General features: G+C 34.6%; 64 protein-coding genes and 4 pseudogenes (2 of these 68 cut by a window edge). 47 read left to right on the top strand and 21 right to left on the bottom strand.

All coding sequences use genetic code 11. From position 1 onward, the window contains the following. Together V7S50_RS26160 and V7S50_RS26155 are read right to left on the bottom strand one after the other, a co-directional pair. Positions 1 to 390 carry the start of a DUF4179 domain-containing protein gene (locus V7S50_RS26160; RefSeq protein WP_336376605.1) on the bottom strand. 588 nt of this gene lie to the left of the window's left edge, so only the first 390 of its 978 coding nucleotides appear in the window; the start codon lies at positions 388 to 390; the stop codon falls past the left edge of the window. 3 nt (positions 391 to 393) lie between these two features. Next, on the bottom strand, positions 394 to 924 hold the full coding sequence (locus tag V7S50_RS26155) for an RNA polymerase sigma factor SigX (RefSeq protein ID WP_242255703.1): 531 nt from the start codon (positions 922 to 924) through the stop codon (positions 394 to 396). 294 nt (positions 925 to 1218) lie between these two features. Between V7S50_RS26155 and V7S50_RS26150 the strand changes: the two are divergent. From V7S50_RS26150 to V7S50_RS26130, 5 genes and pseudogenes are all read left to right on the top strand, one after another. Further along, a pseudogene (locus tag V7S50_RS26150) lies at positions 1219 to 1410 on the top strand (VaFE repeat-containing surface-anchored protein); the annotation flags it as partial. A 204-nt stretch (positions 1411 to 1614) separates the two neighbouring features. Continuing rightward, on the top strand, positions 1615 to 2388 hold the full coding sequence (locus tag V7S50_RS26145; RefSeq protein WP_242255701.1) for an ABC transporter ATP-binding protein: 774 nt from the start codon (positions 1615 to 1617) through the stop codon (positions 2386 to 2388). Then, positions 2363 to 4333 carry an FtsX-like permease family protein gene (locus V7S50_RS26140; protein ID WP_242255699.1) on the top strand — a complete coding sequence of 657 codons (1971 nt, stop codon included), beginning with the start codon at positions 2363 to 2365 and terminating at the stop codon, positions 4331 to 4333. The genes V7S50_RS26145 and V7S50_RS26140 overlap by 26 nt, the downstream gene beginning before the upstream one ends. A 681-nt stretch (positions 4334 to 5014) precedes the next feature. Further along, positions 5015 to 5419: a PH domain-containing protein gene (locus V7S50_RS26135; protein ID WP_074570861.1), complete on the top strand. Its 405-nt coding sequence runs from the start codon at positions 5015 to 5017 to the stop codon at positions 5417 to 5419. A 75-nt stretch (positions 5420 to 5494) separates the two neighbouring features. Then, positions 5495 to 5953 (top strand): annotated as a pseudogene (locus tag V7S50_RS26130) (alpha/beta fold hydrolase); the annotation flags it as partial. A 327-nt stretch (positions 5954 to 6280) separates the two neighbouring features. Here the strand turns inward: V7S50_RS26130 and V7S50_RS26125 are convergent. After that, positions 6281 to 6520 carry a DUF2798 domain-containing protein gene (locus tag V7S50_RS26125; protein WP_000700220.1) on the bottom strand — a complete coding sequence of 80 codons (240 nt, stop codon included), beginning with the start codon at positions 6518 to 6520 and terminating at the stop codon, positions 6281 to 6283. Positions 6521 to 6747: 227 nt separating this feature from the next. Next, positions 6748 to 7209 carry a hypothetical protein gene (locus tag V7S50_RS26120; RefSeq protein ID WP_242255697.1) on the bottom strand — a complete coding sequence of 154 codons (462 nt, stop codon included), beginning with the start codon at positions 7207 to 7209 and terminating at the stop codon, positions 6748 to 6750. A 214-nt stretch (positions 7210 to 7423) separates the two neighbouring features. On the opposite strand from V7S50_RS26120, the gene V7S50_RS26115 reads away from it, so the two are divergent. The 3 genes from V7S50_RS26115 (at position 7424) to V7S50_RS26105 (ending at position 8391) form a co-directional block, all read left to right on the top strand. Beyond that, positions 7424 to 7813, top strand: a complete 390-nt coding sequence (locus tag V7S50_RS26115; protein WP_242255695.1) for a general stress protein — start codon at positions 7424 to 7426, stop codon at positions 7811 to 7813. A gap of 50 nt (positions 7814 to 7863) precedes the next feature. Continuing rightward, positions 7864 to 8064 carry a CsbD family protein gene (locus V7S50_RS26110; protein ID WP_000004263.1) on the top strand — a complete coding sequence of 67 codons (201 nt, stop codon included), beginning with the start codon at positions 7864 to 7866 and terminating at the stop codon, positions 8062 to 8064. A 75-nt stretch (positions 8065 to 8139) separates the two neighbouring features. Further along, the gene (locus V7S50_RS26105; RefSeq protein ID WP_000522902.1) at positions 8140 to 8391 is read left to right on the top strand and encodes a GlsB/YeaQ/YmgE family stress response membrane protein; all 252 of its coding nucleotides are present in this window, start codon (positions 8140 to 8142) and stop codon (positions 8389 to 8391) included. Between the two features lie 182 nt (positions 8392 to 8573). On the opposite strand, the gene V7S50_RS26100 is transcribed toward V7S50_RS26105, so the two are convergent. Continuing rightward, positions 8574 to 8774, bottom strand: coding sequence for a hypothetical protein (locus V7S50_RS26100; RefSeq protein ID WP_000391018.1), 201 nt, complete (start codon positions 8772 to 8774; stop codon positions 8574 to 8576). Between the two features lie 197 nt (positions 8775 to 8971). On the opposite strand from V7S50_RS26100, the gene V7S50_RS26095 reads away from it, so the two are divergent. The 5 genes from V7S50_RS26095 to V7S50_RS26075 all read left to right on the top strand — a co-directional run bounded on the left by V7S50_RS26095 (position 8972) and on the right by V7S50_RS26075 (position 12362). Continuing rightward, a complete protein-coding gene (locus tag V7S50_RS26095) occupies positions 8972 to 9310 on the top strand; it encodes an STAS domain-containing protein (protein ID WP_063222004.1) in 339 nt (112 codons plus the stop codon). Between the two features lie 6 nt (positions 9311 to 9316). Further along, positions 9317 to 9799 carry an anti-sigma B factor RsbW gene (gene rsbW, locus V7S50_RS26090; protein ID WP_242255693.1) on the top strand — a complete coding sequence of 161 codons (483 nt, stop codon included), beginning with the start codon at positions 9317 to 9319 and terminating at the stop codon, positions 9797 to 9799. Beyond that, entirely contained in the window at positions 9762 to 10538 is a 777-nt protein-coding gene (gene sigB / locus V7S50_RS26085; protein ID WP_242255683.1) for an RNA polymerase sigma factor SigB, read from the top strand. The genes rsbW and sigB overlap by 38 nt, the downstream gene beginning before the upstream one ends. 68 nt (positions 10539 to 10606) lie before the next feature. Next, positions 10607 to 11047 (top strand): ferritin-like domain-containing protein, encoded by a 441-nt coding sequence (locus V7S50_RS26080; protein ID WP_063222001.1) that lies wholly within the window; start codon positions 10607 to 10609, stop codon positions 11045 to 11047. 172 nt (positions 11048 to 11219) lie between these two features. Beyond that, the gene (locus V7S50_RS26075) at positions 11220 to 12362 is read left to right on the top strand and encodes a fused response regulator/phosphatase (RefSeq protein WP_063222000.1); all 1143 of its coding nucleotides are present in this window, start codon (positions 11220 to 11222) and stop codon (positions 12360 to 12362) included. Between the two features lie 39 nt (positions 12363 to 12401). Here V7S50_RS26075 and V7S50_RS26070 read toward each other — a convergent pair whose 3' ends face one another. The 3 genes from V7S50_RS26070 to V7S50_RS26060 all read right to left on the bottom strand — a co-directional run bounded on the left by V7S50_RS26070 (position 12402) and on the right by V7S50_RS26060 (position 16419). Further along, positions 12402 to 13259 (bottom strand): CheR family methyltransferase, encoded by an 858-nt coding sequence (locus V7S50_RS26070; protein ID WP_242255681.1) that lies wholly within the window; start codon positions 13257 to 13259, stop codon positions 12402 to 12404. A 16-nt stretch (positions 13260 to 13275) separates the two neighbouring features. Next, positions 13276 to 15966 (bottom strand): ATP-binding protein, encoded by a 2691-nt coding sequence (locus V7S50_RS26065; RefSeq protein ID WP_242255679.1) that lies wholly within the window; start codon positions 15964 to 15966, stop codon positions 13276 to 13278. A gap of 201 nt (positions 15967 to 16167) precedes the next feature. Beyond that, complete coding sequence (locus V7S50_RS26060) at positions 16168 to 16419, bottom strand: hypothetical protein (RefSeq protein WP_242255747.1); 252 nt, start codon at positions 16417 to 16419, stop codon at positions 16168 to 16170. A 222-nt stretch (positions 16420 to 16641) separates the two neighbouring features. Between V7S50_RS26060 and V7S50_RS26055 the strand changes: the two genes are divergently transcribed. The 4 genes from V7S50_RS26055 (at position 16642) to V7S50_RS26040 (ending at position 18173) form a co-directional block, all read left to right on the top strand. Beyond that, positions 16642 to 16782 carry a hypothetical protein gene (locus V7S50_RS26055; RefSeq protein WP_016089038.1) on the top strand — a complete coding sequence of 47 codons (141 nt, stop codon included), beginning with the start codon at positions 16642 to 16644 and terminating at the stop codon, positions 16780 to 16782. A 36-nt stretch (positions 16783 to 16818) separates the two neighbouring features. Beyond that, positions 16819 to 17349 carry a general stress protein gene (locus V7S50_RS26050; RefSeq protein ID WP_242255677.1) on the top strand — a complete coding sequence of 177 codons (531 nt, stop codon included), beginning with the start codon at positions 16819 to 16821 and terminating at the stop codon, positions 17347 to 17349. Positions 17350 to 17515: 166 nt separating this feature from the next. Then, positions 17516 to 17719 carry a DUF4028 family protein gene (locus tag V7S50_RS26045; protein ID WP_063222075.1) on the top strand — a complete coding sequence of 68 codons (204 nt, stop codon included), beginning with the start codon at positions 17516 to 17518 and terminating at the stop codon, positions 17717 to 17719. Positions 17720 to 17861: 142 nt separating this feature from the next. Beyond that, on the top strand, positions 17862 to 18173 hold the full coding sequence (locus tag V7S50_RS26040) for a YbjQ family protein (protein ID WP_000637510.1): 312 nt from the start codon (positions 17862 to 17864) through the stop codon (positions 18171 to 18173). Positions 18174 to 18756: 583 nt separating this feature from the next. On the opposite strand, the gene V7S50_RS26035 is transcribed toward V7S50_RS26040, so the two are convergent. The 3 genes and pseudogenes from V7S50_RS26035 to V7S50_RS26025 all read right to left on the bottom strand — a co-directional run bounded on the left by V7S50_RS26035 (position 18757) and on the right by V7S50_RS26025 (position 20736). Beyond that, the gene (locus tag V7S50_RS26035; protein WP_242255675.1) at positions 18757 to 19062 is read right to left on the bottom strand and encodes a hypothetical protein; all 306 of its coding nucleotides are present in this window, start codon (positions 19060 to 19062) and stop codon (positions 18757 to 18759) included. 117 nt (positions 19063 to 19179) lie between these two features. Further along, positions 19180 to 20175 (bottom strand): zinc-dependent alcohol dehydrogenase family protein, encoded by a 996-nt coding sequence (locus tag V7S50_RS26030; protein ID WP_242255745.1) that lies wholly within the window; start codon positions 20173 to 20175, stop codon positions 19180 to 19182. Between the two features lie 376 nt (positions 20176 to 20551). Then, positions 20552 to 20736, bottom strand: a pseudogene (locus V7S50_RS26025) (hypothetical protein). Between the two features lie 199 nt (positions 20737 to 20935). Between V7S50_RS26025 and V7S50_RS26020 the strand changes: the two are divergent. The 4 genes from V7S50_RS26020 (at position 20936) to V7S50_RS26005 (ending at position 23898) form a co-directional block, all read left to right on the top strand. Next, entirely contained in the window at positions 20936 to 22153 is a 1218-nt protein-coding gene (locus tag V7S50_RS26020; RefSeq protein WP_242255673.1) for a sensor histidine kinase, read from the top strand. Continuing rightward, a complete protein-coding gene (locus V7S50_RS26015) occupies positions 22143 to 22787 on the top strand; it encodes a response regulator (RefSeq protein ID WP_242255671.1) in 645 nt (214 codons plus the stop codon). Before V7S50_RS26020 ends, V7S50_RS26015 begins: the two co-directional genes overlap by 11 nt. A 163-nt stretch (positions 22788 to 22950) precedes the next feature. After that, positions 22951 to 23385 (top strand): hypothetical protein, encoded by a 435-nt coding sequence (locus V7S50_RS26010; protein WP_242255669.1) that lies wholly within the window; start codon positions 22951 to 22953, stop codon positions 23383 to 23385. 108 nt (positions 23386 to 23493) lie between these two features. After that, positions 23494 to 23898 (top strand): hypothetical protein, encoded by a 405-nt coding sequence (locus V7S50_RS26005; RefSeq protein WP_242255667.1) that lies wholly within the window; start codon positions 23494 to 23496, stop codon positions 23896 to 23898. Positions 23899 to 23957: 59 nt separating this feature from the next. Here V7S50_RS26005 and V7S50_RS26000 read toward each other — a convergent pair whose 3' ends face one another. Further along, complete coding sequence (locus V7S50_RS26000) at positions 23958 to 24098, bottom strand: YflJ family protein (protein WP_000273536.1); 141 nt, start codon at positions 24096 to 24098, stop codon at positions 23958 to 23960. Positions 24099 to 24251: 153 nt separating this feature from the next. On the opposite strand from V7S50_RS26000, the gene V7S50_RS25995 reads away from it, so the two are divergent. After that, complete coding sequence (locus V7S50_RS25995) at positions 24252 to 24614, top strand: hypothetical protein (RefSeq protein ID WP_142254740.1); 363 nt, start codon at positions 24252 to 24254, stop codon at positions 24612 to 24614. 26 nt (positions 24615 to 24640) lie between these two features. On the opposite strand, the gene V7S50_RS25990 is transcribed toward V7S50_RS25995, so the two are convergent. After that, entirely contained in the window at positions 24641 to 24826 is a 186-nt protein-coding gene (locus tag V7S50_RS25990) for a YhzD family protein (RefSeq protein WP_242255665.1), read from the bottom strand. A gap of 166 nt (positions 24827 to 24992) precedes the next feature. On the opposite strand from V7S50_RS25990, the gene V7S50_RS25985 reads away from it, so the two are divergent. The 7 genes from V7S50_RS25985 (at position 24993) to V7S50_RS25955 (ending at position 33079) form a co-directional block, all read left to right on the top strand. Next, positions 24993 to 26234, top strand: a complete 1242-nt coding sequence (locus V7S50_RS25985; protein ID WP_242255663.1) for a metallophosphoesterase family protein — start codon at positions 24993 to 24995, stop codon at positions 26232 to 26234. After that, positions 26231 to 29155, top strand: coding sequence for an ATP-binding protein (locus tag V7S50_RS25980; RefSeq protein ID WP_242255653.1), 2925 nt, complete (start codon positions 26231 to 26233; stop codon positions 29153 to 29155). Before V7S50_RS25985 ends, V7S50_RS25980 begins: the two co-directional genes overlap by 4 nt. Before the next feature lie 41 nt (positions 29156 to 29196). After that, positions 29197 to 30141: a 3'-5' exoribonuclease YhaM gene (gene yhaM / locus V7S50_RS25975; RefSeq protein ID WP_242255651.1), complete on the top strand. Its 945-nt coding sequence runs from the start codon at positions 29197 to 29199 to the stop codon at positions 30139 to 30141. 336 nt (positions 30142 to 30477) lie between these two features. After that, the gene (locus V7S50_RS25970; RefSeq protein ID WP_242255649.1) at positions 30478 to 30810 is read left to right on the top strand and encodes an immunity protein Imm33 domain-containing protein; all 333 of its coding nucleotides are present in this window, start codon (positions 30478 to 30480) and stop codon (positions 30808 to 30810) included. A gap of 411 nt (positions 30811 to 31221) precedes the next feature. Next, complete coding sequence (locus tag V7S50_RS25965; protein ID WP_242255647.1) at positions 31222 to 32163, top strand: WXG100 family type VII secretion target; 942 nt, start codon at positions 31222 to 31224, stop codon at positions 32161 to 32163. Positions 32164 to 32169: 6 nt separating this feature from the next. Next, positions 32170 to 32658 carry a YxiF family protein gene (locus V7S50_RS25960; protein ID WP_000067596.1) on the top strand — a complete coding sequence of 163 codons (489 nt, stop codon included), beginning with the start codon at positions 32170 to 32172 and terminating at the stop codon, positions 32656 to 32658. A 163-nt stretch (positions 32659 to 32821) separates the two neighbouring features. Next, positions 32822 to 33079, top strand: coding sequence for a hypothetical protein (locus V7S50_RS25955; RefSeq protein ID WP_000952063.1), 258 nt, complete (start codon positions 32822 to 32824; stop codon positions 33077 to 33079). A gap of 44 nt (positions 33080 to 33123) precedes the next feature. Here the strand turns inward: V7S50_RS25955 and V7S50_RS34135 are convergent. Then, positions 33124 to 33240: pseudogene (locus tag V7S50_RS34135) on the bottom strand (N-acetylmuramoyl-L-alanine amidase C-terminal domain-containing protein); the annotation flags it as partial. A 366-nt stretch (positions 33241 to 33606) separates the two neighbouring features. On the opposite strand from V7S50_RS34135, the gene V7S50_RS25945 reads away from it, so the two are divergent. The 14 genes from V7S50_RS25945 (at position 33607) to V7S50_RS25880 (ending at position 46882) form a co-directional block, all read left to right on the top strand. Then, entirely contained in the window at positions 33607 to 34551 is a 945-nt protein-coding gene (locus V7S50_RS25945; protein ID WP_242255645.1) for a ring-cleaving dioxygenase, read from the top strand. A 43-nt stretch (positions 34552 to 34594) separates the two neighbouring features. Continuing rightward, a complete protein-coding gene (locus V7S50_RS25940) occupies positions 34595 to 35572 on the top strand; it encodes a ring-cleaving dioxygenase (RefSeq protein ID WP_001072541.1) in 978 nt (325 codons plus the stop codon). A gap of 272 nt (positions 35573 to 35844) precedes the next feature. Beyond that, complete coding sequence (locus V7S50_RS25935) at positions 35845 to 36717, top strand: alpha/beta fold hydrolase (protein WP_242255644.1); 873 nt, start codon at positions 35845 to 35847, stop codon at positions 36715 to 36717. A 77-nt stretch (positions 36718 to 36794) separates the two neighbouring features. After that, complete coding sequence (locus V7S50_RS25930; protein WP_000449229.1) at positions 36795 to 36995, top strand: sporulation YhaL family protein; 201 nt, start codon at positions 36795 to 36797, stop codon at positions 36993 to 36995. Between the two features lie 161 nt (positions 36996 to 37156). Next, positions 37157 to 38008: a DUF2935 domain-containing protein gene (locus tag V7S50_RS25925; protein ID WP_000554487.1), complete on the top strand. Its 852-nt coding sequence runs from the start codon at positions 37157 to 37159 to the stop codon at positions 38006 to 38008. 347 nt (positions 38009 to 38355) lie between these two features. Further along, a complete protein-coding gene (locus V7S50_RS25920) occupies positions 38356 to 38805 on the top strand; it encodes a helix-turn-helix domain-containing protein (protein WP_242255642.1) in 450 nt (149 codons plus the stop codon). Between the two features lie 97 nt (positions 38806 to 38902). Further along, the gene (gene glpP, locus V7S50_RS25915; protein ID WP_060629825.1) at positions 38903 to 39463 is read left to right on the top strand and encodes a glycerol uptake operon antiterminator GlpP; all 561 of its coding nucleotides are present in this window, start codon (positions 38903 to 38905) and stop codon (positions 39461 to 39463) included. Positions 39464 to 39691: 228 nt separating this feature from the next. Further along, positions 39692 to 40513, top strand: a complete 822-nt coding sequence (gene glpF, locus V7S50_RS25910; RefSeq protein ID WP_242255640.1) for a glycerol uptake facilitator protein GlpF — start codon at positions 39692 to 39694, stop codon at positions 40511 to 40513. Positions 40514 to 40526: 13 nt separating this feature from the next. Next, positions 40527 to 42017: a glycerol kinase GlpK gene (gene glpK / locus V7S50_RS25905; RefSeq protein WP_242255638.1), complete on the top strand. Its 1491-nt coding sequence runs from the start codon at positions 40527 to 40529 to the stop codon at positions 42015 to 42017. Positions 42018 to 42150: 133 nt separating this feature from the next. Further along, positions 42151 to 43833, top strand: coding sequence for an aerobic glycerol-3-phosphate dehydrogenase (gene glpD / locus V7S50_RS25900; RefSeq protein WP_063222410.1), 1683 nt, complete (start codon positions 42151 to 42153; stop codon positions 43831 to 43833). A 158-nt stretch (positions 43834 to 43991) separates the two neighbouring features. Then, entirely contained in the window at positions 43992 to 44402 is a 411-nt protein-coding gene (locus V7S50_RS25895) for a DUF2283 domain-containing protein (protein WP_242255636.1), read from the top strand. A 279-nt stretch (positions 44403 to 44681) separates the two neighbouring features. After that, on the top strand, positions 44682 to 45215 hold the full coding sequence (locus V7S50_RS25890; RefSeq protein WP_242255634.1) for a sigma-70 family RNA polymerase sigma factor: 534 nt from the start codon (positions 44682 to 44684) through the stop codon (positions 45213 to 45215). A gap of 4 nt (positions 45216 to 45219) precedes the next feature. Continuing rightward, positions 45220 to 45627, top strand: a complete 408-nt coding sequence (locus tag V7S50_RS25885; RefSeq protein ID WP_242255632.1) for a PadR family transcriptional regulator — start codon at positions 45220 to 45222, stop codon at positions 45625 to 45627. A 7-nt stretch (positions 45628 to 45634) separates the two neighbouring features. Further along, positions 45635 to 46882: an FtsW/RodA/SpoVE family cell cycle protein gene (locus tag V7S50_RS25880; RefSeq protein WP_242255631.1), complete on the top strand. Its 1248-nt coding sequence runs from the start codon at positions 45635 to 45637 to the stop codon at positions 46880 to 46882. Positions 46883 to 46939: 57 nt separating this feature from the next. Here the strand turns inward: V7S50_RS25880 and V7S50_RS25875 are convergent, their stop codons facing one another. Next, positions 46940 to 47425 (bottom strand): MarR family winged helix-turn-helix transcriptional regulator, encoded by a 486-nt coding sequence (locus V7S50_RS25875; protein ID WP_242255630.1) that lies wholly within the window; start codon positions 47423 to 47425, stop codon positions 46940 to 46942. A 281-nt stretch (positions 47426 to 47706) separates the two neighbouring features. On the opposite strand from V7S50_RS25875, the gene V7S50_RS25870 reads away from it, so the two are divergent. The 3 genes from V7S50_RS25870 (at position 47707) to V7S50_RS25860 (ending at position 51096) form a co-directional block, all read left to right on the top strand. Next, entirely contained in the window at positions 47707 to 48072 is a 366-nt protein-coding gene (locus tag V7S50_RS25870) for a DoxX family protein (protein WP_242255629.1), read from the top strand. A gap of 161 nt (positions 48073 to 48233) precedes the next feature. Next, complete coding sequence (locus V7S50_RS25865) at positions 48234 to 49625, top strand: MFS transporter (protein ID WP_242255627.1); 1392 nt, start codon at positions 48234 to 48236, stop codon at positions 49623 to 49625. 22 nt (positions 49626 to 49647) lie between these two features. Then, positions 49648 to 51096 (top strand): MDR family MFS transporter, encoded by a 1449-nt coding sequence (locus V7S50_RS25860; protein WP_242255626.1) that lies wholly within the window; start codon positions 49648 to 49650, stop codon positions 51094 to 51096. A gap of 168 nt (positions 51097 to 51264) precedes the next feature. On the opposite strand, the gene V7S50_RS25855 is transcribed toward V7S50_RS25860, so the two are convergent. From V7S50_RS25855 to V7S50_RS25835, 4 genes are all read right to left on the bottom strand, one after another. Continuing rightward, positions 51265 to 51828, bottom strand: a complete 564-nt coding sequence (locus V7S50_RS25855) for a hypothetical protein (protein ID WP_242255625.1) — start codon at positions 51826 to 51828, stop codon at positions 51265 to 51267. Positions 51829 to 51913: 85 nt separating this feature from the next. Next, positions 51914 to 54244, bottom strand: a complete 2331-nt coding sequence (helD, locus tag V7S50_RS25850; protein WP_336376606.1) for an RNA polymerase recycling motor HelD — start codon at positions 54242 to 54244, stop codon at positions 51914 to 51916. 408 nt (positions 54245 to 54652) lie between these two features. Continuing rightward, a complete protein-coding gene (prsA, locus tag V7S50_RS25845; protein WP_242255621.1) occupies positions 54653 to 55516 on the bottom strand; it encodes a peptidylprolyl isomerase PrsA in 864 nt (287 codons plus the stop codon). A gap of 425 nt (positions 55517 to 55941) precedes the next feature. Continuing rightward, positions 55942 to 56136: a hypothetical protein gene (locus V7S50_RS25835; RefSeq protein WP_048656387.1), complete on the bottom strand. Its 195-nt coding sequence runs from the start codon at positions 56134 to 56136 to the stop codon at positions 55942 to 55944. A 118-nt stretch (positions 56137 to 56254) separates the two neighbouring features. Here V7S50_RS25835 and V7S50_RS25830 point away from each other — a divergent pair, with 118 nt between their 5' ends. After that, positions 56255 to 56590 carry a DUF1878 family protein gene (locus V7S50_RS25830; protein WP_000383651.1) on the top strand — a complete coding sequence of 112 codons (336 nt, stop codon included), beginning with the start codon at positions 56255 to 56257 and terminating at the stop codon, positions 56588 to 56590. A 5-nt stretch (positions 56591 to 56595) separates the two neighbouring features. Here the strand turns inward: V7S50_RS25830 and V7S50_RS25825 are convergent, their stop codons facing one another. Together V7S50_RS25825 and V7S50_RS25820 are read right to left on the bottom strand one after the other, a co-directional pair. Then, the gene (locus V7S50_RS25825; RefSeq protein WP_000834918.1) at positions 56596 to 57153 is read right to left on the bottom strand and encodes an HTH-type transcriptional regulator Hpr; all 558 of its coding nucleotides are present in this window, start codon (positions 57151 to 57153) and stop codon (positions 56596 to 56598) included. 298 nt (positions 57154 to 57451) lie between these two features. After that, a protein-coding gene (locus V7S50_RS25820) for a YtxH domain-containing protein (RefSeq protein ID WP_000030301.1) crosses the window boundary here: on the bottom strand, positions 57452 to 57671 show its 3' portion. The gene runs 143 nt beyond the window's last position; only the last 220 of its 363 coding nucleotides appear in the window; the start codon falls outside the window, past its right edge; its stop codon occupies positions 57452 to 57454.

The raw sequence follows: 57671 nt of genomic DNA, 5'->3' as shown, positions 1-57671 counted from the left end.
CGCCACTTGTACTTGTGGAATCATTGCTGTTGTGAAAAGTGCTGCTGCAGCTACTGCTGTATACATGAAACGTTTTGATTTTTTACTCATGTTTGTAAAGGTTCCTTTCTTCTGTTGTTTTTTGTGATTTATATTAGAAACATTCTCTAACTTGGAACGACTTTCAAATGTTTTCCATGCTTGTTCTATATCAATTTTGATTTCATGTGGTGAATTTGCACATTCTTCATCTAGCATTACGTTTTCCCATTGATTTAATTTACTAATTTCTACTAATAAATCTTGGCATGCTTCACATGTATCTAGGTGCTTTGTGAATTCCTTTCTTATATCATGAGAAAGTTCGCCATCAATATATGTTTGAATAAATCCGATATCATAACATTTCATTTGTTATGCCTCCTCTATTTGTTTATAAATCTTGCGAAATTTCATTTTGGCTCGGACCAATAATGTTCCAATAGAAGATATTTCAATTTGAAGTATTTCTGCAATTTCTTTATATTGAAAACCAGAGAATTTCATTAGTAAAAGGGTTCGTTCTCGATCATTCATTTTATTTAGTATCGTTTGGACCTTTGTAATTTCTTCTTTTCTTATCCAATCATCGTCTAACGATGAAACATTTTGTACGTCATGGTATTGGATTTCTTTATCAATTTTCGCTTGCTGCCTTTTTTCAGATCGGAAATGGTTATAAGCAACATAAGTAGAAGATTTAATCAACCATCCAGGTATGTTTTCAATTCCTTTCCAATCACTACGATATAATTGTAAAAATACTTCTTGTGCTAACTCTTCAGCTATAGATTGGTCTTTAACAATCCATATAATCTGTTTCACAGCATAAGCATAGTACTGCTTAAATAAATCTTCAAAGGTCATATTAGAAGTATGACTTTCTTCATTTTCTATCGTTAACATGTTAGTTTAAACCTCACTTTCAATTTGATACCTGTATTATAGAGAAACCAGAAAAACGGATTTTGTGACAGTTTTTCTAGTTATTTTTTTATATTTTTTATTATGTACTAAAAAAAGCATTCATCTGATTAAAAGATAAATGCAAAAAGGGAACTATAACTCTTACAGTAGTTGTCTATTCATGTATAAGAAAACAGTTAGTTTGTTGCCAAATTGTATTTAAGCGTACAATTTTCTTTTTTTCATATGGTGCCCCCATCGCTATTAACTTAAGAAATTGATTCTCCCCAAAACGAAAGAAACGGTTCTATCACATTAGATTTCACATTTAATGCTTCTGGACTACAAGGTAAAGAACTAGTAGTTTTTGAAGAACTGTATCAAGATAATATCTTAATAGCTATTCACGCTGAAATTGAAGAGAAGGGACAAACAGTGCAATTTAAAGAAGTAAAGCTAGAACAACTTAAACCAGAACAGCCGAATGTTACCCTTTTTATGGAATTAATTTATAAATGCCTCTAAATTAACCATATTCTTGACAATACTACTATTTACTTTAATATTAATTGCACTTTCTTATTGTAATCTTACATTCTTGTAAGGTAAATGTAAGACAATTCAATATGAAGACTATAACGCTTTAGATTAAATTGTAGATATCCAATAAACGAACAGGAGATAGCAACAATGAGTATATTAACAGTCCGTAACTTAAGTAAAATTTATAATACAGGAGAAGTATCTTATAAAGCTCTTTCCAATATTGATTTGACAATACAAAAAGGAGAATTTGTAGGGATTATGGGAGCATCAGGGAGTGGAAAATCAACTTTACTGAATATGATTTCTACTATTGATGCACCAACATCTGGGGAAGTATTTATTAACGAAAGAAATCCCTATTGTTTATCTTCTAATGATTTAGCTCTATTTAGACGTCGTGAACTAGGATTTGTCTTTCAATCTTTTAACCTCATGAATACTCTAACTGTAAAAGAGAATATTGTTTTACCACTTACATTAGATAATGTAAGTTTGAATGATATGAACGAAAAAGTAGAAGTTATTTCTAAACAACTGGGGATTGAAGAGATTTTAAATAAAAGAACCTATGAAATTTCAGGAGGTCAAGCCCAACGAACTGCCATTGCTCGTGCCCTCATTCATTCTCCTCAATTAATTTTAGCAGATGAGCCAACAGGAAATTTAGATTCAAAAGCGGCAAATGATGTGATGGAACTTTTAAAGAAATTAAATCAAGAAGAACAAGTAACTATGATGCTAGTGACACATGACCCTGTAGCAGCGAGTTACTGTGACCGAGTAGTTTTTATTAAAGATGGATCTTTTTATAATGAAATTTATTGCGGTGACAATCGTTCAAGATTTCACAAAAATATTATGGATGTAATATCTTTATTAGGAGGCAATCAACATGAATTTGCGTCAGTTCGCGCTTAATAACGTCATTCGTAATAAGCGATTATATTTAGGCCATTTTTTAAGTAGTACATTTGCCGTGATGATTCTATTCATTTATGAATTACTTGCATTTCATCCTAATTTCACTGGTAATCTTGTATCGACAAGTGCGGTCATAAGTGCCTTAAGTACACAAGGATTTAAAATTACTCAATATCTAATTATATTTTTCTCCTTCTTTTTCATTCTATATTCTATTACTATGTTTTTAAAAACAAGGAAAAAGGAATTTGGTATCTTAATACTCCATGGCATGTCTGACACACAATTAAAAAAGTTAATCTTCATGGAAAATATGTTAATTGGATGTTCTGCAATTATTGTTGGGATTGGAACTGGATTAGTCTTTGGAAAATTAATTTTATTGATATGTAGTTCACTTTTCCTATTAAAAGGTGGGCTTCCATTTTATTTTCCTACTAAGGCAATTTTAATGACATCTATTATGTTTTTTATTTTATTTATACTTGTCTCTTTTTTCACTTTACGAGTAATGAAAGTATCCCAGCTAATTGAACTCATGAAATCTGAAGAAAAACCAAAAACGGAACCAAAGTCATCTAAATGGCTAGCTTTCTTTTCAATTCTTTGTATTATCATTGGATATGCCTCAGCATTTTATTTAGATACAGCATTGGAAAAAGGAACCGATTATATATATGTTATGTTAATATGCGTTTTCTTATGTGTATTAGGAACATACTTTTTATTTACTCAGCTCAGCTTTTATGTCATTACAATATTGAAAAATCGTCAATACACTTTCTTTAAAAAAACAAATATGTTAACGATTTCGGAGTTAGCATATCGAATGACAGATAACGCAAGAACACTATTTCTAGTAAGTATACTTTCGGCAGTTGCCTTTACCTCTATTGGTGCTTGTCTTGCTATTGGAAATGGAGCATTAGCGGAAGTTGACAGCCCTTATGCGTTTGAGTATACATCATTGAAACGCAACAAGCAGGAGTCCTCTCATATTTCTCAAATCGAGAAACAATTACATGATGCTGGATTCTCATATAAGTTAGTAACTTCTACTGGTTTTAATACAGAAGGAGGTGCAACAATTATGAGCCTGACTGATTACAACGCAACTGCCAAAATACTAGGATACCCAGTAGAAACATTAAAAAAGGAAACGGATAGTCTAATTCTACCATCAAAAAAATATTTAAGAACAGCTTCTCAAGATGAATTAAAGAAAGTGTCTTCATCTCTTAAAATAGAACAGGGTAATATGCATTTTAATCTTTCGAGGAATAAGATATTAAGGGATAATATTATTGGCCCATCTTATCATTTTTCTGTTGTTGTTTCAGATTCAATGTACGAAACAATACTAAAAAAGCAATTAGCAGAAGGAAAGACTGATCAGCATAAAGTCTATCGTTTTTTAATTAAAAATATGCATGAAGCAGCAGATGTTGCTAAACAACTTGAGAAGGTAATTTCATATGATTATCAAAGTGGACAACCACCTTTTATATTTGATTGCTCGGTCTTACAATGGTTAGAACGTAAACAAATGAATGCAATGCTATCTATTCTTAGCGTACTAGTGGGGGTTGTATTTTTTATATTTGCAATTAGCTTCTTATACTTCCGTTTATTCACAGATTTAGATCGAGATAAAAGCCAATTTCAAACGCTTTCTAAATTAGGGTTAACTAAAAGAGAGTTAAAAAAAATTGTAACCCAACAAATTAGCATATTATTTTTTGTGCCTATTGTGATTTCTGTTATTCACAGTAGCGTAGCCTTTTTGGCAATAAGGGCTTTAGCACAGAGCAGGGTGGGCGTAGACTTACCTGTTGCAGGGAATTCTATTCTCATATTCACAAGCTTTATTAGTGTACAAATAATTTACTACCTTATTATTAGAAGAAATTATTTGCGTCAAATACTTCATTTTATAAAATAAAGCAAAAAGTATTATATTAATTAGATGGACAAAGGAATAGTATTTAAATTTATAAAACAATAATTTGATTTAATAGATTTTAGCGTATTGTTAAACGTGATAAAGAAATTCTTATATAAAAATAAGCACATCTGTTTTTTAACGAGATGTGCTTATTTTGATTTTAATAATTTATTCCTATTATTAATTCATACTTACCTGAAGTTCGTAACAGCTAGGGCAGAGACTTAGACGTAGTTTAGTTTTGCTTTGAACGATATAACCACACTGTTTACAAGTCCGTTGCTCCAAACTTACTTTTCTACCATTTGGTAATGCAAGTTTTTGCTTATCAGATAGTTGTTTTTTTCTGATTTTGAGCGTTTATATAGCTGTATATACCTATTATTTACTCTCTGGAATACATTAGCTATAGGGCTTCTAAAGGATTTAAACCTTCTTTACTGAGTTTTAGTTTTATTTGCAAGTTCTAATGGAACCTCATTCTAATTTTTATAACTTATCATTTATCTTCACCCCATTGATTAAATTAGTTTTTGAAATAAATATGTGAATCTTTTTAGGTTTGTTATTAATCTTATATAAACTCTAATCTAATTCTAATTTATGGTAAAATTAAATGGCGGATAGGAAGAAAAAGGATAAATGGTAAGAGATTATTTGCATACCGGGGGAATAAAAATGTTAAACAATAATGTATTAGATGCACTATTTAATGAGGTAGCATATGAAGATGAATTGTATTTTTATTATTTTTACACTATGAAAATGGCAGCAACATCAGAATATCTTAAATTTGGACCTGGTGCATTTTTAGAAAATCAACATCAAGTGATTTGTTTTACTAATAAGAGGATAATGATGCTTGAATTGAATCCTTTAACTGGTAAGTTTAATGGTAATAAAATAATAATTAATATTGAAGATGTAGAGGGTATAAAAGTAAAAAGAGGGCTAATAAAGTCTAAAGTTATTGTTACATTAAAAGGTAACAAAGGAGATATCGTTATGAATCCCAATAGTTTTACAATTGGATTATCAAATCATAAAAAAAACTTAGTGAAACTCCAAGAGATGTATAGCTAAAAAACAGTCTCTATAAAGTTAAAAAATTCATTTTGATTATGATCTTGATAAAAGACTAATTAGAATGGATTTTTTGTTTCTTTTGGAGGATGGACAACAATGAACTTGGCTAGATATAATTCTGAGCATATTGCTACGGCTAGTTTATTGGACCCAGTTTTTGTATTTACGCAAATATCCATAAAGATGATTCTAGCATCTATTCCAGCTTCCGTTCCTATTGTACCTAAGTTTATAAGAGAAAAGATGTTAAGCTATGTTTCTGGAGGAGCAGAAATAAATGGCGATGAGCCGATCGCTAAGTTAATCGAGTCGGGTATGCGTAACTATAAACTTAAAACGTCAGCGCCTGATTTAGTTAGTAAAGAAGACTTGAAAAATATCAATATTCCAGTGCTTGCATTAATGGCTGAAAAAAGTACAATGCATAATTCGGTAAAAGCAGTTGAAACTGGGAAAAGATATGTGAAAGATATCGATATAGTGAACTGGAAAAATGCATCTCACGCAATCAATGGTGAATTCTCTAACTAGGTGAATGCTAGAATTCTTGATTTTATAGAAAAACATGCTAATGATAACTAAGTTGAACGTGGAGAATATGTTGTAATGACAATGTTACTTTTTCTATTTTCGTGAATATGTATAATTACATAAAATTTCAGAGAAAAAGAGAGTATACTTTCATATTGTGTAATAAAGATAAAGCTCGCCTACGGAAATAGGCGAGCTTTTTTAACATATAAAGAAAAGACAACTTTTCAGGTACCTTTCTTCGAGTTGAAACATTTTACTAGGTTAAGTTTTGTGGTGATTATTTCTATTAATTTAAATGAACTAGAGTAGTGCATCACTTTATTTTTAAGCATCCTTCTCAACAAATATGAATATTTTCATTATCCTTTTCACTACAAAGGGTAGTAATTTAGAAGCTAAAAATGCAAGTATGAAGGCAATTCCCCATGTTTTCAGCCATGATTTGAGAAATAAAGCTGTATACCCAACGTTCATTGAAACCATGACGAAAGAGATAATACTAGATATACCTAAAATCATAAAGAGATTAAAAATTATCGGTTCAAATTTTTTATTGATTTTCAAAATTAACACCTATTTTCTATATATACTTTGCTGCCCGATTTCACCAACATCTAATCTTACAGTTTGAAATCTAGGTTGTCCAGCTTGTTGTACTTTTCTGCAATAGCAACAATAGTTATATAACTAATATAGTTCTGCTTTGGATGATAAGGAGCAGAACTCGTTTGCTCGTATAAAGCAATTAGGCTGTATGAAGAGAAAAAGGATCCCCTTAAAGGAGATCCTTTTTACATTTTAAAGAAATCTTTCATCATTTTAGCATCTTTAATGTTCACCGTTACACCTTCAACTTTATCTTTCTTCTCATCTTTAGCAATCGTAATTTGCTCCTTATTATCAACCCACACAAGAAACTCTTCTTTTGCGTCATCTTTATATGTAACGGTTATAGTAGAATGCACAGATTCTCTCTTTTTTTGATCTAATGTGATTGGTTTAGAGGTACCTTTTTGAACTGCTGAAACGATAGATTTTACCATTTCTTCATTACTTGTTTGAGATTTGGAAGTAGTATGATTTGTTGTTTTGAGTATTTCAATGTCTGTAATATTTGCGGAGTTTAATTGAAAGGTATTTTGTGTATGTTCTTGCTTAACTTGTGAAGCTTTATCTGTAGCTGAGGTGCTTGTACAACCAATTAAAGTGAAAGATAGAGCGGTTAGAGCGCATATAGATATGATTTTTTTCATAGTATCCCTCCTTATGTTTAATTATAACAATTTTCTGTTAAATCAGGTAGTTATTGTAAGGTGGGTGAGGTTTTTTAAAGTGGAAAATTAAGCTGTTCATTCTCTATTAAAAAAAATCTAAATAACTTTTTTCATATTTTATGTTTAACATTGGGAAAATAGGTGTACTACATATAATATAACAAATAATTCATTTTAGAGGAGGAAGTTAAAGATGGAAACGAAGTATAGTAAACCTTTTGTATATGAATTTATTACGGAGAAAGAGGTCATGAATGCGGCGAATGATCTAGTGAAGAAAGGAATAGACCAAGAAGATATTTACGTATTAACACATGAGAAAGAAAGGACAGATAGAATCGCAGACAATGCAGACGTGAATACAATTGGAATAAAAGAGGAAGGACTTGGGACAAGTATTATTAACGTCTTTCAAAAAACGGGAGATCAGTTAAGAAATAAGATGCAAGAGTTAGGGCTTAATGAGGAAGAAGCTAACTTTTATGAAGAAAAGCTGGATGAAGGAAAAATCTTGTTATTCGTTAAGGATTTAGAAAGAGTCGGTGAATGGCTACAAGAAAGAAGATGCACGTATTCTCTTTAAATTTGTATCCTTTACATCTATAAATCTATTACGAAAAGGAGATTGGAAATATGAGTGAGAGCGGTCTAAAAGAACAAATTACGGGTAAAGTTGAAAAGAAAAAGGGACAAGTAAAAGAAGGAATTGGTGAAGTTACAGAAGATAGAGAGTTGAAAAATGAAGGGAAGTGGGAGAAGACGAAGGGAACTATAAAAGAAAAAGTCGGAAAAGTGAAACAAAAGATAAGTGATGGATTGGATAATAAAGAATAATACATGTTTATCAAGCTTTGGTTACACACCAAAGCTTGATAAATCAAATATAAAAACAATATAGGAGGTCTAATTGTGGGACTTATTATTACGTGTATTGTAGGTGGACTTATTGGTGCGTTAGCTGGAATGATTACGGGAAAAGACTTTCCTTTAGGTATAGTTGGTAATGTAATTGCTGGTTTAATTGGATCTTGGGTTGGTAGTGCATTATTTGGTCACTGGGGTCCTGAATGGGGAGGTATTTTTATTCTTCCAGCGTTATTAGGTGCAATTGTCTTTATTTTAATCGTTACATTCTTCTCTAGAATGCTACGGAAAGCGTAAGTATGATAATGAATAGTAATCTTAAGTTTATTATATATAGCTCTAAAGTTAATAAACTGATAAATATACATAAAAAAGCATCCAATTAAAATAATTTGGATGCTTTTTTTATGTAATCTGCATAGGAATGAGTGGGGGATGAAGACCCCCCCACTCATTGAAATTACACTTTCTATTATGTATTAAACCATCGTTACTTTTTTACAATTATTTATTCTTACAACCTGCCTCGGTTCTATATGAGATAAGTCCTCGTTATTGCCTATATCAACTACAATTGTATTCGTTAGTATGTTAATAATGGAACCAACTAATTTTGTAGCATGATCGTGTCGATAAGAAAATTGAACGAAATCTCCCTTTTTAAAGCTGTGCTCTTCCATAGATAGATCCCCCTAAAAATAATGTTTATACATTATACATACACAAATTTATAAGGTTTAAACATTTGATAATATTTTTTTAGTGTTAAGCCGAGAAAGGTGTAGAAAATTTATTTATAATGAAAATAAAAAAATATGTTTAAAATTAATTTTTATGGGTAATTAAGATAGTAGTAGTTTGAGATAAGGGGGCGGAAATGATGAATTTGGCAATAAATATTTTGCAAAATGATTTAGGTTATACGGTACAACTTACTGGTGAAATTGATGCGTATACGGCATCAGATTTGAAAAATAAGATTATGCCTATTGCAAGCGAGAAAGAGGTTCATATTGTAGTAGATTTTCATAACGTAGATTATATGGATAGTACTGGTTTAGGCGTTTTTATAGCTTTATTAAAAGCAGTTAAGAAAAATGATGGAAAACTAGAGTTTATCGGTGTATCTAAAAGACTAAAAAGATTATTTGATATTACAGGGTTAACAGAAATATTAAATTTGAATTCCGATGCTGAAAAAGTAGAAAGAAGGTGACTAGGGATGATGGAGAAATTTGAAAAGATAGAAATGAAAATTCCTGCAAAAGCAGAATATGTGGCTATTATTCGTTTAACAATGGCTGGTGTTGCGAATCGAATGGGCTTTGCTTATGACGATATAGAAGATATGAAAATTGCTATTAGTGAAGCATGTACAAACATTGTCCAACATGCATACAAAGAAGATGTTGGAGAAATTACAATTGTCTTTGGTCTATATGAAGATCGATTAGAAATTATGGTTGCGGATAATGGGATTAGCTTTGATTTTAGCACCTTAAAAAATAAAGTTGGTCCGTATGATATTAGTAAACCAGTAGAACATTTGCCGGAAAATGGTTTAGGTTTATATTTAATCAATACGTTAATGGATGATATACAAATTATGCATGATGAGGGCATGACAGTTTTAATGACAAAATATATACAAAGAGAGCAGGTGGAGAATGATGGAAGTCCAATCTCAACCTACGAATCTTACTAAAGAAGACGTTATTAAACTAATTGCAGAATTCCAACAAAACCAATGTGATGAAGCGCAGGAAAGGTTAGTTGATCATTATAAAAATCTCGTATATTCCATTGCATATCGTTATTCAAAAGGCGGGCCTATGCATGAGGATATTATACAAGTAGGAATGTTAGGGCTCTTAGGCGCAATAAGAAGGTATGATTATTCGATAGGGAATGCTTTTGAGCCGTTTGCAATACCTACTATAGTAGGCGAAATAAAGAAGTATTTACGTGATAAAACTTGGGGCATTCACGTTCCAAGGCGAATTAAAGATTTGGGCGGGAAAATTAAAATTGCGATAGAGGAGTTAACAGATCATTTGCAGCGTTCACCGAAGATTATAGAGATTGCGGATCATTTAGGACTATCCGAAGAGGAAGTGCTAGAGATTATGGATGCTAAAAATAATTATCGAGTATCTTCCTTAGATGATGTAGTTGAAAATTCATCTGATGGAAGTTCGGTAGCGAGAATTGAATCTGTAGGTGAAGTAGAGCAAGGATATGAACAGACAGAAAGGCGTCTCGTTTTAGAGGATATTTTTAACGTATTAAATGAGACAGAAAAGAGTGTTATTCATTATATATTTGGAGAAAATTTAAATCAAAAAGATACAGGGGAACGGTTAGGTATTTCACAAATGCACGTTTCTCGTATTAAAAGACAAGCGATAAGTAAATTGAAGCAAGCAGCGTTTTTAGATACATAAAAATTTTAAATAATGATGTTTAAAACATGAGAAAAGGGGTACTTATTAAGTATAGGAGGAGATATTAAATGTCACACGATGTGAAAGAACTAATCGAAGGATTGAATGAAGATTTAGCAGGAGAATACTCAGCAATTATTATGTATAACCATAATGCAGCTACGGTTTCTGGTATATATAGACAAGTATTAAAACCTTTCTTTGAATCTGAAATTAGTGATGAACAAGGACATGCCCTATATTTAGCGGAGAAAATTAAGACGCTAGGTGGTACACCTACTACGACCCCTTTACCAGTGAAACAAGTAGAAGATGTTAGAGAAATGTTAGAAGAAGCTAGACAATCAGAATATGAAACAATTAAGCGTTATGAAAAGCGAAAAGAACAAGCAGCGGAATTAAATATGACAGAGTTAGTTGTAAAGTTAGAAGATATGATTGCAGATGAAACAAATCATATGGAAGAATTAGATCGTCTTTTAAATGACAAAGCAATGGTGTTAAATTAAAAGTGGAAATTTATAGAGTGAAAGAACAAACTCTCATTTCTGGGGGTTTGTTCTTTTGCTGTGTAAATATGTTTGAGTAGGAAATTTTCATTTTATAACTGAGTATGTAATACTAGAAAAATAGAAAATGATAATAGATTTACATTTTAAATCAGAAAAGGGGAAATAACTTGTGTCCATTTTAATTGTCGATGATAATCCGGTTAATATCTTTGTAATTGAAAAAATTTTAAAACAAGCCGGATATCAGGATCTTGTATCGCTTAATTCTGCACAAGAGCTTTTCGAATATATCCATTTTGGAAAAGATTCTTCCAGGCATAATGAAATAGATTTAATCCTATTAGATATCATGATGCCTGAAATTGATGGACTTGAAGTTTGTAGGCGATTACAAAAAGAGGAGAAGTTTAAAGATATACCTATTATTTTTGTAACAGCTTTAGAAGATGCGAATAAATTAGCTGAAGCGCTTGATATGGGAGCAATGGATTATATTACGAAACCTATAAATAAAGTTGAACTATTAGCACGTATGCGTGTAGCGTTACGCTTGAAATCGGAATTAAATTGGCATAAAGAACAAGAAGAAAATCTTCGGAATGAACTAGATTTAGCTACGCAAGTACAAAGAAACTTATTAAGTAGTCCATTAAGGGAAGATCATATAAAAATTGAAGCAAGTTACTTACCTTCATTCAAACTAGCTGGAGATATGTATTACTGGTATAAAATCGATGAAAATCGCTACGGTATTATATTATTAGATGTGATGGGACATGGTGTATCTGCTTCATTAGTTTGTATGTTCATTTCGTCCGTATTACGTGAAACGATTAAATGTTTAATTGATCCAGAACTCGTCATTAAAGACTTAAATAAATATATGACTCTTTTACATAATGAGAATGACAATATTCCATATTATTTTACAGCGATATACTTAGTAGTTAATACAGAAAATAGAACAATTGAATATGTAAATGCAGGACATCCTTCTGGATACGTTTTAGTTGATGAAACAAATGTAGTTGAACTAGATCGCGGGAGTTGTGCGGTAGGATTTTTTGATGAAATAAAAGTTGAAAAGACAGTTATCCCTTTTGAGAAGAACGCTCAAATATTATTGTTTACAGATGGTGTACTTGAAGCAATTTCAAATGATGAATTTGAGTCTGAAGAAAAGTTACGTACTTTTACAGAAAGAAAATGGGGCGATTTAGAAGGAGAGATAGAAGGGTTTTATAAGGAAGAACAGAAGAAAGCACAATCAGATGATATGTGTCTAATTATGATACAAACGAATGCGAAATAAAAAGCGTATGAAATCCAAACAGAGGATTTCATACGCTTTTTATTGTATTTTTTGATAGATTTGTTCGTGTGGATTAAATTGGGTATAATGCGGCATTATATCCGAGAAACGAAGAGTTTCTTTATTTCCTAAACATAGGAATCCATTGTGACCTAAACTTTCATAAAATAGTTGCTGTACTTGGTTTTGAAGTTTACCTGTAAAGTAAATTAAAACGTTACGGCAAAGTATAATATGAAATTCGTTAAAAGATTGATCGGTTACTAAATTATGCTGCGCAAAAATAATGTTTTGTAAAAGAGATGGATTAAAATAAGCAAAGCGATTATCTGTTGAATAATAGTTAGAAAATGCTCGTGTACCGCCAGCTTGTAAATAGTTTTTCGTATAAGTTTGCATTTTATTTAACGGAAGTATACCTTGTTTGGCTTTTTCTAACACATTTGTATTCATATCTGTTGCGTAAATAACAGCTTTTTCACTTAATCCTTCTTCATGAAGTAAGATGGACATTGATAATACTTCTTCACCAGTTGCGCATCCAGCATGCCAAATTCTAATTTCAGGATGCTTTTTTAATTCAGGAATAACATGCTCTCTTAGCGCCTTAAAAAAGGTAGGGTTACGGAACATCTCAGTTACATTAATCGAGAAATCGTTTAATAACTGTTCTAAAAACGCTTCCTCATGAATTACTTTTTCAATTAATTTTGAAATGGTAGGGATATTAGAGAGCTGCATTCTATTGCAAATTCTTCTATAAATAGAAGTACGAGCATATTGGCGAAAATCAAATCCTGATAGTTTAAATACCGCTTCTAATAGTAATTCAATTTCTAAGTTCGTACGCTTATCCGTATCTACTGATGGATCAAAATTATAATACTTATTTTCCACTGAAACTAAACCTCACTTATTTTATTAACCATACACTCATTACCGAATAGAGTTGCTGTAAATTTAATGGTTTACTTATATAATCTGAAGCACCAGCAGATAAACATTTTTCCTTATCATTTGGCATTGCTTTAGCAGTTAATGCGATAATAGGTATTTCATGTAACTCTAAATTCATTCGGATATTTTCCATCGTTTCATAACCGTCCATATTTGGCATCATAATATCCATTAAAATAAGGTCGATATTTGTATTGCTTTTTAGCACTTCTAAACACTCTATGCCGTTTTGTGCAGTAATAATGTTGGCATGTTGTTTTTCTAATGCATTTTGTAATGCAAATATATTTCGATGATCATCATCGACAATTAAAATGGTTTTCTCTTGGAAGACGTTATTTGTTTCTGGAGTAACGATAGTTTCCTCGACAACTTCAGCAGGAATAACTTCATCTATCGTTGCTGCGATTTCTAAATTGGATAACTGTATATCATGTAATCCATTTGGAAGGTTAGGAATATATACTGTGAAAGTACTGCCTTCTCCTACATGACTCTCTAACGTAATCCAACCACCTAATAATCTAGCAAACTCTTTACAAATGGATAAACCTAAGCCTGTACCACCATACTTCCGAATCGTTGCACCATCTGCCTGTTGAAAGGCTTCGAAAATAAGTTGATGCTGTTCTTTAGCGATACCAATACCAGTATCTTTTACTGAAATTGTAATCCAATCTTTACTTACAGACTGCATATCATGACTTAAATTGGTTGTTTCTATTGAATCGAAATGTAAAGAGACGGATCCTTTTTCTGTGAATTTAAATGCATTGGATAATAAGTTTTTAATAATTTGCTCAATCCGTTTTGCATCTGTATAAAACAGATCAGGAATGGTATTACTGTCTTCAACAGTAAATTCAACATTTTTTTGTGCAGCTATATGTAAAAAGTTTTGATGCATACTTGCTGCCATGTCACTTATGTTCGTTGCTTCAAAAATGACGTCTAGTTTTCCGGCTTCTACTTTAGATAAATCTAGTATGTCATTAATTAAAGTAAGTAAATCTTTCCCTGATGAATGAATGACGGTTGCTAATTCAATTTCATCATCGGATAAATGATTATCATGATTTTCTCTTAACATTTCAGATAATAGTAAAATACTATTTAATGGTGTGCGTAATTCATGTGACATATTTGCTAAGAACTCTGATTTGTATTTTGAGCTACGTAACAACTCACTTGCTTTTTCTTCTAATTCTGATTTAGTAATTTGTAAGTCAGCTGTCTTTTGTTCAGCTTCTTCAGTTCTAGACTCTAATTGTTCATTCGTTGTTCGTAATTCTTCGGCTTGCATTTGTAGTTCTTCGGCTTGCGTTTGTAATTCTTCTGATTGAACTTGCAACTCTTCTGTCATTGCTTGTGATTCATGTAAAAGAGTTTGAATTCGCATACGTCCCATAATGCTATGGATTGTTAAACCTAGATTATCAACGGTTTGTTGAATTAAATCTTGATGTAAGTCTGAAATCTCAGTTACACTTACTAACTCCATTACTGCGATCACTTCATCCTCAAATAAGATAGGGATGACTAGTAGATTTTTAGGACGTATTTCTAATACGCCGCTAGTGACATAACGAAACTCTTCGGGTATGTCCCTGAGAATAAAACTTTTCTTTTCTAAGGCAGACTGTCCAATGAAACCTTCACCCATTTTAATGGATTGTTTTCCAATATCAGCACCTCGATCGGCGAAAGAAGCTTTCTTCACATAGTAGACAGTGTCTTCAATTTCTTCACGTACATAGAATGCACCGCAAGAAGTTTGTGTTTTTTGTATAACTCCACTAAGAATTTTTTTACCTAACATCTCAATAGAAGATACACCTTGATACATTAAAATTAATTCTGCAAGCTCGGTTTGTAACCATTCTCTTTTAGATATTTCGTCTAGTAGATGGTTCGTTGTATGAGCAAGATCTTTTATTTCATCCCGCGTGTTTACATGAATTCTTTCCGTAATTTTTTCTTTAGAAGAAATAGATTTAATAGCTTGAATTACATTTTTAATCGTTTTTGTAATGGAATTAGAAATATAAAGTGAAACGATAATGGAAATACAAGAAAGTAAGAACAATAAACTGTATAACCAAATCTCTAATTTATTATTTTCAGTATCTAATTGTGTAGCTCTTTTTTTCGTTAATTGCTCCTCAGTGCTGCGGAAGTCAGTTAGCTGTGATTGCAATGATTGGATTTCGGTAGTGTCGATTTCTTTTATGTTATTACTATTATGATTTGCAATTAACGGGTGAATTTCTTTATTCATCCAACTAGTAATGTTTTCGTTAATTTGTTTTAATTTTTCTTGCTGAGATGGATTATCTTCTAATAAAGAAAAAAGATCATGGTAATGTTTTTCATAATCTCTTTCGGCAGAGTTAAGAGATTGCAGATAGTTCGCGTTATTAGAAGTGATAAATCCTTTCGCTTTATTTTCAATTGTTAGCAGTTCTTTCTCCACTTGATTCGTTAAATTAAGAACTTTAAAATCGTGATCAATAATAAAATTACGAGATTTTTGTAAATTGGAAATCTCATTGTTTAACATAATGAAAGAAATAAGTAAGAACAAAATGATAACTAAATAACCAGCCATAATTTTGTAGCGAATACTAAATTTTGCTTTCGAGTTCATTAAAAATTCCTACCTTCAAGATTAGTAAAAGCTTTCTATTGTAAAGAATGAAAAACGTAATATATATTATATCAGTTTTCCTAAGGCCAAACTAGAAATCCCCCTATTGTATTAGGGGGTCTCGTTTTGAATAGAGGAAATCACTTTGAAATAACCATATATGAAAAGTAAAGATCGAGGGAATAGGGGATAACAAAACTGTTAAGAAGGAAAGAGTGTACTTAAAGCTCTTTTTGCATCTATTCCTTCAAAGATAAATAATACAAGCTCTCTCTTTTTTACAGTAAGGAAAAAGGATACTAATGTGCTTAAGTTTTTAATAGAAGTAAGTGTTCCGTGTTTACTTATAAATAAATTCGTTTGAAACGTTGTCATCAAAGCATAAAAATGATGAATCTGAGTTATTGTAGGTGTTTCATTATAAAGAATAGTAGTAGAGTGAATGGCATTCATCGAAATATTCCTTTCCATATAGTAAGCATAACAATATAAACATACCCGTTTTAAAAAATGTTAAACATATAAACGTAAAAAAATATAATTATAGTTTTTTACGTTTAGAAAGCGTTACGAAGGGTATACATATACTACAAAGAGATTGAATGAAGATGAATTGTAAGATTTCTAGTCTATAAAAATATACTTTTACTTTAAATAAAAAGGAGTCTGGTATACATGAATGAAATGATGATTGATATTACATTTGATTTAATTTACTTGTTAAGTAGTTCGCTTGTAATGCTTTTACTATTTGCTTTTTTCGTAAATGGTTATGTTAATAAGAAGATTAGTGTATACAGAAATGAAGAAAGATAAAGATACATTATATAAAACTTTAGGAGGTTAATAGTTATGAATGTAGATAGAAAAATAGTAGGTGTTTTTAGAACAATTGATGATGCGGCGTTCGTTATTAATGAATTAAAAGATAAAGGATACCCGGCGGATAACATTTCAGCTATTGCAAAGGATCAAAAGGAAATTGAACATCTGGAAGAAAAATCGGGTGAAAAAGTGAATCATGAAACTGCGCATAAAGCAGATATCTTTTCAGCGACAGGGCTTGTAGCAGGAGGAGTAGCAGGCGGACTCGGTGGTTTATTAACTGGCCTTGGTATACTTGCCGTATCTGGAATGGGTCCAATTGTAGCAGCGGGACCTATTGCAGCAGCTATTGGAGGAGCCGGTATTGGCGGAGGAGCTGGAAGTTTAATAGGAGCATTTATAGGATTAGGAATCCCAGAAGAACATGCTAAGAAATATGAAGAGTATATTTACGATGGGAATATATTAATTTTGGTAGATGCAAAATTAGATGATAAGTTAGAAATATATAAAATATTTGATAAGTATAATGCTTATAACTCTGATTTCTTTAAATAATAATTACTTCACATATCAGTTATGAAAAATGTAGACATAGTGAATATCGTTTTTTGATCTTACAACTTTGGCGCGGCCGAGGAGTCGTATGACTATAAGAGAGGAAGGGCTTATAGTAAAAGATCAAGTTCTATTATGTTATTTAAAAGGAAAGAGGTGTCTTTTCGTGATTGTAAAAATATTAAAGGATAGTAGTAATAGCTTCCTTTGTACAGTTCAAAATAAAAATGGAGATCAGTATGTGAAGAAATGGTTTCGTAAACAGAAAAACAATGAAGAATTAGGGCGACCAACTTTTAAAGAAGTAGAAAAGGACTGGAAAGAAAATAGAGAATCTTTTATGTATCCCAATATTAAAGCGCTTTATTAAAATTAAACATAATGCGCGTTTTATTCTTACAAAACTGTCACATTCCTGTAAGGTAATTCAATAGATTCGTTACTTTTTCCATGTCATAATAAAGACATAAGAAAGCTAATTAAAACTACAACTTATTAGGAGAGTGTCAGTCATGATTGTAACAACAACTTCTGGAATTCAAGGTAAAGAAATTATTGAGTATATTGATATTGTAAATGGTGAAGCTATTATGGGTGCAAATATTGTCCGCGATTTATTCGCTTCTGTTCGTGATGTTGTCGGTGGTCGTGCTGGTTCTTATGAAAGCAAGCTAAAAGAAGCTCGTGATATCGCAATGGATGAAATGAAAGAACTTGCAAAACAAAAAGGTGCAAACGCTATTGTTGGTATTGACGTAGATTACGAAGTTGTTCGTGATGGAATGTTAATGGTTGCTGTAAGTGGTACAGCTGTACGTATATAAGTAAATAAAACAGGCTCACCCCTTGAAGTTTATGCTTTGAGGGGATTTTTTTATTTTTCTTTTGTTCATAACTTAAAGTTAAGAGGGAGAAGAGCCGATGTACTAGCCTACTTATTTCAAATGTAGTATATTATTTTCAAAGATAAAAGTAATAATATGGAAATTATATATATTTAACGAAGGTGTTAACTTTATGACAAATAATAAAATTGTTATTTGAGGTACGGAGAAAATTAGTGGTATGAATAACTTTAGAGAGTGTATAGTTGATAGAAATAAACGATGGAGCATGTAAAGAGTTATATTACATAAAATTTATTATGAATGGAGGCGGTTTCAATATGTTTTGGTTAGGGTGCTTTTCAGGATACATTGTAGGTTCCGTTATTACATGTGCTCTACTTTACTTTGGATATAGATCCAGTGAAAACAAAAAAGCGGATATGCGAAAGAGGGAGGAGAGAGAAATCAATAAAAAAGGTGTATAGGATGTGAAAGGTAAGGTGATAGCGTTGATACAAAAATAAAGGACAGTACATATTGTATATGACTACCATGTACTTGTCCTGATTATTGTTTTGGATTATGAGAAGTTGTTTCCTGTCTTACTATAAAATTCATAAGCGAAAAATCCAAATAAATAGCCTATTCCAGCTCCTAAACCAACTGTAAACAGTGAATAATTTGGGGAAAATATGTCGACAATTATACCGATTAAACACCCTACAAGCATTCCCATTGGTATGAAACTATCCAATAAAACTTGAGCCTTTTTTGATTTTTTCTTACCTAATGTGCCGTTGTTATATTTATGCTTCAGCCTTCCAATCACATATACTACAATTCCCCCGGCTATTAAAACAGGAGCAATTGCTGTAAGTAACCACATGTTAGAGTCTCCTTTCACCTTTTAACAGGATTATACCAGATACTTACAATTGGGCATTCCTGAACGTACTATCTAGTCTATTTAAATGGCCAATCAAAAAGACTCCTTCAATTGTAGTTAATAACTCGTCAAAAACACTTTCCCTTTCGTTTTCTCAGCAGATTGAACAACATCAACCGCTGTTTTCACATCCGCTAAGTCATACGTAGAATGTACCGTCATAAAACGTAATTGCTTATTTTCTACTAGACGAATTAAGTGACGAAATGTCTCCTGCCATTTATATGGTGACACTTCTTTATTCCAATGTCGTAAATGAAATATGTTTGCGTGCACTTTTGCTTTCGTGACAATCTCTGCCCAGTTTACTTGTACACCTGATAGAAGACCAATCGTCAAAAAGTGCCCGTTTGGACGTAAGGAAAAAGCTAATTCATCTCCAGCTGGTCCCCCGATAGAATCAATTGCAGCATCTGCACCAATCCCGTTTGTTAATTCCATAACTGTTTCGTGAAGCGGGGCAGTGGAAGTATCTATTACATAATCGGCACCAAGCTGAAGTAATTCCTCTGTATGTTTACTATTTCTTGTCACTGCAATGAGTCGGAAATTCAAAATTTGTGATACCTGTGCAAATAGGTGACCAATAGCGGATCCGCAAGCATTCACTAATAAAACATCATTCCGTTGTAAGTTTAGCGTTTCCGTACATGTAACCCACGCCGTAAGAGGATTAATGTACATTTGTGCCGCTGTGAAATCATCAATGGAATCAGGAATAGGAACTACAAAATCAGCTGCTGTTTTCACATACTCTTGCCAAGTACCTTCTCCGCGTACCGGTAAAACACGTTTGCCAATAAGGTCTTTAGAAACAAAAGCTCCCACATCTTCTACAATCCCAACACCTTCATAACCAGGTATGTTAGGTAAAGGAATTCTATGTGCATACGCTCCGGTTACGGGAATTAAGTCAGATGGATTAATTGGTCTAACTAACATACGAACGAGAACTTCATTCTCTTTTAATGGTTCTATATTTTTATATTCAATTTGTAATACGTTTTTGGGATTGCCAAACTTGTGAAATTGAATGCATGTTCCGCGCAAGATAAATGTTCCCCCTTAGTTTGATTGGGTTTATTATAGCATCTTTAGTTTGAGTAATTATTTCATTAGTACTAAATAAAAGGGAACAGAAAATCTTCTTTTATACTTTGAGGGGGATTTTGATTGTGTAAACTTTAAACAGATATATTAATTATGTAGTATTGTAGAATCGATTCTCTAAACAAGTTATTAGGTATATAGTAATATAAAAAAAGGCGCTCTTGTGAGCGTCTTTTTCCAACTTGAGATAGATGTATCATGCTGGGGTACATAATTTTCGTTTGAAGTTTTCTCACACAAATGATCTGTGTATCAATTTGTTTTTGATATACAGATCATTTGTATGATAACTCTTATAGATAATTGCTGAATAATAATCTTACATAAATGCTTTTAAAAGTTCTTGAACTAATGGAATTACCCCACCTACAAATTTTAAAACTGCCATTGCGATTTCCATATGAGTGCCTCCTTTTTTAATGGTAAGATGTAATGAATCTTTATAAACCTATTATAGTAAGCGCTTACAAATACATCAATGCATTTCGATATGCAATATTTCATATTTGCATTCAGTAATGAGGATAAAGAGGATAAAGAGGAATTAATAATTTATCTCGCTATTTGTGGGGTGGATTGCCTGTAAAAGCACAATTGGTGAGGGTTAATAACCAATGGGGATAGACAAAAGCTCCACTGATTAAAGTTTCACTTTATCAAAATGTAAGCTGCATCTTGTATAATATAATGGTGGAGGTCGAATATGAAAAAAATAAATTCAAATATGGATTTGGATAAAAATGTATTGGAAGCGGTATTTATTCCGAGAAGGTTTATTGTTTTATGGATTACACTCGTATATATAGCTTCACTGCTTTTAGCATTTCGTAATAATATTCTCTCGATGGATAGTTTCTTCTTTACAATGGTCATTGTAATTCATACTGTTTTTCATTGGTATGCTAGTTCATTAAGGAATAGGCAATTGTTATATTTCTTTTTTGTACAACTGTTCATTGTGTTTTTGGCTGCATTCATTGCATCAAATGCTTCGATAGCAATTTTTGTTGGATTAACCCCTATTTTAATTGCCCAAAGTCTATATGTTTATCACAATATATTTAAAGTAATAGCAGTTTTTACTCTTATGTATGCAATATTTTGTACTGCAATTAGTATAAATTATGGTGTGAATAAATTAGCTATTCTTATCTCTATGTTTCTGTTAGTGTTAGCAATTATTATTCCTTTTTCTTATATTAATAAGCAGCAATATGATGCACGGAATCGTATACAGAGCTACCTTCAAGAGTTAGAGTCTGCATATATGAGAGTAGAAGAATTGACATTAGCTAATGAAAGACAGCGAATGGCAAGAGATTTACATGATACGTTAGCGCAAGGTTTAGCCAGCTTAATTATGCAATTGGAAGCAATAGATGCCCATATGCAGAAAGGGAATACAGGACGATCTCAAGAGATTATGAAACAAACTATGATAAGGGCGAGACAAACTTTACATGATGCAAGGTTGGTTATTGATGATTTGCGTCATACTACTAATTCATTTAATGAAGCAGTAGAGGAAGAGATTCAACGTTTTTCTGAGGCTACATCTATACAAGTGAGATTTACTATTCAAAGTCCCCCGCATATTTCAAACTTAATAAAAGAGCACTGTTTATATGTAATTAGTGAATGTTTAACAAATATCGCAAAACATTCACAGGCCACAGATGTACATTTAAAAGTTGAATATATCAGTGATCTTGAACAACTTACTATTGAAGTTGAAGATAATGGAATTGGTTTTGACACTAGATATATCGGTAAGAATCCTGGACATTATGGTTTAATTGGTTTAAATGAGCGTGTTCGATTGATTAAGGGAGAAATACATATATTAAGTGAAAAGATAAAGGGTACGAAAGTGTATATTCAAGTGCCTATAAATAAAGAAGGAGATGGCCATGAAGCATAACGTATTAATTGTAGATGATCATTTCGTTGTAAGAGAAGGTCTAAAATTAATAATAGAAACGAGTGATTCATTTCAGATTATAGGTGAGGCTGCAAACGGAGAAGAAGCCCTTTCTTTCATAGAAGAAAAGAGACCTGATGTTATTTTAATGGATTTAAATATGCCTAAAATGAGTGGTTTAGAAACAATCGAGGCTTTGAATAAAAAAGAAAATCAGACGCCGATTATTATATTAACTACTTATAACGAAGATGAATTAATGTTAAAGGGAATCGAGCTAGGAGCAAAAGGATATTTGCTAAAAGACACAGATCGTGAGAATTTGTTTCGAACATTGGAGGCAGCTATTCGAGGTGAAATTTTACTACAACCAACTATTATGGAAAAGATAGTGAATTATAAAAGGAAAGAAATACATACTGATAAGGTTGAAGGAAACAATTTAACAGAAAAAGAATTGTTTGTGTTAAAAGCCATTGCGCGCGGATATAAGAATAAAGAAATTGCATTCGATATGGGGATAGCTGAGCGAACGGTAAAAGCGTATTTAACAAATATATACAATAAATTAGGTGTTAATTCACGGTCAGAAGCAGTAGCTGTATCTATTGAAAGGAAGTTAATTCATTTTTAAAATATTATATATGCCCAATCGTACATTATAGGCCTGCCCTTTTGTACGATTTTTTTATTTCTTTCTCATGTTATGCTTCAGAAAGTATGAGCGATTTAAGAACAATCTAATTGCATTACAATTACAGACGTTTCTAATGTAGGAAAGGAAGAAGAATAATTAAATGACAACTTTGTTTTTAATTTTTGTAGTAATTTTCTTTATCTGGCTGCAAAGCAAACAAAGAAAATTAAACTGGATAGATATTATAACTTTTCTAATGATGATAGGGATTATTACTTATACGGCGCCGCAACCAATGACTAGGGATTTACAAGCAGAGTTACTGGCAGTTACGCTTTTTTCTTTCGCTATTGGTGTTTGGCAAGGTGGGGGAATTACAGTCTGTTATGAGGATGAAATTTTATATATTACAAATGGAAAACAGTATTCCATTTCATGGATTCTCTTAATAATTGGTAACATAATTATTATTAATATATTTGAAGGTGGATTTACACTTAATGGATTGTGGGTTATTTTGTGTAGCATTGTTATTGCATCTGGGGTGAAAAAAGGTATTCTATGTATTCTGTACAAATTAACAGTGCGAAATTAAATATAAAAAAGGATATTTTTTTATCTTAATATAGAACGTATTACTGTAAGTTCATCAAAAGATTGTAGTCGATAAAAACGAGAAGAAAGAATGGGGGAGGTAGCTTAGATGTTTCTACCTATTACTACATTTGATAGGTTTAGTTGGCTAGGGAATATTGCTTTCTCTTCAGAAAAGGTTAGCAGGAATCGGGTGTTTTCGGTGGCAGAAGAGAGCAATGTTAACTTATATAAAAAGAAATGTATAGGTTCAATTAATAATATGCATCAAAAAATAACGATAGATTCTGTGGAATATGATGATAATTGTGTGTTGGGCCGTGCAGAACCTCATTCAACAATTGTCATAACAAGTGGAGATATGTATGTTGGAAGCGGACGGGTCAATAAGTATGGGAAGTTTAAAATATACACGAATGATTATCTGGGAGGGGATTTAGTAATAGAGATTCAGTTGATAATGGGTGGTTTTTATCAAGAGAGTATAACGGTAAAGGTAGAATGTTCAAGATAGGATTATTTCTTTCCACCGCTAAATAAAAAGGAAGCAACCGTAGTTGCTTCCTAAACCTATTAAGCCGAAGCTTTCTTCATTCTCTCAAGTAAACTAGATAACACATGCGTACGATACGATTCTAGTTTTTTACCTTCATAAGTACGGATACCTAATTTTTTAAGTTCTTTTACATACCAACCTTTGCTTCCGAAATACATGTGATCGCTCCCCTTCAACTTTGTTTTTTTTGTTCTGATTGTACTTGGAGGTACAGGTAATATAATGAAGGAAATGAATTTCGCGCGAAAATGGTTAACTTTGTTGCAAAAGACATATATACTAAAGATAGTATACAACGAGGTGGACAAGACGTGATTATAGAGAAGCACGAAATTCAAATTGACCAAATTACGAGCGGTAAAGTGAATATCTTTACTTTCTATAGAAATAGAAAGCAAATTGATGATCATTTTTTACGATTGCAAGAACCATCGCTTACAGCAAACTACTTCTTCCATTTTCATTTTGATGCAGAGAGCTTGCATCTACTACAGGAAGAGTTTCCAGGCGTATATCCGTACGACGGTAGTGAAACGATTCACGGCTGGACGGAAAAGATGAAAGCAGAATTGCAACATCAGATCCAAACAGGTAAATGGAATAAACGCGTACGTATCGGTAATCGCATTCTAGATGTGGTGTTTACGTGGTGTGATGAAGATATAGTAGAGTGAAAAAGAAGCGGATGACGCTTCTTTTTTTAGCGCTGGAATAAAACGAGCTTACCTGCAGAAGATGTGCAGCGATGTGTTTTTTCATACAATCCTTTTTCTTGTAAAATAGATTCACCTTTTGCTTTCGCTTCTTTTTCAGTTGCCGCCTCGAATGATTCGTCGAATGCTTTAGAACCATCTTTTTCAAAGACTGTTAGAACGTATACTCCCATGAAATTCCCTCCAATAATAAAAATCAGAATCTTATAACTATTTTGGCATAAATCATTAGAATATGCAAAGAAATATATGACATTGCGTGTTAAAATAGAGTGAAAGTTTTATGGACACTAGATTTACTATTTGTAGTAAAGTACGGAAAAGAAAGGATCGTTATTTGTGAAACAAGTGAGGTTTATACATGCGGCTGATTTGCATTTGGATAGTCCGTTTAAAGGGATGGAGATGAATGTACCGCAGTCTGTTTGGGAGAGAATGAAGCAAAGTACGTTTGAATCGTTCGAACGTATTATTGATAAAGCGATTCAAGAGCGCGTTGATTTCGTATTACTAGCCGGGGATTTGTATGATGCGGAGACGAGAAGTTTGAGGGCGCAAGTGTTTGTGCGTGAGCAAATGAAGAGACTTTCGCAGTACGATATCCCTGTTTTTATTATTCACGGTAACCATGATCATTTAGGGGGAAGCTGGGCAGCGATTGAGTTTCCGGAAAATGTTCATGTGTTTACAGAGCCTTATGTAGAAGAGAAATCATTTTATAAAAATGGAGAGCTATTAGCTTCTATTTACGGGTTTAGTTATTTGCAGCAAGCGGTAACGGATAATATGACAGCGCAGTATACGAAAATGAGTGATGCGCCTTTTCATATTGGCATGCTTCACGGAAGTGTGGAAGGAGATGCAGAGCATAATCGCTATGCACCGTTTCAAATTCGTGAGCTGAAAGAAAAGCAGTTTGATTATTGGGCTCTTGGCCATATACATAAACGTGAAATTTTATCAGAAGAGCCATATATTATTTATTCGGGGAACATACAAGGGCGTCATCGTAAGGAAACAGGTGAGAAGGGTGCGTACCTTATTGAACTTACGAAACAAGGAACGCATTGCTCATTTTTCCATACGGCGGATGTTGTATGGGATGAGACAGAAGTAAATATTGATGGGCTTGAAACTGTCGATGACCTTATGACGGCAGCATCAAGTGCGATGAATGAGTGCCGAAGAGCAGAGGAAGGGACGCTACTAACTGTCGTATTCACAGGACAAGGCCCACTTTCTCCTTATTTGCGTGATGAAAAGCGTGTGGAAGAGATTTTTCATATTTTAGCGTCTGGAGAAAAGCGAAAAGATTTCGTATATGCGATGAAGTGGAAAAATGAGACGGTTTCTTTTGCAGAAATCGAGCGTTTGAAAGAAGAAAATCATTTCGTCGGTAATGTGCTGAAGGAGTTAGAAGCTTTCACAAATATGGACGGCGTGATGCGCACGATTTGGACATCTCCTGTAGCGCGTAATAGTATTGAATCTTTTACAGAAGAAGAGAAGAGAGAGATTCAAAAGGAATCGGAAAATATTATTTTAGAGCAATTATTCCAGCAAGAGAGGGATAAGAAATGAGAATTGAAAAACTCCATATTTATGGATACGGAAAATTAGAAAATGTGGAAATGGATCTTTCCTTCCTGACGGTGTTGTACGGTGAAAATGAAGCGGGGAAATCGACAATTCGCTCGTTTATGAAAAGTATTTTATTCGGTTTTCCAATGAGAGGACAGCGCCGTTATGAGCCGAAAGAAGGCGGAAAGTATGGCGGTGCGATGACTGTACAAACAGAGAAGTACGGTCGTTTGAAAATTGAACGATTGCCAAAGACGGCAGCTGGTGAGGTAACCGTTTATTTTGAAGACGGGAAAACGGGCGGCGAAGAAATTTTACACGATATATTAAGCGGAATGAATGAAAGTTTATTTGAATCGGTCTTTTCTTTTGATATGCACGGTCTTCAAAACATCCATCAGCTTGGCGAATCGGATATCGGCAATTATTTATTTTCGGCAAGTGCAGTCGGAAGTGATGCATTATTGCAGCTCGATAAAAAATTAGAAAAAGAAATGGATCAGCGTTTTAAGCCGAGTGGTCGTAAGCCGGAAATTAACGTGTCACTGCAAGAGATGAAGAAGCTTGAAGAGAAGATGAAAGAGTGGCAAGGGAAAATTGGCACGTATGAAAAACAAGTCGAGCAGTTAAAAGAAAGTGAAGAGAAACTAGCGTCTGTTCGCGCGGAGAAAGAGAGTGCGGAAAAACGAAAGCAAGATTATGAAATATTAGCAGCGCTTGAGCCTCTCGTTATTGAAAAGCGAGCGCATGAGAAAGTGTTAGAAAACGAGAATGGGCGGTTTCCTGTAAACGGAATGGCGCGTTATGAAGCGATTAAGGCGAAAATGGAGCCGCTTCAGTTGCAAGTTGATTCGCTCCATAAAAAAATAACGAATGTGCAATCGGAAATAGAATCGATTCAAATAGATGAAGAGTTTTTACAAAAAGAAAGTTACGTGGAAGAACTTCGTATGCAGCATATGTCTTACGAAAATGCACGCCAAGAAATGCGTGATATGACAGGAACGATTACGAATATAAAAGAAGAACTGGCAGAACTAGAGCAACAAATTGGTGCTACTTTTGAAAAAGAAACAGTCCTTTCGTTTGATATGAGTTTGGCAACGAAAGAATTGATTACGCAAACAGTGCAAAAGGCACGCGAGTTAGAAACACAAAAAGTACAGCTTGATGATCGCTTTAAAGTAGCGCAGGAGCAATTAGAAGAACAAGAAGAAAACATAAGACAGATTAAGCAACAAATGTTAGCGGATGAAGAACGAAACACGTTAGTTGAGAAAGAAAAATCATTTCAAGATGCGGCGTTTATCGGTATGGGCGCTGAGCGAATGAAGCGCAAGTATGAGGAAAAAGCAGGAGCGGCGATGCAAAAGAAAAAACAGTGGCAAAGGGTTTGTCTTCTGTTACTTCTTATTAACACAGGCATTTTATTCACGAGCTTATTTATGGACAACCGCCCGCTCTTATTTATTAGCGTCATTGTTTTTGTAGGAATTGTTCTTGCCCTTGTTTTATATAAAGATCCGTCAAGTGGATTACAAGAAGAACTTCTAACTCTTCAGCAAAGTGCTGGCGGAAGACAAAGTGAAGAAGCAATGTCTGTGCGCTATCAGTTAGAAAAAGACGAAGAGGTTCGTAAGCTATTTGAGCGAGAGTCTTATAAATTGCAGCAGATGGAGCGAGCATATGATAAAGTCGTTTCATCGTATGAGGAATGGGAGAGAGAGACGTTCCGCGTCAGCGAACAAGTAGATGCATATAAAACGCGCTATATGTTCCCTGATTTTTATGCGTATGCGCATATATTGCCGGCGTTTGAGCGTATGGAAAAAATGCAGCAATTATATCGTGAATTAGAGAAGCAAGGCGAGCGGAAATCTTCATTATATGAAATGATTTCGCAATTTGAACATAAACTAGAAACTGTTATCGGTAGCGTGGAGTATAGTAAGCTGCACGCAGCACAAAGTCGTATGCAACATGAGAAAGAGAAGCGCCAAACTTGTAAGCAGTTAAAAGAGAAGCTAGCTGAATGGCAAGAAGAATATGAGTTCATGCAGGAGCAATTGAAACAACTATTAGTAGAACGAGATGGATTATGGCATATCGCAGATTCTACAGATGAAGAGATGTTTTTAGAAGCAGGTAAACTGGCAGAAAAACGTGAAGATGCTGAGAAACAAGTAGGGCGTTTATTACCGCAAATTGATCTGTTAGAACAACGCTTAACGAGTTTATCATTAGCTGAACATTATGAGGCTGACGGTTATGATGAAAAATTAAAGCAAGAAATCACAGCCGCGCAAAACTGTCTTACGAAAGAGAAAGAACTGACAGAGCGCATTGCGAAACATCGTATGGAAATTGCGAATTTAGAAGAAGGTAGTACGTACGGTGATTTAATGCACGAATGGGAAATGAAAAAAGCGCAAGTGCGTGAACAAGTGAAGAAATGGGCTGCTTATGCGACCGCAAAGACAGTGTTAACAAAAACGAAGCAATATTATCATGAAGTACATCTTCCTCGTATTTTACAAAAATCAGAAGAGTATTTCATCTATTTAACAGGCGGACGATATAGTAAAATCTTTTCACCGTCAGAGGCGGAACCTTTTATTGTGGAACGTAACGACGGTATGCGTTTTTACAGTCATGAACTAAGCCAAGCGACAGCAGAGCAGTTATATTTATCGTTACGATTTGCATTAGCGAAAACATTCGAGCATGATTATCCATTTATTATTGATGATAGTTTCGTGCATTTCGATGCGATAAGAACGAATCGCACAATTGAACTAATAAAGGAAATTGCGAAAGATAGACAAGTCATCTTCTTTACATGTCACGCTCATTTATTATCGTTCTTTACAGAAAAGCAGATTATAAAATTAACACATAAGCGTAAAGAAAATGAGTTGTAGTGTGCTATACTAAAAGTAACTGATTTGGTGGAGGAATTCGAATGAAAAAGAAAATTGCAGAATATGAAGTTGGTGAACAAGTCGATGTTTTCTTGTTAATTAAAACAGCGACAAAAGGTCTAGCAAGCAATGGGAAGCCGTTTTTAACAGTAATCCTACAAGATCCAAGTGGGGATATTGAAGCGAAGCTATGGGATGTATCACCAGAAGTTGAGAAACAATATGTAGCAGAAACAATCGTTAAAGTAGCTGGTGATATTCTAAACTACAAAGGACGTATTCAATTACGTGTGAAACAAATCCGAGTTGCGAATGAAAATGAAGTAACAGATATCTCGGACTTCGTAGAAAAAGCACCAGTGAAAAAAGAAGATATGGTCGAGAAAATTACGCAGTACATATTTGAAATGAGAAATCCAAACATTCAGCGTCTAACAAGACATTTATTAAATAAGCATCAAAACGAATTTTTAGACTATCCAGCAGCGACAAAGAACCATCACGAGTTCGTATCTGGACTAGCTTATCATGTCGTATCGATGCTGGATTTAGCGAAAGCTATTGCGGCTCTATACCCATCATTAGATAAAGATTTACTATATGCAGGTGTTATTTTACATGACCTTGGTAAAGTAATCGAATTATCTGGCCCAATTTCTACAACATACACGTTAGAAGGAAATTTACTTGGCCACATTTCTATTATGGTGAACGAAATTGGTAAGGCAGCAGACGAGCTACAAATCGATGCAGAAGAAGTATTAATTCTTCAACACATCGTTCTTTCTCACCACGGAAAAGCAGAATGGGGTAGCCCAAAACCGCCATTAGTAAGAGAAGCAGAAATTCTGCATTACATCGATAACTTAGATGCAAAAATGAACATGATGGACCGTGCATTAGGACGCACAAAACCAGGTGAATACACTGAGCGTGTCTTTGCACTTGATAATCGTTCGTTCTATAAGCCAACGTTCCATAATTAATAGTGTGAATAAAGTGGCCTCATTAAGTGTTAATACGCTTAGTGAGGCTGTTTTTTTATTAAAAATGAAATAGTTAAAAGGAAATAATTGAAGAAGAGTCATTGAAAAGGGTAGGTTCTAAACATGCAAAAAAATGAGTTAGAACAGAAATTATTACAAGAAGAGGTACCAAAGGATTTATATAGTTTAAAGGGTGGATTACCAAACGAATCGTATTGTTTAAATGAATAGAATGGAGTATGGGAAGTCTTCTAAAGATAGTACAGGATTTTCAGCTATTGAATACGCTAGAAAATTCCCATATAGATCAAGTTTAATTGAAAGGATGGAAAAAATATGAATCAAAAAGAGCCTATTGAATTTATTGAAAAAGCTGGGGCCTGTATTGTTTCAAAAAATATAATAAATGAAACAGGAAAATTGAAATGGATATTGAGAGAGCAATCAATAGATGCGGTAGATAATGGTTGGAGATTTTTTTCAGAAATTGATGATGATGATTATATTAATGATCCTGATAATTTAGTAGTATGTGATTTTAATACTGTAGCAAATATTGAACCGGCCATTCTGGGAATATACGAACTACCAATAGGTAGTGATTTACAATTAGTTTCTGAAAATGGAAAAATAAGATTTGTTGATAATTTAACTGGTAAAGAAGTTTGATGAGAATACGAAAATCTAAAGACAACAAGGTAAAATAGTTCGAGGAGATGTAAATTTACCAAGTGTGAGTTCATTAAATATCTTCGAAAAGAATATAAAATATTATAGTAAGCAAGGAACAAAGAGTAATCTTAAGACATTTAATTCTGAGACAGAAGCATGTGAATACTTCTATACTAGTTTAATTGAGATGTTAAAAGGCATGGGTGTAATTTAAACCTGAAATAAAAGGGTATTTCCGTTTGGGGATGCTCTTTTATTTTATTAACTTTATTTCACATACACATGGGTGCTATTTGCAATTAAGCAGATTTTATTTTACATGGACATTATTATACTAATCTAAAATTTCTGTTTTTAAATTTTTTTCTTTTTATCTCATGATTTTAATTGGGGAAAGGGAGGAAAGAAATGGTTCAAATCAAAGTGACACCTGAAATGCTAGAAGAAGTTGCTAATCGTGCAAGTAATACCCGAATCGCATTAGAATCTATACATAATAATTTATGTAATGAAATTGATCATTTGTGTTTTCAATGGATTGGTGCCTCTAATCAACAATTCATTCAAATGTTCAATGATGCGCGACCAAAAGCTTTTACATTTATCAATTCACTTGTACAAGTAGAAGAAGATTTGAAACGAATCGCTGAAAAATTTCGCAATGCGGATGATCAAGATGTTACAACGGAAGAAGGTGCAATGTGTGGTAAACCTTCTTCGGAGGAAAAAGGATTTGATGGTGGAAAATTAGCTCGTGACATAACTGGAGAATTGACCGGTGAATATGATCTCAGACGTGTTTGGGATGGCGTAGATCCCTCGACAGGCGAGAAAATTTCATGGTTGGATCGAGTTGGAGCTGGTGGAATGATGGTTTTGGGTATTACACCAGTTGGAAAACTTGCTAAGGTTGCTAAAGGTGCTAAGATGACTGCCAAGGCTGTTGAAAGCGCTAAGGCAGCTGAAGCTGCTAAATCTATTAGGGCTGCTGAAAATTATAAAAACCATCTTGAAAGACAAGATAAAGTATTATCTCGTAATGGTGCATACCGAAAAGCGAAACGTGATGCCGCAATTCCTAATTCTACTCCGCATCAAAAACCTGTTCATGTGTATGATGGAACAAGTGAAAATAGATGGGTAGAGGAATATACTAATTTTAAGGGGCAAAAGAGATTTATTGTTGAGCATCAAGAAGATAAAATGGGAAGAGGTCCTCATTTTCATATTGCAACAAATAGAAAAGGGAATCCAATGGATAAAGGAAGATATAATCAGCTTGACGGACATTATCCAGAAGATTTTGTCGGGTATAAAAAACAGGAAAAAAATAAAAAATTAAAGGTGTGAAAAAGTTTGAGTAATTTAAATAAAAGTCGCATGGAGATTCTTAAAAGAAAAGCTCGAAGAAAAGAACTTATAAATGAACTATCTAGTCTTGTTACTGTTTCTGAAGAATCATTTATGGATGCCGAAACAAATGATTTATTTTGTAAAGGATTATTTAGTAAGCTAGAAAAAGTTTCAGACAAAAAGAAAATTGGTGATACCAATTATAAAGAAAATAGAAAGCTCTCAATAGAGCTATTAAGTGAACTTATTAATAGCATTAATTTCCCAGTTAACCAAGGGAGATTATTTTTCTTTACAGAATATGACCTTGAAGCAGTTGAACTGAATATTGATGAAATATTTGATAATTTAGAGGATTTATCAATCAAATCAGGTTTTTTAATTGGCAGTGGAGATTTTGTATTAGTTGGTGATGATTTAGATTTCGGCTTATGTATTGAGAGAACGGAATATTACTATGAATTCAGTATGTGGGGATTAGCGAAAATTTAAAGTATGACAATAAACAAAACCACCTTTTTAATAGGTGGTTTTGTCTACTATTTCACATATAAAGTGGCTTCATTTTCCACAACTTCAACCTAGAAATCAGGAAATCATTTTCCTCGGACAACGCCAAACATGAAATTCAATATAAATAAAGGGGGCCTTATTTATGGCAATATGTTTATTAATGACTAAAGAATTTGAGAATGAAGAGATAGTTGTTTATCAATACTATCCTTCTGAATCACCCGCTAAAATAGGTAAGATGCACTATAATAAAAAGGAACGAATGTTTTATGACATAGAGCAAGCTCCAGTGGATTCATTAAATATGAGAGAACATTATTTTAATTGTGCGTGTATTAGGATTGTGCGATGTCTTAGAAAGAACGAGGAATTTCCAGATAGCATGGCATATCAAGCATAATGAAACGAACATAAAAGAAGCCGCTCAACAGGACAGCTCTTATTTTACTTAACCTCATACCACCAATATCTACGATCAAGGCATTCTTTTATTCCATTAAGTTGCCCATTAGGTGTTTCGTAGGGGGAGCAAGCTCCTGATTTGATGATGTTTGGTTTTGTTGATGGCGTTGCAACTTTAATCTAGATTGAAGGTTCTTTTCTCCACTCATGTTTTTAAAATTTACTAAACCATTCTCCAGTCCAAAATGTTATGCAATAAAAAAATGTCTCGAATTTGAGATATTTCTCTTGCTTTTTAATCACTTGAGGTGTAAAGTGATAGTAACGAAAGCGATTGAGTCATATGGAAAACATACACTCAGTTGCTTTCGATAAAAAACAAAGTAAGTTATGCAGTAAAAACTAAGATGAATTTACAAAAATATAATTAAGAATAAATTGAAACGTTAAAAACCATATTAGTTGTGGAAAATGTCATTTTTTTAGTTATCACTTGACTAGTAAAACGAAACGGAGGAATAAACAATGTATGAAATTAAAGGGCATCATCACATTTCGATGGTTACGAAAAATGCAAATGAAAATAATCACTTTTATAAAAATGTACTTGGTTTACGTCGCGTGAAAATGACAGTGAACCAAGATGATCCATCAATGTATCACTTATTTTATGGAGATAAAACAGGAAGTCCAGGTACGGAATTATCGTTTTTCGAAATTCCTTTAGTAGGAAAAACGTACCGCGGTACGAATGCAATTACTCGAATTGGATTACTAGTTCCTTCAGAGGATAGCTTGCATTACTGGAAAGAACGATTTGAGAAATTTGATGTGAAACATAGTGAAATAACAATATATGCAAATCGTCCTGCTTTACAATTTGAGGATGCTGAAGGTCTTCGCTTAGTACTACTCGTTTCAAACGGAGAAAAAGTGGAGCACTGGGAAACTTGGGAGAAATCAGAAGTCCCTGCAAAACATCAAATTCAAGGAATGGGTTCTGTGGAAATGACAGTTCGTAGACTTGATAAAATGGCGAGTACACTTACAGAGATGTTTGGTTATACAGAGGTTAGCCGCAGTGAAGATGAAGCAATTTTTCAGTCCATTAAAGGAGAGGCTTTTGGAGAAATCGTTGTGAAATATTTAGAGGGTCCTACTGAAAAGCCGGGCCGCGGTAGCATTCACCATTTAGCAATTCGCGTGAAAAATGATGCAGAGCTTGCTTATTGGGAAGAACAGGTGATACAAAGAGGTTTCCAATCTTCAGGAATCATCGACCGTTTCTATTTTAAAAGCTTATATTTCCGCGAATCAAACGGAATCCTATTTGAAATTGCAACAGATGGACCAGGATTTACAGTTGATGGAGATGTGGAACATTTAGGAGAAAAACTTGATTTACCACCGTTCTTAGAAGATCAGCGTGCAGAGATTGAAGCGAATTTAGCACCTATTGAAGAGAAGTAATAGAAGAGAAAATATAATTTTAAAACCATTGGAGGAATATAAAATGAACCAATTAAAAGGAATTCACCACGTTACAGCGATTACAAGTAGTGCAGAAAAGAACTATGAGTTTTTCACTCACGTTTTAGGAATGCGTTTAGTTAAAAAAACAGTAAACCAAGATGACATTCAAACGTATCATTTATTCTTTGCAGATGATAAAGGTAGTGCAGGAACAGATATGACATTCTTTGACTTCCCAGGTATTCCAAAAGGAGTACACGGTACAAATGAAATTTCAAAAACGTCATTCCGAGTGCCAACTGATGCAGCGTTAGCATATTGGGTGAAACGCTTTGACCGTCTGGAAGTAGAACATACAGGCATTAAAGAGCAATTTGGTAAGAAAACTCTATCTTTCGTTGATTTCGATGATCAACACTATCAATTAATTTCTGATGAATTAGATAAAGGAATCGAATCAGGTACACCATGGCAAAACGGTCCAGTTCCATTAGAATATGCAATTACTGGTTTAGGACCTGTATTCATCCGTATTGCAAACTTTAGTTTCTTCAAAGAAGTATTAGAAAAAGTTCTATTATTTAAAGAGGTTGCGCAAGAAGGAGAATTCTATTTATTTGAAGTGAACAAAGGTGGAAACGGTGCATCTGTTATTGTAGAACATAATACGGTTCTTCCAGAAGCACGACAAGGTTTTGGTACGGTTCACCATGCTGCATTCCGCGTAGAAGATCGCGCTGTATTAGAAGAATGGATTGAGAGAATCAGTAGCGTAGGGCTTCCTTCATCTGGCTATGTAGACCGTCACTTCTTCGAGTCATTATACGCAAGAGTTGCACCACAAATCTTATTTGAATTTGCAACAGATGGCCCAGGATTTATGGGAGATGAGCCATACGAAACACTTGGCGAAAAATTATCTTTACCTCCATTCCTAGAGCCAAAACGTGAAGAAATCGAAAAATTAGTTCGTCCAATTGATACAGTGAGAAGTACGAAAGAATTTATTAAAGAGTAAAAATAGAGATAGTAAGTAGGAGAGCAAGTAGTTTTAGCTGACAGCTGAAATTGCTTGCTTTTTTTATTTTCGCTTTATAAGTATATTGAATAAAATAATTGACTTACTTTTTATATGTAACTATAATAGTTACAAAGCAACCTTTAATAATGGTAGTGAGTAATATTTTTTTAGTATAATTGTAACTGGTATGGTTACAATTAAAATTAATCATAAAATAACCAAAAAATGTAAAAACTTTAAATAGCAATTTGAGAAAGGAGACGGGAATGTTGAAACGGTTTAAGTTTTATATGATTAGCGGTATTGTGCTCGTTTTGTTAATTGTTTGTAACTTCGTTGATAAGCCGATTGCGAAGGTTGGAGAAGTGAAAGATACTGTTATGATGAAGATAAATACGAAAGAGAGTATGGCGCAGATTGACGGACAGACAATTTATTTTAAGCAAATTGGTGAGGGAAAACCTCCTTTACTTATGCTTCATGGGTTTGGTGGTTCATCTGATGGATTTAGTGATATTTATCCGGAACTGGTGAAGGATCACACGATTATAGCGGTTGATATTTTAGGATTTGGGCGTTCATCTAAGCCGGTTGATTTTCAGTATTCGTTTCCTGCGCAAGTGAATTTATATTATAAGTTAATGAAGAAGCTCGGATACGATCAGTTTGCGGTGCTCGGTCATTCAATGGGCGGAGAGATGTCCCTTAATTTAGCGTATTTATATCCGGACGCAGTGACGCATCTCGTTTTAGCAGATTCTACAGGAATTGAGTCTTTCCAGCAAAAAGAAAGTTATGAAGTGCCGCCGCTATCGACAGACTTACAAACGGTAACAGAGATTACGGACTATAATAAAAATGCAGTGAAAAATAGCCGCGATGATAAAGAGCATTATGATCAGCTTACGAAAATGAGAGAGCGCCGCATTGCGATGGAAGCCGATAAAATTAAGGTGCCGACTTTAATTATATGGGGACGACACGATAAGAGCGTTTCCTGGAAAAATGGTGAACTGTATCACCAGCTATTTGCAAATAGTACGTTCCATATTATTGAAAAAGGATATCATGCGCCGTTTCGCCAGGAACCAATTGAGTTTATGGAGTATGTACAAGCGTTCTTCGCGAAGAATCCACAATAAAATTTTAAGCATAAATGCACTTCTTTCCTCATACAGTGAAACTAATAAGGCTTGTCTAAGGAAAGGAATGAAGTTGAGTGGAAACTTTACCATGGTGGGTGTATCTTGTAATCGTTGGGATCGTATTAAGTGGCTACATGGTTTTATATACTTCAAAAAAAGAGCAAGAGATGGATAATGAGTTTATTGAAAAAGAAGGCGAAGTTTATATGAAGCGCTTAGAAGAAGAGCGAGAGAAACGTAATCAGGATAGTGATAAAGATTCTGTATTGCTTTAATAGAAATTTTGAAATGCTACCATCTAGTAGAACTTTACATATAGGTGGTAGCATTTTTTCTTTATACGAAATTCATCATGAACTTTTATTGATGGTATTTATATATTTTTTTCCTCATAAGAATGGAACTAGCGGGGTATTTTACTGGGGGGGGATTAACAATGCATAGGGATGAAACTTCATTACATCCGGATACAGGTGTTACATCTGTAATGTTTGTTGAGCGTTCATTAAATGAAATTCGTTTTTGGTCTAGAATCATGAAGGAGCATTCTCTTTTTCTTCGCTTGGGATTTAGATGCGAGGATACGCAACTAATCGAAGAGGCGAATCAATTTTATCGATTGTTTGAACATATCGAACAAATAGCGCATTCCTATACAAATGAAACAGATCCTGAGCAAATCAAAAGATTTAATGCAGAAGTACAACAAGCCGCAACTAATATTTGGGGATTTAAACGAAAAATTTTAGGCTTGATTCTCACATGTAAATTGCCAGGACAAAATAACTTTCCACTGTTAGTTGACCATACAAGTAGGGAAGCTGATTATTTTAGAAAACGTTTAATGGAATTAAATGAAGGAAAATTAGATGCCCTTCCTGATGCTATTATTAAAGAAAATGTTTTCTTTTTGAGGATTATGGCAGACCATGCTAAATTTATTGGTCATCTTCTTGATCCATCAGAAAGAAAGCTTGTAGATACAGCACGGAATTTTAGCAATGATTTTGATGCATTAATGTATCAAGCAATTGACTTAGAATCTATGAAACCACAATCCCAAACTGTCCCTCTTTTAGATCAATTTTTAGATCAAAATCGTGTGTCGGTTGCATCTCTTCGGGATTTTAAGAAAACAGCACGTGACTTAATTGAGCAGTGTAAAATAAAGAGTATCATCCACCCATTATTGGCAGACCACGTTTTCCGTGAAGCGGATAGATTCCTTGAAATCATTGATATGTATGATGTTCATCTTACAAATATTCAATCACAACCTAGATATTAGAAGATAAGGAAAGATACTATTTTGCTTTCAGCTGACAAGTTAACAATGTATTGTTAGCTTCTTTTTTTTGATGAAAAGGTTTGAAAATGAAACTTTACGTTATTCTTTCTGGAGAATGATAAGAAAGGATAGCGTATTTTTTATGCCTCATTTAGTCTTTATTAGTATTAATTCTTTGTATTATTGTTCGGGAAATTATTATAGAAGAAAAATATATGGAATTGACACAATACATAGCGCAATTACAACCTGTAACGCACAAGTTGCACAGGCTATGCAACGACAACTTGCTTTACTCTTCATCATGTATTTGTCCATACTAGGCGTAGAGAGGTGATAAACACAGTATGATTTTTAGTGAACGCTTAAAACAAGAACGAGAGAAACGGAATTGGTCGCAAAGTGATTTGGCTGAAAAAATTCATGTAAGTAGGCAGTCTGTTTCGAAATGGGAGACGGGAAAGAACTATCCGAGCATTGAAATTATTATTCATTTAAGCGATCTGTTCGGTATTACGATTGATGAGTTGCTAAGGAGTGATGAAGAGTTGACACAAAAAGTTATTGAAGATAGTAAGCAGTTGGCGTATCCAAAATGGACGGTGTTTTTTGATAGCTTATTTATGATGGGCGTATTTTTGTTTATTACAAAAATCGTTGTGTGGATGTTAAATAAGTTTGCAGGAGCGAGCATTACAATTATAGCGGATGCACCGTATATAATGAATTTTTTACCGCTCTTATTAATGGTTATAGGTGGTATGGGATCTGATAAGTTGAAGAAAATATATAGGTAAGAGAAAGTTTTGAAAGAAATCCCCGACACTAGCTGTTCTTTTTACTTAAATTGTGTACTATAAAGGATAGGATGACATAAAGAAGGGGACATATAGAATGGAATTTCATGAACAAAAGATTTTGCCGGCAGTGAGGCAAATTAAAGATTTGGAGAAGTTACTACATAGTTCGTATGAATATATCGTTATTTTAGATATTCATGTCGGTCAATTGAAGAGTGTTATATCACTTGCGAAGCAATATTGTAAAAAGGTGTTTTTACATGTGGATTTAATTCATGGTTTGCAGAGTGATGGGCATGCGACGGAGTATTTATGCCAGGAATTTAGACCATACGGGTTACTTTCGACAAAGGCGAGCGTAATTATGAAGGCGAAGCAAAAAGGTGTTGTGGCAATTCAGCGTATCTTTTTAATCGATTCGAGTGCAATGGAGAAGAGTTGCAATCTTTTAGAAAAGACGAAGCCAGATTATATAGAGGTGCTTCCAGGGGCAATGACGGACATTATCGCTGAAGTGAAAGAGCGTACTGGTGTACCGATTTTGGCGGGTGGTTTTATTCGTACAGTTGATGATGTGGAGAAAGCGTTAAATGCTGGTGCGACAGCAATTACGACATCAAAACGCGAACTATGGAAACATTACCAAAAAAAGTGACGAAAATGTGAAAAAATTCTGTTGACACCGCTTTCATGAGAGGTTAACATTATAGACAAGTTAATAAACGTGACGGAGAAAAGTAGAGATCCACATTTCATTGTTTCTATATAAACTTATATAGAAGCGTGCAAAGCTGTGGGTCTTTTTCTTTTGACAAAAACGAATGGCCATTCATTTTACCTCTATCACATTTGGAAGCGTTTAAATTGATTGTGGAGGGATACTATGTCAGCATTTTTAGGAGAGTTAGTAGGGACTGCGTTGTTAATCTTACTTGGTGGCGGCGTTTGTGCTGGTGTAAGTTTAAAGAAGTCGTTTGCGAAAGATTCTGGTTGGATTGTTATTACGATGGGCTGGGGCTTAGCAGTAGCGGTTGCAGCGTATGCGGTTGGATCAATTAGTGGGGCACATTTGAATCCGGCTTTAACGATAGGATTAGCATTTAAGGGAGCGTTCCCATGGAGTGACGTACCAGGTTATATCGCAGCACAAATGATTGGGGCAATTATCGGGGCAGTTCTTGTATATTTACATTACTTACCACACTGGAAAGAAACAGAAGATGCAGGAACAAAATTAGGTGTATTTGCAACAGGTCCAGCAATTCCGAATACATTTGCAAACCTTTTAAGTGAAATGATTGGAACATTCGTTTTAGTATTTGGTATATTAGCAATTGGTGCAAATAAATTTGCAGATGGATTAAATCCATTTATCGTAGGTTTCTTAATTGTAAGTATTGGTTTATCATTAGGTGGAACGACAGGATACGCAATCAACCCAGCACGTGATTTAGGTCCGCGTATCGCACACTTCTTCCTTCCGATTGCAGGAAAAGGCGGTTCAAACTGGAAGTATGCATGGATTCCAGTAGTAGGTCCGATTTTAGGTGGATCACTTGCAGGATTATTCCATCAAGTTGTATTTGAAGGAAAACAAAACGTAGCACTTATTTATGTGATTATTGTAACTGTGATTGTACTAGCAATCTCTTATATGACAAGCAAAAAAAGTGGAAGCAATACAAATAGTAGAAAAGTAGCATAAGGGGGAAACCGATATGAAAAAATATATTCTTTCATTAGACCAAGGAACAACTAGCTCACGCGCAATTCTTTTCAATAAAAAAGGTGAAATTGTTCATTCAGCTCAAAAAGAATTTACACAACATTTTCCAAAGCCAGGTTGGGTAGAGCATAACGCACAAGAAATTTGGGGATCTATTTTAGCAGTTATCGCAACTTGCTTAAGCGAAGCAGATGTAAAACCAGAACAAATCGCTGGTATCGGTATTACGAACCAACGTGAAACAACGGTTGTATGGGATAAAACTACTAGTAAACCAATTTATAACGCAATCGTATGGCAATCTCGCCAAACAGCTGAAATTTGTGATGAGTTAAAAGAAAAAGGTTATAGCGAAATGGTTCGCGAAAAAACAGGTCTTTTAATCGACGCATACTTCTCTGGTACGAAAGTGAAATGGATTTTAGATAACGTTGAAGGTGCAAGAGAGAAAGCAGAAAACGGCGATCTATTATTCGGAACAATTGATTCGTGGCTTGTATGGAAACTATCTGGTGGTAAAGCGCACGTAACGGATTACTCAAATGCATCACGTACATTAATGTTTAACATCCACGACTTACAGTGGGATGATGAGCTTCTAGATATGTTAACAGTACCAAAGAGCATGCTTCCAGAAGTACGTCCATCATCTGAAATATATGCTGAAACAATTGACTATCACTTCTTTGGTCAAAACGTACCGATTGCCGGTGTAGCTGGTGACCAACAAGCGGCATTATTTGGACAAGCTTGTTTCGGTGAAGGTATGGCGAAAAATACTTACGGAACTGGTTGCTTCATGTTAATGAACACTGGTGAAAAAGCAGTAGCTTCTGAGCATGGTCTATTAACAACAATTGCATGGGGAATAGATGGTAAAGTAAACTACGCATTAGAAGGAAGTATTTTCGTAGCAGGTTCTGCAATTCAGTGGTTACGTGACGGAATGCGCATGTTTAAAGATGCAAGTGAGAGTGAAGTGTATGCTTCTCGCGTTGAATCAACTGAAGGTGTATACGTTGTACCAGCATTCGTTGGATTAGGAACACCTTACTGGGATAGTGAAGTACGCGGCGCTATGTTTGGTGTAACGCGCGGTACGACGAAAGAGCATTTCATCCGTGCAACACTAGAATCTTTAGCTTACCAAACAAAAGATGTATTATGCGCAATGGAAGCAGATTCAGGTATTGAACTAAAAACATTACGCGTTGATGGCGGAGCGGTTAAAAATAACTTCTTAATGAAGTTCCAAAGTGATATTTTAGACGTTCCTGTAGAGCGTCCAGTGATCAACGAAACGACAGCTTTAGGTGCAGCATACTTAGCTGGTCTTGCGGTTGGGTATTGGAAAAACCAAGATGAAATTAAATCGCAGTGGCATATGGACAAACGTTTTGAACCAACGATGGAAGCGGAAACAAGCGAAGAGCTATATGCTGGATGGAAAAAAGCAATTGAAGCAACAAAAGCTTTCAAATAATCATAAACAGTGTTATAATGGTGACAAGTTAATAATTCGGTAGGAGATTTGGAGAGACCACAACGCGCTATAGAGGCGAAATCTATAGCGGAGTTTGTGGTCTCTTTTTTCGTTATCAAAGGGAGGAATTACCATGAAATTTTCAAGTAAACAACGTAAAGACGTATTAAACGGAGTAAATAAACAAGAGTTAGATGTGATCGTAATTGGTGGAGGTATTACTGGTTCTGGTATTGCATTAGATGGAGCAACACGCGGGTTATCAACAATTGTGTTTGAAATGCAGGACTTTGCAGCAGGTACATCAAGTCGTTCAACGAAGCTTGTACACGGTGGTCTACGTTATTTAAAACAACTTGAAGTGAAAATGGTAGCAGAGGTGGGGAAAGAGCGTGCGATCGTATATGAGAACGGTCCCCATGTAACAACACCAGAGTGGATGTTACTTCCATTCCATACAGGCGGTACGTTCGGATCATTTAGTACATCAATTGGTCTTCGTGTATACGACTTCTTAGCAGGTGTAAAACGAAGCGAGCGCAGAAAGATGTTTAACCGTGAAGAAACATTAAACAAAGAGCCTCTTGTGAAAAAAGAAGGATTAAAAGGCGGCGGTTATTACGTAGAATATCGTACAGACGATGCGCGTCTTACAATTGAAGTAATGAAAGAAGCAATTGAGCATGGTGCGAAAGCTGTTAACTACGCAAAAGTAGACAGTTTCTTATATAAAGATGGAAAAGTATGCGGTGTACGTGTAATCGATTTACTAGACGGTGAAGTGTACGAAGTTTACGGTAAGAAAATTGTAAACGCAGCTGGTCCTTGGGTAGATACACTTCGTGAGAAAGATAACTCGAAAAAAGGAAAAGTACTTCAGTTATCAAAAGGTGTTCACTTAGTAATTGACCAAAAACGTTTCCCATTAGGTCAAGCAATTTACTTCGATACACCAGATAAACGTATGGTGTTCGCGATTCCTCGCGGCGGAAAAACTTACGTAGGTACAACAGATACGTTCTATGATAAAGATGCAGCTGTACCACACATGACAACAGAAGATCGCACATATATCATTAACGCGATTAACTACATGTTCCCAAGTGTGAAAATTACAGAAAAAGATGTTGAATCAAGCTGGGCTGGTGTACGTCCGTTAATTTACGAAGAAGGTAAAAATGCATCTGAAATTTCTCGTAAAGATGAAATTTGGACTTCTGAATCTGGTTTAATTACAATCGCAGGTGGTAAATTAACAGGATACCGCAAAATGGCTGAAATGGTAGTAGACTATGTAACGAACTTACTACAAAAAGAAGGTCATAGTGCATATCCGAAGAGTGACACGAAACATATGCCAATCTCTGGTGGACATGTAAGTGGTTCACACGGATTCCCAGCATTCGTTGCGAAAAAAGCAGACGAAGGTACGAAATCTGGTTTAACGAAAGCGCAAGCAGAAGAGTTCGCGAAATTCTACGGCTCTAACGTTGATGTACTATTCGACTTAGCGAAAAAACATAAAGACGAAGCGAAAGAATACAACATGCCGCTAGACGTTCTAATCCCACTTGTATACGCAATGGATTACGAAATGACAGCAAAACCAGTTGACTTCTTCGTACGCCGTAGAGGCGCTGTATTCTTCAACATCCACTGGGTATATGAGTGGAAAGAAGCAGTAATCAACTACATGGCTACGAAACTAGGCTGGAGCAAAGAAGAGCAAATGAAATACACAGCTGAATTAGAAAAAGCATTAACAGATGCTGTCATTCCTGTAGATCAACAAGAGCAGGCAGCTGCGTTAGCGTAAAATAGAAAACCACCTGAAGGGGAACCTTTAGGTGGTTTTTTGTACGTTATTTATAGAATTTTAAATACTATACTTGTATTTTATAACCGAAAAACCTAATATTTAGTTTATAGAGATAAGTGTAATACAATAAATAAGATACCGATATGAGGTGTATCATGAAAAAATTAATTACTTATGATTCTGAAATTCAGATGGCATATTTGTATGTAATTCCATTCACTTCAGAAATTGAGATTGAATCGACTGAAGAATTGGAAGAAAATCCAAAACTAAATGTAGATATAGATCAATTTGATCGCATAGTGGGGATTGAGTTTTTTGGAGACAATGCTAGTAAATTAAAAGAATTAACAAATAAGAGTAAAATATATAAAAAGAAAACGTCAAGTGATAATACATACATATACTCATTTAGACTTTCTCAAGATACTCATTTGCAAAAAGTGTTATTTCATAATATCGTATTTTATTTTTCGGATAAGAAGTATGAAGAATTTATCGGTTTTGATATTATGAAGCCCTCTTTGTATGGCCATGAAATATTAGATTCTTTAAGTGAGCGTTAGGAAGAAGGAGGACTCGATTAAATGGGTTCTCTTTTTCATTTAGCGGTCTTTAGAGCTGAGGAGAATCTTGACTATAAAAATCCTTATTGCAAGATGAAAGAGCGCCTTGGGAGGAAGACGCTCTTTAGGTGAATGTATTGTGACGACTATTCGGTTTATTATATGTAATTTGCTGAGGAAGTGTTTTATAAAAAAGTTATTGTCAGCCGTATTTTTTTATGAATTTATAAAACTTTTCCATACAATGCGTCGTCTAATATATGGGAAGGAGGAAATGATGTGGATGAATTAACGATAGAAGCGTTTGAAATAGAAGATAAGGAGGACCTTATCGACGAAATAATGAACAAGTGTGGACAAGAAATCCTACAGCTTGTGTATTCATATGTGAATAATAAAGAGGTTGCGGAGGATTTAACGCAAGATATATTTGTGAAATGCTATAAATCTCTTCATACATATAAAGGGAATTCGAACTTAAAGACATGGTTATGGAGAATTACGATTAATCATTGTAAGAACTATTTAAAAAGTTGGTATAACAAAAAAGTTATCGTTACAGAGGATGACTTTACGTATATGGAGAGTCAAAAAGAAAGTGTGGAACAAACAGTTATTCAAAATGCTGAGGATAGTAGGCTTGCCTCTGCAGTAATGAGTTTACCGATAAAATATCGTGAAGTGATTTATCTATTTTATTATGAAGAGTTATCAATTAAAGAGATTGCTGCGGTAATAGAAGTGAAGGAAAACACAATAAAAACAAGGCTGAAAAAAGCAAAGGAACTTTTGAAGGAAGGATTGGAGGAATAATCAAATGGAAGATCGATTAAAAGGCTTGCGAAAATCAATGGAGAACACAACTTTTAAACATTTGAGTTTTTCTGATCAACATCGAAAGCGGGTGCGCGAAAAAATCAATCAATCGTCCGAAAAGGAAGAAGATATTCTTTTAGCAGTGTTGCAACTTCTTATGAATGAAAAAACAGGTTATGAATTAATGCAGTTACTGCGTGGGAGAGGGATTCAAAAATTCGAAGGTGATGAAGGTTCCCTATACACTGTATTACATCGTCTAGAACAAAATCGCTTTATCCAATCTAGCTGGGATCACGTGGGAGCTAAATATTATCAATTAAATGATAAAGGAAACAAAATGTTGCGAAAAGCAGAGAAGAATGCTACGAAAGTACGATTTATATTAAAAGGCTTAGTGCAGGAGTGAGAAAAAATTGAACAAAAAAGGGGAGCGTTTTTTAAAAGAAGTTACGAACCATATTAAATCAAAAGAAGCGAAGGACTTGGTGGCAACGGAACTAGACTTTCACTTGAAACAGGCGAAGAATATGTGGATGGATAAAGGGTTAAGTGAGAAAGTTGCGGAAGATAAGGCTGTTGAGCAAATGGGAAGTCCGATTAAACTTGGCGAAGAACTTAACAAACTGTATAAGCCAAAGGTTGATTGGTTCCTTATTATTTTATTAGTGGCTGCGATGGGGCTAGGATTTTTGCCGGTTATAACTTTTGGACATGCTGACTTATTCATGAATAAGGTGATATTTGTTATTCTCGGTGTTGTAACAGCTGTTGGGATTATGCTACTTGATTATCGGAAGTTAGAGAGACTCGGGTGGCTGTTTTATACAATCGGTGTACTTATCTTGTTAATGATAAAATGTTTTCCGACTGGTTACGTGATTGGGGAAGCAATAATAAAAATTGGTCCCATCACAATTGACTGTCTAATGGCGATACCATTCTTCTTTCTAGCTTGGGCTTCTTTTTTCAATAATGGTAGGTTAAAGTTTATGCATCTTCTCATGTTGTACGTATTTTCTTTATATCTATTTTCAACTACATCAATTCTTTTACCAATTTTCATCTATATTACGATGGTATTCGTTATGCTTTGGTGGAGTAAGCTAGGAAAGAAAACGGCATGGCTCATTACGATTTTACCAATTTTACCCTTTGTTATTAGGGATCTATTTTCTTGGTCTGCTGTAAAAGAATACCGTATGGCCAGAATTTTAGGATTTTTAAATCCAGAGCATGATCAATGGTATTTACGTTTAAAAGAGGCAATGTCATCGGCAGGTTGGTTTGGTACATATGGAAATATAAAGTCTATCCATGCTACCCATACTGATTTTGTATTTGCAAGTTTGACTTATTATTATGGATATGTGCTGGCGCTAATTCTTGTCTTAATTCTTTCTCTTTTTGTAGTAAGAATAATGAACATAGCTTATAAAATAAATGATGGTTATGGTAAATTGCTTCTCGTTGGTGGAGTAACTCTTTTTGTATTCCATTTTATTTATAACGTTGGCATGACCTTAGGATTATTACCACGTGCTTCTATATCATTACCTTTTATTAGCTACGGATTGATACCAACTCTGTTTCATGCATTTATAATGGGGATTGTGCTGAGTGTATATCGACGTAAAGATATTCCAGCGAGAAAATCAGCTTAAAAAACAAACCACCCATTCCCTATATTTTTTAGGGGATAGGTGGTTTGTTTTGCACACTTAACAAGTTTTTCCGTTTCCAACTTCTCCGCATGAATCAGGAATTTTCTTATCTTTTATTAATTGTAATAGAAGTTCAAAAAACTGCTCACGCTGCTCTAATGTGAGGTTTTTCAGAATATCGTCTGCGACCTTGTCTTGGAAAGCGAGTGCCTGCTCCATATTGGAATGCGCGCGTTCAGTAAGTTGAATTAATGTAGCTCGGCGATCAGTTGGATCTGGTATACGAATTAGGAGCTTGTCTTGTTCGAGTGCATCGACAAAATCGGTAACTGTACGTGCTTTGACGCCTAATTTAGCAGCTAATGCGTTCATTCGAATGGGACCATTTTCAGAAACGGTAGATAGAACGCGTAGCCTTGGCCCTGTTAGATGATAAGGTGTGTCAAGGGCTGACAATTGAGATTGAAATTCTCTTTGAACATAGTTCGTTGATTGCATTAAAATATGGATGATATCTATTGCAGCTGGATTATTTAATTTCATGAATGGGATGACCTCCTCATTATTTTGTAGTTCATTTTTGCACGTTTCATAAATATATTGTATATTATTAGTGAGTATCCTCTCTATATTATAAACAATTAGTGAGTAAACTCATTATATTGTATACTCATAATGTGTAATAGCGGGATAATTACTATTATAACTGATGCGGGGGTCTATAGAAAACGATAATAGAGCGAGGTGTATGTATGTAAGGAATTTTAAATCGTTTCAACATTCAATAGCAATACCCTTAAAAAATATATAACGGAGGATTGTACATGACTATTGTAGCATTAGTACTTCAATGTTTATTAATTTTTGCATTCTTCTTTTCAAGTGTGAGTAAAATTGCGGGAGCAAAGATGCAAGTAGAGGCTTTCGCTCATTTAGGTTTACCTCAATGGTTTAGAATTGCGACAGGTTGGATCGCTTTGGCAGGCGTGGTTGGACTGATTTTTGGTTTCTGGAATGAGGTCGTATTAGTTTTAGCAGCATTATGGATTGCTTGTATTATGTTGGGAGCTGTATTGTCCCATATGCGTGTTAAAGATCCAATTGGAAAAATAATGCCGGCAGCCGTGCTTATGATTTTAGCGCTAATTCTTGCGTTCGTTCATTCTTCAGCAGTAACAGAACTTCTGTAAAGTAAATTGTAGATTAGTAGATTCGATTGAATAGAGGTAGAAACTGAGCACGTACGATAAAAATGATATCCTCATTATAATAAAATAGTGAGGATATTCATTATGTTGATACTCATTTAAATTTGTATAGATTATGGGAAAGAGAAAAGGAGGTCTACACGATGGTAGATAATTCATCACAAAATGCGGATAAATTGCTAGGAGTTTTAGTTGTTACGCTAATATTTTCGGTTATGAACGGTACGATGTTTAATGTAGCTCTTCCTGAAATAGGTAAAGAATTCAACCTTGTTCCTTCAGAGGTTAGCTGGATTATGACTAGTTATATGGTCGTTTACGCCGTTGGTTCTATCGTGATGGGAAAACTGGCGGATAAATATCGGCTAAAGGATTTGTTGACGTATGGATTACTTATTTTCGCTCTAGGTTCCTTGCTTGGTCTACTTGCTACTGAGTATTGGGTCATTATTTTGGGGCGTGTCATTCAAGCAGCGGGAGCTTCTGTTCTTCCAGCGACGGCGATGATCATTCCAGTCAGGTACTTTGCACCAGAGAAAAGGGGCCGTGCGCTTGGAACTTCAGCAGTAGGTTTGGCACTTGGTAATGCGCTAGGACCCGTTGCGGCAGGATTAATCACAAGCTTTGGAAGTTGGAGACTTATGTTTGTTCTTTCTTTACTACCGCTTCTAACGCTTCCTTTCTTTAGAAAGTATTTAGATGATGCAAAAGGGAAGGCGGGTAGTATTGATATTCTTGGCGGAGGACTATTAGCTGTATCGGTCACGTTCTTCTTGCTTGCCATTACGCAGATGCAAGTGCTGTTATTCCTTGGAGGATTTGTTATGTTAGCTTTCTTCATTTTGCGGATTAGAAAAGCTACAGAGCCCTTTATTAAACCAACTCTGTTTAAAAATAAGAATTTTTCGATTGGGTTACTCCTTGCTTTTATGACGACAGCGATGAGCTTTAGCATGACATTTATGACGCCGCAATTTCTATCAGCAGTAAATGGATTGACTCCTTCGAATATTGGTTTTGTTTTAGTTCCAGCAGCAATTGCCTCAGCAATTATGGGAAGAAAGGGAGGAAGGTTAGCTGATACTCGGGGCAATTTTGCACTCGTTTTTATTGCCTCAGTATTCATATTTCTTGCGTTCTCATTATTATCTACTTTCATCGGGGTCTCGGCTTTTGTCATTGCATTGATTTTAATTTTCGGGAATGTAGGACAAACTTTTATGCAGATTTCAATGTCTAATACGATTTCGCAAACACTGTCAAAGGAGGAGACAGGCGTAGGAATGGGATTATTGTCGATGATTAATTTCATATCTGGCGCGATGGCTATGAGTGTAGTAGGGAAATTGCTTGATAATGGTTCTACTTCGCTACAACTCAATCCTTTTGTTGCAAATCAAGCTGCAAATATGTATAGTAATATCTTCGGCGTGATGTCATTATTGATCCTACTTGTAGTTGTGCTGTATCGTTTTCAATTTGGTACGGGCGTTTCTACGTTAAATATGACTAGCAAAGGTAATAAAAGTTTATAAAAGAATACGAGGAGGTTTATGTATGAATGCTCAAACTGCATCTGTTTCTTCGCAGTCAACGGAGTTTGACAATGTGAAAAGACTCCCAATTTTAATATCGATGATCATTGGGGCGTTTTTTACCATTTTGAATGAAACATTATTGAACGTTGCTTTTCCACAATTGATGATTGAGTTGAATGTAACACCATCAACTCTTCAATGGCTTTCAACAGGGTACATGCTTGTAGTTGCTGTGCTAATTCCAGCTTCTGCTTTATTAGTACAATGGTTTACAACAAGACAAGTATTCATAGGTGCTATGGTAGTTTTTACTTTCGGTACACTTGTAAGTGCAATTGCGCCTGGATTTTCTATACTATTGATGGGGCGCTTGTTACAAGCAGCTGGTACGGGATTAATGATGCCCGTATTAATGAATACGATTCTTCTTCTATATCCTCCTGAAAAGAGAGGAGCGGCAATGGGGAGTATTGGGCTTGTAATCATGTTCGCTCCTGCCATTGGACCAACACTTTCAGGTATTATTTTGGAAACATTGAATTGGAGATGGCTATTTTATATCGTTCTTCCATTCGCAATTTTTTCTATTGTTTTTGCGTTTATTTATTTAAAAAATGTCTCAGAGCCTACTAAACCAAAGGTAGATGTATTATCTATTCTTTTATCTACAATTGGATTTGGCGGGATTGTTTATGGATTTAGTAGCTCGGGTGAAGGTTGGGATAGTTTCCAGGTGTATGGAATAATCCTAATTGGCCTTGTAGCAATTCTATTCTTCGTATTACGTCAATTAAAATTGAAAGAGCCATTACTAGACCTTAGTGCATTTAAGTATCCGATGTTTACGCTAACAACAATTTTATTGACGATCATGATGATGACGATGTTCTCGACAATGACGTTACTACCATTTCTATTCCAAGGTGCTTTAGGCTTAACTGTTTATGCAACTGGTCTTATTATGCTTCCAGGTAGCTTATTGAACGGTCTGCTTTCTCCAGTTTCAGGGAAGCTCTTTGATAAATTTGGTCCAAGAGCGCTTATTATTCCTGGTACGATATTATTAGCAGGTGTGATGTGGTTCTTTACACAAGTAACGGCAGATACGTCTAAAATAACTTTCATCCTATTACATGTCAGTATGATGGTATCTATTTCAATGATTATGATGCCGGCGCAAACGAACGGTTTGAACCAACTGCCGAAGCGATTTTATCCTCACGGAACAGCTATTTTGAATACTCTATCACAAGTAGCGGGTGCGGTAGGAGTTGCTTTCTTTATTAGTGTTATGACTTCCGGACAAAAGAAATATTTGGATGCATCTTCAAATCCAACTGACCCAGCTCAATTGACAGAAGCGATGGTTTCAGGCGTGCATAACGCATTTACGATTGGTTTTGGTTTAGCGCTACTTGCAGTCGTTGTAGCTTTATTTATTAAACGTTCGCAGACCTCAGAAAATTAAGGGGCAAAGTAAAGAGGGTATGCTGAGAGCTACCCTCTTTATTACTTTGTTCTTACATATCAATTTGATTTCGGTTTCTTCTTATTAAAATAGTATTTGTCGGGTAGCGTAGCTTTTTAAATTTATAATGGAACAGCTCTAACTTAGTGATAAAGTTTCATTTTATGTTTAAATAAGTGAACTCGCTTTAATAGAAGTACATAATTCAGAACGAGAGATTGATTCAGCTAATTGTTGTAAATAAGCATATTCTGCCGCATTTTTTTCAGAAGTGTTAGGATCCAATAAAGGTGAAGAAAGAAGTACATCAATCGTAAGTATGTCTGCATCATGAGAAATGATGTTATAACCTGCAAATACAGGTCGTTTCAAGTCTTTTACTTTTTGAATCATCTGATGGAATTTTGTAACACTTATATTGATTTGTGCTAATGGAAAGCATTTTTGGGTGGGATTCTTGATGGTTTTTCTAATCTTATAATCATATACGTAATAATATTTCTCTTGCTGCTCAAGTGTTTGCAATTCTTTCGTTAATAAGTGGTATTTATCTGTAAGTCCAGTTGTGAGTGCGTTGTGTTCTTCGCCAACTAATAATGTGAAAGGTCTTGGTGATGAGATTGAAAGGGTGCGGACGTTTAGATCAGTAAAAGTGGGATTAGATTGTAAAAGGGTATGTAATTTTTCGGTAGGGAACTCACCGTTATAAATAGCAATGAAATAATGATTCATTTTTTCACTCCTTATTTTTTCTAAAATGATATATTCTACTTTAAAGGTGTAAATCCTGCATAAAAAAGAAACACCTTGATTCGTATCAAGGTGTAATAAGTTCAAAACTCTCCGAATCAGCCCCGAGCACAAAAGGACTAACATCGCCAACGCTATAAAGTTGTAATTCATGCATCGCGCGTGTACAAGCAGTGTAGAACAATCTACGAACGCTCTCATCGCTGTACACATCTTTAGAAGCATCGTAAATAATAACAGCATCAAATTCGATACCTTTCGCTAAGTAAGCAGGGATCACGACAATGCCTTGCTCATACTCGGCTGAGTTACTTTTCACGAGTTTAATATTCTCGATATGACGAAGTGCTTCGTAAGCAGCGGCGCTTTCAGCTGCGGATTTACATATAATTGCGATCGTGTTGTGATTTTGTTTTTGTAATTCAGCAACTTTGGCAGTAATATGCTCGTGCAGTTCGTTGTGATTAGATACTTTCGTCACTGTAGGTTTCTCACCGTCACGTTCAAATGCATGGATGTTCTTTCCTTCTGGTACGAGAGCGCGTGTAAATTCAATAATTGGTTTTGTTGAGCGGTAGCTACGAGTTAAGTTAATACCGTTCGTTTCATCTGGTCCGTATAAGCTAGTAAGTGTATTGAAATTCACTGTTTCACTCGCGTGTGCAAATATCGCTTGGTTAAAGTCTCCGAGTACCGTCATTCTTGCGGCAGGGAAGAGGCGTTTTAGAAACTCGAATTGAAACGGAGAATAATCTTGTGCTTCGTCTACGAGTACGTGTTTAATCGATCTATTCGTTTGGAAGCCTTCAATTAATTCTTTTAAAAGTAAAAATGGAGTCGCATCTTCGTAATATAGCTTTCCTTCATCGAGCGTGTTTACTGTTAATGAGCAAATGTCATCCCATTCTTTCGGCTTTTCTCCAGTAACCCATGATGCATCTGTGAAAAGTTGTTTATATATGCCTGTGAAATTGATGAAACGCAATGTTTGAACACCTTTACGAAGTGGCTTCAATTTTTTACGGACAATCATACGTCCGAGTACTTTCGTTTCCTTCTCAAAATCATGAAAGGAGTTATCGTCAAACTCGCCTTTTTTCTGCAAGTATTTATAAGCCTTTTGATATTCATCTTTACTAAGTAGTTCAATTTCTTCTTCTACCCAAGGCTTTTTCAGTTCTGCTTTTTCAAGTGCATCTATTTGTTTATTTAGCCAATCCGTTAACTTCTCAATTCGACTATGGAAGCGGAGAGAGGAGTCGGTATTGTAAAATTGCTCTGTAATTTCTTTCGCAGAGACAATTAGCTTTCCTCTAAATTTCATTCCCCTAAATAGCATACCCGAAGATTCAAGAGATTGTCTGTACGTTCTAATCATCTCGAAAAATTGAGTAGATGCTTTAAATCGAATACTAGCATTTCTCGTTTTATAGATAGGGCTATTCGTTTCAGTTAGCATATATTCTAATTGCTCATAAGGATCTTCCACGTCAAATGACTTACTTAGTCTATGATTTAAATATTCCTGGAATGTAACTTGCTGCATATTTTCTTCACCGAGTTCAGGCAGTACGTTAGAAACGTAGCTGTTGAACATAGAGTTAGGGGAGAAGAGAATAATTTGATCCGCTTTTAACCATTCGCGATATTTATATAGTAAGTAGGCGATTCGTTGCAGGGCAGCTGACGTTTTACCACTACCAGCAGCTCCTTGCACGATAAGGAGTCGGCCTTCATCGTGACGAATAATTTCATTTTGCTCGCGCTGAATCGTAGCAACGATACTTTGCATATGTTTGTTTGTGCCTTTTCCGAGCGCTTGTTGAAGAATTTCATCGCCAATTGTAAGACTCGTATCGAACATAGAATCAATCTCGCCATTTTGAATAATGTATTGTAATTTTTTCTCTACATTACCGTGAATTACGCCTCCTGGTGTACTGTATTCAGCCGGTCCTGGTGGATAATCGTAGTAGACACTCGAAATGGGTGCGCGCCAGTCATATATAAGAAAGTTTTCTCCGCTTGCATCAGTAAGTGTAGCTACGCCGATATAAATTTGCTCTGCAGCAGATTCTCCTTCTTCTTTGAAATCAATTCGTCCGAAATAAGGTGCTTTATGCATGCGTCTTAATGCGGCAAGTCGATTAAAGGTGTGCTTATGGGTAATTTGTGTAACAGCTAGTGACTGAGCTTGTTGTCTTAAGTTGATAACTGTTTCAAGATAATCATCAAAAGTATCAGTATTCACTTTTACGTCATCCCAGAAATGTTTACGAATATTGATTACTTCTGCCCGGCGTCTGCCAGTTTCGTTTTCCAGTTTATCAATTTGCTGCCTAATCGTTTGGATTACGGTATCCAATCTTTTTTGCTCTAGATCAAGTTTTTTGTTCATACGGTAAGCACTCCTTTAAAAGTGAAAAATAGAGGTTGACTGAAGATGTGTTTTGGTGTAAAATTAAGATACGGATAAATACGTTCTTTGTATTTTTGGAAACGTGTTTCTGTACTAATTTAACATAGTTTTTTAATTTAATCAATGATAATAAGATAAACCTTGGTTCCATGTTACGTGGATCAAGGTTTTTTTGTTTTTGTCGGTAAGTCGATATATTTCGAAAATCGCTGATATAATTGGAGTTACGGTCGATATATTTTGAAAATCGCCGATATAATTTAGAGCTGAGGTTAATTTATTCAGAGGAGCAACTATATAATTTCATTTACTGAATCTAAACATAAATTGATAGGGGAGAAGAGGGGATAAAAAAAGATCGGGCCTAAGCCCGATCTTTTTATTTCGTTATTTCTTTTCTTCTTTTTTAGCGTCAGCTTTCTTCTCGTCGAAAAGATCTTTTAAATCTTTATCGTCAACTTTTACGTCAGCTTTTTTGATTTCTTTCATCATAAGATCGTTCATGAATTCGCCATCTTGTGATTTCTTCGCAACTAACTCTTTTTTCAAGTCAGCTTTTGATTGCTCGAATGATTTTTCTGGCTCTTTAATGTCTGTAACTTTAATGATGTGGTAACCGAATTGTGTTTTTACAGGTTCGCTTACTTCATCTTTTTTCAGTTTATAAGCAGCATCTTCGAATTCTTTAACCATTTTACCGTGTTCGAAGAATCCTAAGTCTCCACCTTTTTCTTTTGAACCAGTATCTTCAGAGTATTGTTTCGCTAACTCTTCGAAAGATTTACCTTGTCCAAGTTCTTCTTTAATCTTTTTCGCAGTCGCTTCATCTTTTACAAGAATGTGGCTTGCTTTAATTTGAGGCTTGTAGTTGTCTTTTAATTCTTTATCAGTGATTGTTTTCTCGATAGCTTTTTCTTGCGCTAATTGAGCACGCACACCAGTTTTTAACGTTTCTTCTTTAATACCTTGTTGTTTTAATAGTGTATCGAATTGATCACCGTATTGTTTTTTCATTTCATCGTACTTTTTGTCTACTTCTTTGTCTTCGACTTTGTAGTTTTTAATAAGTACTTTTTCCATAACCATGTTGTTTAGTACTTGTTTACCAGCTTGTGTTTTCATTTGCTCGTAGAATTCGTCTTTTGTAATGTCACCAGCTTTAGATGTAACGATTTTGTCTGATGATGATGTTCCACAAGCTGATAGTGCGATTACACTTGTTGCGGCTAAGGCAAGCATAGCTTTCTTCATTCGATAAACACTCCTACTATTATGTATTTTTAATTTATCCTATACCGATGAATTTTAGTTCATCAGAGCCCGATTAAGTCTCACTGATACTTTTGCTTTTTATATTGGTAAAGCGCGCTTAACAGGGCTTACCGAGGCTTTAGGATAAAGTTAAGATGCGTGTCATTTATTTCATAGTATAAGCAATATGTACAGAATTTAATATATCATATTTCGACTAGATTTCATATTGATAAAGAAAAATTAACCATATCGTGTCAGATTTTGAAGGTGTGCCATATTGGGCGGATGCCGCATATACAGAATAGAGGAGGGGATGGGGATGAATTCTCAACTTATTTTATTACTTGTACTGTTTATTTTATTGGTTATAGTAGGTATAATTTGCTTATAGAGGAAAAAAGTGAGGAAGGGGCTTTCCTTCCTCACTTTCCATGAAATATAATTTCTATATAACTAGAAATTAATAAAATTGTTATACATACATTAATAACCCGAAAGACACCGGGTTGGCGGCTCGCAGTTATTTGTTTTCGTTCACACAGTGTATGTGTCATGAAATTCGTGTAAAATATAACAAGAAGTGCGAATGCGACAAAAACAACTGTTATAAGTGTCATGAGGCGAGACCTCCTTTTGGCTAAAATACATATACTTTATATATTGTATCATACGATATTTTGTTCGTGTTATAAAATTCAGAAATAGAAGACTTTGTGTTAGAAAGCGAGGGAGAAAATGGACGTTGTTAGAAGATTAGAACAAGCTGAATACTACGTAGACCTACTATTTAAAATGATTGATGAAGAAAAGTGTCCATTTTATTCTTTAATCATAAAGAAAAAAGCTCGTAAAAAAGATATTGAACGTATACTGAATCTTTGTGAAATACTGAACGAGCAATATGTAGTGGAGAAAGCAGAAGGGCTTCTTTTGTTCGATGCGCTATTAGATCAATTTGAAAAAGCGCTTCCACATCAGCTCGAAGTACACGAAACTGCGGAAGCGCTAGCAAAACAAGGTTTATTTAAGCCGCTTATGAATGAATTCTTAAGCATGATTGCGAAAAAATAAATAGATTACTTCTTAACTAACTTCTGATCGGATTCTGTAAAGTTCTCTTCAATATCTTCTAATGATTTCTCAAAAATATCGATGAAGTCTTGTCCGTAAATATTACGCAAGATAGCAATCAGTTCGATATTTTCTGGGAACTTCCCATAAAAATTACGAAGTGCAAGAGCCCCATTAAACACTGAATTATTTTCAGGATCATACTCCTCCATTAAGCGAAGTAGTAACTCTTCCCCTTTGTCTGTAATCTCAATGTACGTATTTCGTTTGTCATCTTCTTTTTTTGAGAATACAAGATAGCCGCGTTCTTCCAGCTTTTTAGAGAAGTTAAACGCCGTTGATACGTGCATAACTCCAAACTTAGCAATCTCAGAAATAGAAGCCCCTTTTAAATGATAAGCGATTGTTAAAATATGATGCTCATTAATGTTTAAATCGTAAGGCTTAATCCACATCTGCCAATCTTTCTCTACACATTTCCATAACGCTTTCGATAATTGAGCAATGCGTTGGCTGAAAATCATCGCTTCTTTTACCGAGTAATCTTTTTCTCCACTTTTCATTTACTCACCCACTTTAACATTCTTTTTCATTACTATCTATTATGCCAGTAAAATAAAAATTAATAAAGTCTTTTTGTGAGAATTGTGAAAATTTTTTGGAAAAATGACATTCTATACAAATCATGCATAACTATGGAAGCGTTTTATGAGTCGTGAATACATGTGTTGTCCTTACATGTTAAGTGATAACATATATTGTAAATGCATAAAAACACGGCATATCTATGTGATATGCCGTGTTAAGGTCAATTTATATAAAAAATATTTGTTATATGCAAAAAACTAAGCAGGAATTTGTTTACGCTTTTTCCGGAACAGCTTCTTGTAGTTTCTCAATTGATTTTTGAATGTCCAAAATCTCTTGCTCAATATGTCGTTTGTTTTGAGAAATATCTTGCTTCCAGTTAGAAAGCGTATCGTGCATATCGTCTTTTAATTCTTGAAACACTTCTTTACCTTCTGAAGCAGTTTCAACGATTTGACGTTTTAATAATTTTGTATCAGCTGTAATATCAGCT

Origin of the sequence: Bacillus sp. CCNWLW194 (assembly GCF_037120585.1) — a bacterium.
GTDB classification, from domain to species: Bacteria; Bacillota; Bacilli; order Bacillales; family Bacillaceae_G; genus Bacillus_A; species Bacillus_A basilensis.
The sequence above is the reverse complement of the archived record's forward strand: the minus strand, read 5'-3'. Positions and strand labels throughout refer to the sequence as shown.

Coding starts and splice junctions, on each gene's coding strand:
- V7S50_RS26155 (WP_242255703.1), bottom strand. CDS start 924: ATGTTAACGATAGAAAATGAAGAAAGTCATACTTCTAATATGACCTTT.
- V7S50_RS26145 (WP_242255701.1), top strand. CDS start 1,615: ATGAGTATATTAACAGTCCGTAACTTAAGTAAAATTTATAATACAGGA.
- V7S50_RS26140 (WP_242255699.1), top strand. CDS start 2,363: ATGAATTTGCGTCAGTTCGCGCTTAATAACGTCATTCGTAATAAGCGA.
- V7S50_RS26135 (WP_074570861.1), top strand. CDS start 5,015: ATGTTAAACAATAATGTATTAGATGCACTATTTAATGAGGTAGCATAT.
- V7S50_RS26120 (WP_242255697.1), bottom strand. CDS start 7,209: ATGAAAAAAATCATATCTATATGCGCTCTAACCGCTCTATCTTTCACT.
- V7S50_RS26115 (WP_242255695.1), top strand. CDS start 7,424: ATGGAAACGAAGTATAGTAAACCTTTTGTATATGAATTTATTACGGAG.
- V7S50_RS26110 (WP_000004263.1), top strand. CDS start 7,864: ATGAGTGAGAGCGGTCTAAAAGAACAAATTACGGGTAAAGTTGAAAAG.
- V7S50_RS26100 (WP_000391018.1), bottom strand. CDS start 8,774: ATGGAAGAGCACAGCTTTAAAAAGGGAGATTTCGTTCAATTTTCTTAT.
- V7S50_RS26095 (WP_063222004.1), top strand. CDS start 8,972: ATGATGAATTTGGCAATAAATATTTTGCAAAATGATTTAGGTTATACG.
- rsbW (WP_242255693.1), top strand. CDS start 9,317: ATGATGGAGAAATTTGAAAAGATAGAAATGAAAATTCCTGCAAAAGCA.
- sigB (WP_242255683.1), top strand. CDS start 9,762: ATGATGGAAGTCCAATCTCAACCTACGAATCTTACTAAAGAAGACGTT.
- V7S50_RS26080 (WP_063222001.1), top strand. CDS start 10,607: ATGTCACACGATGTGAAAGAACTAATCGAAGGATTGAATGAAGATTTA.
- V7S50_RS26065 (WP_242255679.1), bottom strand. CDS start 15,966: ATGAACTCGAAAGCAAAATTTAGTATTCGCTACAAAATTATGGCTGGT.
- V7S50_RS26060 (WP_242255747.1), bottom strand. CDS start 16,419: ATGAATGCCATTCACTCTACTACTATTCTTTATAATGAAACACCTACA.
- V7S50_RS26055 (WP_016089038.1), top strand. CDS start 16,642: ATGAATGAAATGATGATTGATATTACATTTGATTTAATTTACTTGTTA.
- V7S50_RS26050 (WP_242255677.1), top strand. CDS start 16,819: ATGAATGTAGATAGAAAAATAGTAGGTGTTTTTAGAACAATTGATGAT.
- V7S50_RS26040 (WP_000637510.1), top strand. CDS start 17,862: ATGATTGTAACAACAACTTCTGGAATTCAAGGTAAAGAAATTATTGAG.
- V7S50_RS26035 (WP_242255675.1), bottom strand. CDS start 19,062: ATGTGGTTACTTACAGCAATTGCTCCTGTTTTAATAGCCGGGGGAATT.
- V7S50_RS26020 (WP_242255673.1), top strand. CDS start 20,936: ATGAAAAAAATAAATTCAAATATGGATTTGGATAAAAATGTATTGGAA.
- V7S50_RS26015 (WP_242255671.1), top strand. CDS start 22,143: ATGAAGCATAACGTATTAATTGTAGATGATCATTTCGTTGTAAGAGAA.
- V7S50_RS26010 (WP_242255669.1), top strand. CDS start 22,951: ATGACAACTTTGTTTTTAATTTTTGTAGTAATTTTCTTTATCTGGCTG.
- V7S50_RS26005 (WP_242255667.1), top strand. CDS start 23,494: ATGTTTCTACCTATTACTACATTTGATAGGTTTAGTTGGCTAGGGAAT.
- V7S50_RS26000 (WP_000273536.1), bottom strand. CDS start 24,098: ATGTATTTCGGAAGCAAAGGTTGGTATGTAAAAGAACTTAAAAAATTA.
- V7S50_RS25990 (WP_242255665.1), bottom strand. CDS start 24,826: ATGGGAGTATACGTTCTAACAGTCTTTGAAAAAGATGGTTCTAAAGCA.
- V7S50_RS25980 (WP_242255653.1), top strand. CDS start 26,231: ATGAGAATTGAAAAACTCCATATTTATGGATACGGAAAATTAGAAAAT.
- yhaM (WP_242255651.1), top strand. CDS start 29,197: ATGAAAAAGAAAATTGCAGAATATGAAGTTGGTGAACAAGTCGATGTT.
- V7S50_RS25970 (WP_242255649.1), top strand. CDS start 30,478: ATGAATCAAAAAGAGCCTATTGAATTTATTGAAAAAGCTGGGGCCTGT.
- V7S50_RS25965 (WP_242255647.1), top strand. CDS start 31,222: ATGGTTCAAATCAAAGTGACACCTGAAATGCTAGAAGAAGTTGCTAAT.
- V7S50_RS25955 (WP_000952063.1), top strand. CDS start 32,822: ATGGCAATATGTTTATTAATGACTAAAGAATTTGAGAATGAAGAGATA.
- V7S50_RS25945 (WP_242255645.1), top strand. CDS start 33,607: ATGTATGAAATTAAAGGGCATCATCACATTTCGATGGTTACGAAAAAT.
- V7S50_RS25940 (WP_001072541.1), top strand. CDS start 34,595: ATGAACCAATTAAAAGGAATTCACCACGTTACAGCGATTACAAGTAGT.
- V7S50_RS25925 (WP_000554487.1), top strand. CDS start 37,157: ATGCATAGGGATGAAACTTCATTACATCCGGATACAGGTGTTACATCT.
- V7S50_RS25920 (WP_242255642.1), top strand. CDS start 38,356: ATGATTTTTAGTGAACGCTTAAAACAAGAACGAGAGAAACGGAATTGG.
- glpP (WP_060629825.1), top strand. CDS start 38,903: ATGGAATTTCATGAACAAAAGATTTTGCCGGCAGTGAGGCAAATTAAA.
- glpF (WP_242255640.1), top strand. CDS start 39,692: ATGTCAGCATTTTTAGGAGAGTTAGTAGGGACTGCGTTGTTAATCTTA.
- glpK (WP_242255638.1), top strand. CDS start 40,527: ATGAAAAAATATATTCTTTCATTAGACCAAGGAACAACTAGCTCACGC.
- glpD (WP_063222410.1), top strand. CDS start 42,151: ATGAAATTTTCAAGTAAACAACGTAAAGACGTATTAAACGGAGTAAAT.
- V7S50_RS25895 (WP_242255636.1), top strand. CDS start 43,992: ATGAAAAAATTAATTACTTATGATTCTGAAATTCAGATGGCATATTTG.
- V7S50_RS25885 (WP_242255632.1), top strand. CDS start 45,220: ATGGAAGATCGATTAAAAGGCTTGCGAAAATCAATGGAGAACACAACT.
- V7S50_RS25875 (WP_242255630.1), bottom strand. CDS start 47,425: ATGAAATTAAATAATCCAGCTGCAATAGATATCATCCATATTTTAATG.
- V7S50_RS25870 (WP_242255629.1), top strand. CDS start 47,707: ATGACTATTGTAGCATTAGTACTTCAATGTTTATTAATTTTTGCATTC.
- V7S50_RS25865 (WP_242255627.1), top strand. CDS start 48,234: ATGGTAGATAATTCATCACAAAATGCGGATAAATTGCTAGGAGTTTTA.
- V7S50_RS25860 (WP_242255626.1), top strand. CDS start 49,648: ATGAATGCTCAAACTGCATCTGTTTCTTCGCAGTCAACGGAGTTTGAC.
- V7S50_RS25855 (WP_242255625.1), bottom strand. CDS start 51,828: ATGAATCATTATTTCATTGCTATTTATAACGGTGAGTTCCCTACCGAA.
- helD (WP_336376606.1), bottom strand. CDS start 54,244: ATGAACAAAAAACTTGATCTAGAGCAAAAAAGATTGGATACCGTAATC.
- prsA (WP_242255621.1), bottom strand. CDS start 55,516: ATGAAGAAAGCTATGCTTGCCTTAGCCGCAACAAGTGTAATCGCACTA.
- V7S50_RS25835 (WP_048656387.1), bottom strand. CDS start 56,136: ATGACACTTATAACAGTTGTTTTTGTCGCATTCGCACTTCTTGTTATA.
- V7S50_RS25830 (WP_000383651.1), top strand. CDS start 56,255: ATGGACGTTGTTAGAAGATTAGAACAAGCTGAATACTACGTAGACCTA.
- V7S50_RS25825 (WP_000834918.1), bottom strand. CDS start 57,153: ATGAAAAGTGGAGAAAAAGATTACTCGGTAAAAGAAGCGATGATTTTC.